Here is a 57,671-nt window from a genome sequence, read left to right on the forward strand (position 1 = left end):
GCGCATCTACGCCATCCCCGTGCTGCTGGTGCTGACCGCGCTGGTCGTCCTGGACACGGCCGTGCCGACCGGGAGCGGCCCGGCGGCGGACCAGTCCGCGCAGGGTGCGCAGACGGGCGGCGCGTCGGCGGCGACCACCCCGGCGACGCCCGCGGCCAGTGAGAAGCCGCCCGCCCAGATCGACCTCAAGAACTTCCCGACCGCGGTGCTGCCGGACGGCCCGAACTTCTCCGCGCAGGGCGCCGGGACGTGGCAGGTCGTCCCCGGCGCCACGCAGCAGACGGGCAGCGGGCAGCTCTACCGGTACAACATCGCCATCGAGGACGGCGTCGAGGCGGCCGACTACGGCGGCGACCGCGAGGCTTTCGCGCGCACGGTGGACGCGTTCCTGGCCGACCCGCGCAGCTGGGTCGGCAACGGCCAGGTCGCGATGCAGCGGGTCGAGGGCGACGACGTCGACTTCACCATCAGCCTCACCACGACCAGCACCACGCACGCCATGTGCGGGTTCTCGATCCAGTTCGAGGCGTCGTGCTGGCACCCGCCGTCGGGGCGCGTGATCATCAACGCGGCCCGGTGGGTGCGCGGCGCGAAGGCGTTCGGCAACGACATCGGCGCCTACCGCACCTACGCCGTCAACCACGAGGTCGGGCACGCCCTGGGCAACGGGCACGAGGGCTGCGCGACCGACGGCGGCCCCGCCCCGGTGATGATGCAGCAGTCGTTCGGCGTGGCCAACGACTACGTCGCGCAGCTCAACTCGGTGACCGGCGGCGACCGCAACGCGGTGGCGGCCGACGGCAAGGTGTGCACGCCCAACCCGTTCCCGGTGGCCCCGTAGCGACCGGTCCCGGCGGCGCGTCCCGCGCCTTGGGACGACTTCCCATCCGGGAAGACGGACGGGCAGGCTGGTGTTGTCCCTCGGTAGAGGACATGTGTGGTCGAGGAGGACTGGAGATGGCGCTTCCGCCGCTCGTTGAGCCCGCTGCGGAGCTGACGAAGGAAGAGGTCGCGCGGTACAGCCGCCACCTGATCATCCCGGACGTCGGGGTCGACGGTCAGAAGCGGCTGAAGAACGCGAAGGTCCTGGTCGTCGGCGCGGGCGGCCTGGGCAGCCCGGCACTGCTCTACCTGGCGGCCGCGGGCGTGGGCACGCTCGGCGTCGTCGACTTCGACGTCGTCGACGAGTCGAACCTCCAGCGGCAGGTGATCCACGGCCAGTCGGACGTGGGCCGGCCGAAGGCGGAGTCGGCGCGCGACTCGGTCGCCGAGATCAACCCGTTCGTGAAGGTGGTGCTGCACCAGGTCCACCTGAACTCGGAGAACGCGCTCGACATCTTCCGCGACTACGACCTGATCCTGGACGGCACGGACAACTTCGCCACCCGGTACCTGGTCAACGACGCCGCCGTGCTGCTGGGCAAGCCGTACGTGTGGGGTTCGATCTTCCGGTTCGAGGGCCAGGTCAGCGTCTTCTGGGAGGACGCGCCGAACGGCCAGGGCCTGAACTACCGCGACCTCTACCCGGAGCCGCCGCCGCCCGGCATGGTGCCGTCGTGCGCGGAGGGCGGTGTCCTGGGCGTGCTGTGCGCGTCGATCGGCTCGATCATGGTGACCGAGGCGATCAAGCTGCTGACCGGCATCGGCGACCCGCTGCTGGGCCGGCTCATGGTGTACGACGCCCTGGAGATGTCCTACCGGACGATCAAGATCCGCAAGGACCCGGAGAGCGTCAAGATCACCGAGCTGATCGACTACGAGGCGTTCTGCGGCGTCGTGTCCGACGACGCGCAGCAGGCCGCGGCGGGCAACACCATCACGCCGCTGGAGCTGAAGCAGAAGCAGGACGCGGGCGAGGACTTCCTGCTCGTGGACGTCCGCGAGCCGCACGAGTACGAGATCGTGAAGATCCCGGGCTCGGTGCTCATCCCGAAGGACCGCATCCTGTCCGGCGAGGCGTTCGCCGAGCTGCCGCAGGACAAGCAGGTCGTGCTGCACTGCAAGTCGGGCGCCCGCTCGGCCGAGGCGCTGGCCGCGCTGCACCGGGCCGGCTTCAAGGACGCGGTGCACGTCGGCGGCGGCGTCCTGGCGTGGGCCCGTGAGGTCGACCCCTCGCTGCCCACCTACTGACCACCTCCGGAACGACGCCGGGGTCCGCCGCGAGCGGGCCCCGGCGTCGTGCTGTCGGCGGCCCGCCGGTTCGGGTCGAGGGCGACGTCGCGCCGGGTGATGCCGGTCACGTCGGTCGATCTCCCTACTGAGACCGCAATAATGCGGTTAGCCCGAATGCGCGGACACCACGCGTACGAGGTCCGAGGTCCACCAACCGGAGGCCCGGTGCAGGTAGCGTGCCGGCCGTGAACCCGTCGCCGTCACCGGAGCCGCCACCGTCGCACGTGCGCGCCGCGTTCGGCGCGCGCGACGCCGAACCGGAGCTGATCGACGGCGGACCGGTGTGGCGGTGCGGCGACGCGGCCATCCGCCCGGCGGGCAAGCCCGCCGAGGCCACCTGGGTCGCCAAGACCCTCGACGCCCTCGACGTGGACAACCTCCGCGTGGCCAGGCCCCTGCGCTCCACCGACGGCCGCTACGTCGTCGGCGGCTGGGCGGCGACCAAGTACCTGTCCGGTCAGGCCGAGCCGCGCCACGACGAGGTCGTCGAGGTCGCCGTGAAGCTGCACCAGGCCACCGCCGGGCTCACCAGGCCCCGGTTCCTCGACACGCGGACCGACCTGTTCGCCACCGCCGACCGCTGCGCGTGGGACGAGGAGAAGGCCGAACTGGACCCGGACCTCGGCGGCCGGCTGTTCGAGCTCTACGCCGCCCACCGCAAGCCGGTGACGGCGAAACCGCAGGTCGTGCACGGCGACCTGTTCGGCAACGTGCTGTTCGCGGGCGACGCGGCCCCGGCCATCATCGACTTCACCGCCTACTGGCGGCCGGGCTCCTACGGCGCCGCGGTCGTCGTGGTCGACGCGCTGGCCTGGGGCGGCGCGGACCACGGCATCCTCGGGCGGTGGGCGCACCTGGAGGAGTGGTCCCAGGTCGTGCTGCGGGCGCTGCTGTTCCGGCTCGCCGTGCACGCCCTGCACCCGCGCTCGGGCCGGCAGTCGCTGGCGGGCCTGGAGCGCGCCGCGTCCAGGGTCGCCGAACTGCTCTGAGCCCCGCGCCCGCGGCCCCGCGGCTGTGACCCGCGGCACTGTCGTGACGGCCGTGCTGCGACGACCTCACCCGCCCGGCGGGGGCGCTGAGCAGTCAAGTTCGCGTGGACGAAACATCACGCGGTCCGCCGTTAACAGCCCGTTCCTACCGTCGGCTGCGTGACCCCAACCGACTCCCCGAGCACGACCGCGTCCGGGACGGACACGCACTGCCCGTACTGCGCGCTCCAGTGCGCCATGTCCATCACGGACGGCGTGGTGTCGCCGCGGGAGTTCCCGACCAACCGCGGCGGGCTGTGCCAGAAGGGCTGGACGTCGGCCGAGCTGCTGACCTCGCCCGCCCGCCTGACCACGCCGCTGGTCCGCCGCGACGGCGAGCTGCGCCCGGCCGGCTGGGACGAGGCGCTCGACCTGGTCGCCGGGACACTGCGCCGGCTGCGGGAGGCCCACGGGCCGGACTCGGTGGGCGTCTTCGGCGGCGGCGGGCTCACCAACGAGAAGTCCTACCTGCTGGGCAAGTTCGCCCGGGTCGCCCTGGGCACCTCGCAGATCGACTACAACGGCCGGTTCTGCATGTCCAGCGCCGCCGCGGCGGGCACCAGGGCGTTCGGCCTGGACCGGGGGATGCCGTTCCCGGTCACCGACCTGGACCGGGCGGACGCCGTGCTGCTGGTCGGCGGCAACCCGGCGGAGACCATGCCGCCGTTCGTGCAGCACCTCAGGGGCGCCGAGCTGATCGTGGTCGACCCGCGCCGCACGGCCACCGCCGAGCTGGCCACGCTGCACCTCCAGCCCGCGCCCGGCACCGACCTGGCGCTCGCGCTGGGCCTGCTGCACACCGCCGTCGCCGACGGGTACCTCGACAAGGAGTACCTGGCGGAGCGCACCACGGGCTTCGACGAGGCGTGGCGCATCGCGGCGACGTGGTGGCCGGAACGGGTGGAGCGGGTCACCGGCGTGCCGGTGGCCGACCAGCGCGCCGCCGTGCGCATCCTGGCCGAGGCGGACAACGCCTTCGTGCTCACCGGCCGCGGCACCGAGCAGCACGCCAGCGGCTCGGACACCGTGTCGGCGTGGATCAACCTCGCCCTGTCCCTGGGGCTGCCCGGCCGGAAGTACTCCGGCTACGGCTGCCTCACCGGCCAGGGCAACGGCCAGGGCGGTCGCGAGCACGGCCAGAAGGCCGACCAGCTGCCCGGCTACCGCAAGATCACCGACCCCGCGGCCCGCGCGCACGTCATGGACGTGTGGGGCGTCGACGACCTGCCCGGCCCCGGCCGGTCGGCCTACGAGCTGCTCGACGCCCTCGGGCAGCCCGGCGGGCCCAAGGCGCTGCTGGTGTTCGGCAGCAACGTCATCGTCTCCGCGCCCCGCTCGCAGCACGTCGCCGACCGGCTCGCCGCCCTGGACCTGCTGGTCGTGGCCGACCTCGTGCTGTCCGAGACGGCCGCCGTCGCCGACGTCGTGCTGCCGGTCACGCAGTGGGCCGAGGAGAGCGGCACCATGACCAACCTCGAAGGCCGCGTGCTGCTGCGGCAGGTGGCGGTGGCCCCGCCCGAGGGGGTGCGCAGCGACCTCGACGTGCTCCAGGGCCTCGCCACCCGCCTCGGCCAGCCCGCCGACCGGTTCCCGACCGAACCCGAGGTGGTGTTCGAGGAGCTGCGCAGGGCGTCCGCGGGCGGCCCCGCCGACTACTCCGGCGTCACCTACCAGCGGCTGCGCGACGGCGAGGCGCTGCACTGGCCCGTGGTGCGCGACAGCACGCCCCGCGTGTTCCTCGACCGGTTCGCCCACCCCGACGGCCTGGCCCGGTTCGCCCCGGTCGAGCACCGGGGACCGGACGAGCCGCCGGACGCCGAGTACCCGCTCCAGGCCACCACGGGCCGGGTGCTCCAGCACTACCAGTCGGGCGCGCAGACCCGGCTGGTCGCCGAGCTGAACGCGGCCGAGCCCGAGGCGTACGTCGAGGTCCACCCGGACACCGCGACCCGCGCGGGCCTGGCGCACGGCGACCTCGCGGCCGTCGTGTCGCGGCGCGGCCGGACCGCGGCGCGGGTGCGCTGCGTGCCGTCCATGCGCATCGACGTGGTGTTCCTGCCCTTCCACTTCCCGGGCGAGGGTCGCGCCAACCTGCTGACCAACCCGGCGCTGGACCCGACCAGCCGGATGCCCGAGTTCAAGGTGTGCGCGGTCCGATTGGAGACGGTATGAGGAACGTTGTGGTGGTGGGCTACGGCATGGCCGGCGCCCGCCTGGCCGACGAGGTCCGCCGTCGCGACCCGAAGGGGGAGCGGGTCGCGCTGACCGTGCTGGGCGACGAGCGGCACCCGGCCTACAACCGGGTGCTGCTGTCCAGCGTGGTGGCGGGCTCCCTGACCCCGGACGCGGTCCGCCTGCACGGCCCCGACTGGGCCGCCGAGCACCACGTGGACCTGCGGCTCGGCGGGACCGTCACCAAGGTCGACCGCACCCGCCGCGTCGTGCACGTCGACGACACCGAGGTGCCCTACGACGCGCTGGTGCTGGCCACGGGCGCGCGCTCGTGGGTGCCGCCGACGCCCGGCCTGCTCGACGGCAACGGCGACCTCGCGCCCGGCGTGGTGGCGTTCCGCTCGCTGGACGACTGCGCGCGGATCGTGGAGAAGGCGTCGCCGGGCGCGCCGGTCGCCGTCCTCGGCGGCGGGCTGCTCGGCCTGGAGGCCGCCCGCGGCCTGGCCGGGCGCGGCTGCCTGGTGACCGTGGTGCACCCGGTCGGGCACCTGATGGAGCGCCAGCTCGACGCGGGCGCGGGCCGGGTGCTCGCCAAGACCCTCCAGGGCCTCGGCATCGAGTTCCGGCTCGGCTCGCTCGCCTCCCGGTACGTGCCGGGCGAGGGGCTGGAGCTGACCGACGGCACGCACGTCCCCGCCGACCTGGTCGTCGTCTCGGCGGGCGTGCGGGCGGAGACGGCGCTGGCCGAGCAGGCGGGCATCGACGTCGACCGGGGCGTCCTGGTGGACGACGCGCTGCGCACCAGCGACCCGCGCGTGCACGCCATCGGCGACTGCGCCCAGCACGTGGGCACGGTGTCCGGCCTGGTCCAGCCCGCGTGGGAGCAGGCAGCCGTGCTCGCCGACCGGCTCACCGGCGCCGCGCCCGCCGCCCGCTACTCCGGCACCACCGTCGTGACCAGGCTCAAGGCCCGCGACGTGGACCTCGCCGCGCTCGGCGACGTGCACGCGGAGGTCGACTCGCCCGACGACGAGGTGCTGTGCTTCCAGGACCCGGCGCGCGGCCGGTACGCCAAGCTGGTGCTGCGCGACGACCGGGTGACCGGCGCGATCGTGCTCGGCGCGCCGGACGCGGCGGCGGCCATCACCCAGCTCTACGACCGCGGCCTGCCCGCGCCCACCGACCGGCTGGCGCTGCTGCTGGGCCGGGCCCTGCCCGCGGGCGCGACCGAGGCGAGCCCCGCCGACCTGCCCGCGTCCGCCGTGGTGTGCCGCTGCAACACGGTCAGCAAGGCGCAGCTGGTCGGCGCGTGGCGCGCGGGCGCCACCTCGCTGTCGGCCATCGCCGACGCCACCCGGGCGAGCACCGGCTGCGGCGGCTGCAAGGACGCCGTGTGCGGCATCGTCGACTGGCTCGCGGCCTCACAGCCCCAGTCCGCGTGATGTGCGGGGGAGTTGCCGGCGGCGACACCTGCCCGCACGTCTCGGTAACCGGCCGTTCCTACCGTTGGTGCGCAACGGGAACCGCTGTCCGGGAGGTCCGATGAGCACGGTCGTGGAGACGAGGGGCGTTGCGCCGCGGGCGAAGCGCCGCGGTCGGTGGATCGAGGACTGGGAGCCGGAGGACCCGGCGTTCTGGGAGACCACCGGCAAGCGGGTCGCCCGCAAGAACCTCGTGTTCTCGATCCTGGCGGAGAACCTGGGCTTCACCGTGTGGAGCCTGATGTCCATCGTCGTGGTGAGCCTCGGCTCGATCGGCTTCGCGTTCAGCGTCGGCCAGGTGTTCTGGCTGCTGATCGTGCCGAACCTGGTCGGCGCGGTGCTGCGCATCCCGTACACGTTCGCCGTGCCGCGCTTCGGCGGTCGGGCGTGGACGACGATCAGCGCGGGCCTGCTGCTGGTGCCGTGCACGATGCTGGTGATCGCGGTCACCGACCCGGGCACGCCCTACTGGTTCTTCCTGCTCACCTCGGCCGCGATGGGCTTCGGCGGCGGCAACTTCTCGTCCTCCATGGCGAACATCTCGTTCTTCTACCCGGAGGGCAGGAAGGGCCTCGCGCTCGGCCTCAACGCCGCGGGCGGCAACCTGGGCGTGGCGATGGTGCAGCTCGTCGTGCCGATCGTCATCTCGATCGGCACGGGCGTGAACCTGGCCTACGCGGCGCTGTTCTGGATGCCGTTCATCGTGGTGGCCACCGCGTGCGCCTGGTTCTTCATGGACAGCCTCACCCAGGCCAAGCCGGACGGCACCTCCTACCGGCGGGCGCTGTCGAACAAGCACACCTGGGTGATGTCGTTCCTCTACATCGGCACGTTCGGCTCGTTCATCGGCTTCTCGTTCGCGTTCCCGTCGCTCATCAAGATCAGCTTCGTGGACCACAAGGGCTTCGTCGCGCTCGCCTTCATCGGGGCGCTCATCGGCTCGGTGAGCCGGCCGTTCGGCGGCTGGCTGTCCGACCGGTTCGGCGGCGCGCGGATCACCGTGGCCACGTTCTGCGGCCTCGCCGTCGGCACGGTCGGGCTGCTCGTCAGCATCGAGGTCGGCAGCTTCGCGCTCTTCTTCGGCTCGTTCATCGCCCTGTTCGTGCTGGCGGGCGTCGGCAACGGCTCGACCTACCGGATGATCCCGGCCATCTTCGCCACGCAGAGCGACGACGTGGCGTCCGCCAAGCGGCAGGCGGCGGCGGTGGTCGGCATCGCGGGCGCGATCGGCGCGTTCGGCGGGGTGCTCGTCAACCTGGTGTTCAAGTTCTCCCTGGAGGGCAGCAGGACGCTCGCCCCCGCGCTCACCGCGTTCCTGGTGTTCTACGGGCTGTGCGTGGCCACCACGTGGTGGTTCTACCTGCGGCGCCGCGTCTTCGTGCGCGTCCCGAGCCTCGCCCACGCGGGCGTGTGACGCACATGCCCGCCACGTGCGGCGTGAGTGTCCTTTAACACCTGCGAAACATTCGCGACCTTGGCACGACACGGTGCCCGGTGAGCATAACCGGGCAGGAGGAAGGGATTGGTCCCATGACGCGAACGCTCGTAGTAGTGGGTCACGGCATGGTCGGGCACCGCCTCGTGGAGGCCCTCCGCGAGAAGGACGCGACCGGCCAGTGGCGGGTCGTCGTGTTCGCCGAGGAGCCCCGTCCCGCCTACGACCGCGTCGCGCTGTCGTCCTACGTGGACGCCTGGGACGCCTCGGCGCTGGCGCTCGCCCCGCACGACGACGACGGGGTCGAGCTGGTCCTCGACGACCGGGTCGTGGAGCTGGACCGGGCCGCGAAGGCGGTCCGCACGGCGAGCGGCCGCACGCAGACCTACGACGCGCTGGTCCTGGCCACCGGCTCGGTGCCGTTCGTGCCGCCCGTCCCGGGCCGCGACCTGCCCGGCTGCCACGTCTACCGCACCATCGACGACCTGGACGCCATCCGCGCCACCGTCGAGGGCGCCCGGTCCAGCGGCCGGCACGCGGGCATGGTGCTCGGCGGCGGCCTGCTCGGCCTGGAGGCCGCCAACGCGCTGCGCGGCATGGGCGTCTCCCCGCACGTCGTCGAGCTGGGCCCGCGGCTGATGCCGCTGCAGGTCGACGAGGGCGGCGCGGGCCTGCTCAAGCGCCTGGTGGAGAAGCTCGACCTCACCGTGCACACCGGCACCTCGGCCTCCTCCATCGAGCGCGACCACCGCGACCGGCTCGTGGCGAAGCTGTCCAACGGCGTCGAGCTGGACCTCGACGTCGTCGTGTTCTCCGCGGGCATCCGGCCGCGCGACGAGCTGGCCCGCTCCTCCGGCCTGACCGTCGGCGAGCGCGGCGGGATCGTCGTGGACGGCGGCTGCCGCACCTCCGACCCGGACGTGTACGCGATCGGCGAGTGCGCCAACCTCGACGGGGTGGTGTACGGACTGGTGGCCCCGGGGTACTCCATGGCGGAGGTCGTCGCGGACCGGCTGCTCGGCGGCACCGCCGCGTTCCCCGGTGCGGACATGTCCACCAAGCTCAAGCTCCTCGGCGTGGACGTGGCCTCGTTCGGCGACGCGCACGCGAAGGAGGAGGGCGCCCTGGAGGTCGTGGTCAACGACGCCGTCGCGGGCACCTACGCCAAGGTCGTGGTGTCCGACGACGCCAAGACCCTGCTCGGGGGCATCCTCGTCGGCGACGCCTCCAAGTACCCGGTGCTGCGGCCCCTGGTCGGCCGCGCGCTGCCCGGCGACCCGGTGGCGCTGATCGGCCCGGAGGGCGGCGTCGAGCTGTCCCTGCCGCACGACGCGCAGGTGTGCTCCTGCCACGCGGTCACCAAGCAGCACATCGTGGACGCGGTGAACTCCGGCGACGCGGTCGACGTGCCGGGCATCAAGGCGTGCACCAAGGCGGGCACGGGCTGCGGCTCCTGCGTGCCGATGCTGAAGAAGCTGCTGGCCGAGTGCGGCGTCGAGCAGTCCAAGGCGCTGTGCGAGCACTTCGACCAGTCCCGCGCCGAGCTGTTCGAGGTCGTCCGGTCCACCGGCGTCACCACGTTCACCGAGCTGGTGGCCCGCTTCGGCCGGGGCCGCGGCTGCGACATCTGCAAGCCCGCCGTCGCCTCGATCCTCGCCTCGCTGGACAACGGGCACATCCTCGGCGGCGAGCAGGCCGCGCTCCAGGACACCAACGACCACTTCCTGGCCAACATCCAGCGCAACGGCACCTACTCGGTGGTGCCGCGCATCCCCGGCGGCGAGATCACCCCGGAGAAGCTCATCGTCATCGGCGAGGTCGCCCGCGACTTCGGCCTCTACACCAAGATCACCGGCGGCCAGCGGATCGACCTGTTCGGCGCGACCGTGGACCAGCTCCCGCAGATCTGGAAGCGGCTGGTGGACGCGGGCTTCGAGTCCGGCCACGCCTACGGCAAGTCGCTGCGCACGGTGAAGTCGTGCGTCGGCACCACGTGGTGCCGGTTCGGCGTGCAGGACTCGGTGGGGCTGGCCATCGAGCTGGAGCTGCGCTACCGGGGCCTGCGCTCGCCGCACAAGCTCAAGTCCGCCGTGTCCGGGTGCGCCCGCGAGTGCGCCGAGGCCCGCGGCAAGGACTTCGGCGTCATCGCCACCGAGAACGGCTGGAACCTGTACGTGGGCGGCAACGGCGGCTTCACCCCGCGCCACGCCGACCTCATCGCGTCCGACGTGGACACGGAGACGCTGATCAGGCTCATCGACCGGTTCCTGATGTTCTACATCCGCACCGCGGACCGGTTGCAGCGCACCTCGACGTGGATCGAGGGCCTGGAGGGCGGGCTCGACCACCTGCGGGCGGTCATCGTCGACGACAGCCTCGGCATCTGCGCCGACCTGGAGGCCGCGATGGCCAAGCACGTGGACAACTACGCGGACGAGTGGCGCGGCGTGCTGGAGGACCCGGAGAAGCTGTCCCGGTTCACCTCCTTCGTCAACGCGCCGGGCACGCCCGACCCCACGATCTCCTTCCGCGAGGAGCGCGGCCAGAAGGTGCCGGTCCTACTGGGAATCCCGGAGGTTGCACGATGACACCCGTGTGCGAGTTGAGCGTCCTGCTGCCCGATCGCGGGGTGGCCGCCCTGCTGCCGGACGGTTCGCAGGTGGCGGTGTTCCTCACCTCGGCGGGCACCGTGCACGCCCTGGGCAACATCGACCCGTTCAGCGGCGCGGCCGTGCTGTCGCGGGGCATCGTGGGCGACCGCGGCGGCGTGCCCGTCGTGGTGTCCCCGGTCTACAAGCAGGCGTTCGAGCTGAGCACCGGCAAGTGCCTCGACGACCCGTCCACGGGCGTGCCCGTGCACCCGGTGGTCGTGACCGACGGCGTCGTCCAGGTCGGGTCGCCGTGATCGCCGACCCGCTGGCCGGGTACACGGTCGGTGTGACCGCTGCCCGGCGGGCCGACGAGCTGGGCGCCCTGCTGGAGCGCAAGGGCGCCACCGTGCTGCACGGCCCGGCCATCCGGATCGTGCCGCTGCCCGACGACGCGGAGCTGCTCGCCGCCACCCGGACCGTGGTGGAGGAGCCGGTGGACATCGCCGTGGCGACCACCGGCATCGGCTTCCGCGGCTGGTTCGAGGCCGCCGAGGGCTGGGGCCTGGCCGCGCGGCTGCTGGGGACGCTGTCGAACGCCCGGGTCCTGCCGCGCGGCCCGAAGGCCAAGGGCGCGGTGCGCGCGGCGGGCCTGGTCGAGTCGTGGTCGCCGGACGGGGAGAGCAACGCCGAGCTGCTCGACCACCTGCTGCGCGGCGGCGTGGCGGGCAAGCGCATCGCGGTGCAGCTGCACGGCGAGCCGCTGCCCGACTTCACCTCCACCCTGCGCGAGGCGGGCGCCACCGTCGTCGAGGTCCCGGTCTACCGGTGGACCGGCCCGGCCGACCCGGGCCCGCTGGAGCGGCTGCTCGACGCGGTCCTCGCGGGCCAGGTCGACGCCCTGACCTTCACCAGCGCCCCCGCCGCGGCGTCCGTGCTGCGGACCGCCCGCGCCTCCGGCCGGTACGACGAGCTGGTCGCCCTGCTGCGCCGCGACGTGCTGGTCGTGGGCGTCGGCGCGATCACCGCCGGGCCGCTGGTGGCCGCCGGCGTGCCCGTCGTCCAGCCGGCCCGCGCCCGCATCGGCGCGCTGGCCCGCGAGCTGGTGCTGGCGCTGCCGGCCCGCGCGACCCGCCTGCGCATCGCGGGCCGGGACGTCGAGCTGCGCGGCCAGGCGGTCGTCGTGGACGGCGAGCTGCGGCCCGTGGCGCCCGCCCCGATGGCCGTGCTGCGCGCGCTGGCGGCGGCGCGGGGCGCGGTCGTGTCGCGGCGCGACCTGCTCGCCGCCCTGCCCGGCGGCGGCGAGGAGCACGCCGTGGAGACCGCCATCGGCCGGCTGCGCACCGCCCTCGGCGAACCGCGCATGGTCGCCACCGTCGTCAAGCGCGGCTACCGCCTCGCCATGGACCCCGCCGGAGTGGCCGTATGACCCTCGTCCTCGTCGCCCACGGCACGCGCGACCCCGCCGGGGCCGTGGTGGTGGAGGAGATCGCGTCGCTGGTGCGCGCCCGGCTGGGCGGGGTGCCGGTGCGGGTCGCCTACGCCGACGTGCGGCAACCCGACGTGACCTCGGTGCTGTCGTCCGTGCGGGGGCCGGCCGTCGTGGTCCCCGCGTTCCTCGCGGCCGGCTACCACGTGCGGGTGGACGTCCCGGCGCAGGTCGAGGCGTCCGGGCACCGCGACGCGGTGATCACCGACCCGATCGGGCCCGCGCTGGTCCCGGCCCTGCTGTCCCGCCTGCGCGAGGCCGGCTACCGGCCGGGGGACTCGGTCGTGCTCGCGGCGGCCGGGTCGTCGGACCCGCGGGCGCTGGCGGACGTGCGCGCCGTCGCCGACACCCTGGCGCGTCGGGTCGGGCCGGTGGTCGTCGGGTACGCCGCCACGGCCTCGCCGCGCGTCGCGGAGGTCGTGGCCCGCGCCCCGGGACGGGTCGCGGTGGCCTCCTGGCTGCTGGCGCCCGGCCTGTTCCACCGCGTCGTGGCGGAGTCCGGCGCGGACGTGGTCGCGGCCCCGATCGGCGCGCACCCGCGGGTCGTGGACGCCGTGCTGCTGCGCTACTACGAGGCCCGGTGCTTCCGGGGCGTGGCCTGACCCACCACCCGCCCGACCCGCCCGATCCGTCCCGACCCGCCCGATCCCGCCCCGCTACCCGCGTTCCGCGCGGGAGAAGAAGTACCAGGTGGCGATCAGCGCGGCGACCTGCGTCGCGGTGAACGGCAGCACGAGCAGCCCGGAGTACCAGTCGTCCGCGACGAGCGCGAGCAGCACGTGCAGCACGGCGGGCACGCCGACGAGCAGCACCCGCACCGGGATCGACCACCGCCGGGAGACGCCGACCAGCACCGCGCCCGCCAGGTGGCCGAAGGGCACCAGCACCGCGCCGACCAGCAGCAGCGCCAGGCCCAGGACGTCGAGGACGCGCAGCGGCTCGCGGGCGTCGTCCGCCTCGGCGCGCCGGGCGTTCTCGGGCACCTCCTCCACCGCCGTGGCCACGACCTCGCCCGGCGCGCCGAGCTCGTCCAGCACGGCGTCGACGTCGTCGTCCGAGGCGTCCTCCGGCAGGGTGGCCTCGATGTGCGAGCGGACCGCCTCGTCCAGTTCGGCGCGGCGCGCCTCGGGCAGCACCGCGGCCTCCTCCCGCAGGGCGGTCAGGTAAGCGGCGACCAACGGGTGTTCCACGACCGGGCTGTTCACGGGACGGCCCCCCTTCCTGTCCATGATCCTGGTGGGCCAGGTACCCGCGAACCAACTCGGTATCACCCCGCCGTCCCGCCCTCCGGAATAGTTGAGATCTCAACTAGGTTCTACGGGACGAGCCACCGCACCGGGTGGCCGGCCCGAAGGAGGCAGCCGTGCCCGCCGTCACCGCCGACACCCTCACCCTTCCCCGCCTCCCCCGACTGCCCGAGGCCACCACCGCGTGGCGTCCGGTGAAGCAGGTCGTCCAGGCGCGCACGTCGCTGGAGGGCGAGGGCTTCCAGGTCCGCCGCCCCTTCCCGGGCGTCGACCTCGCGCTCGCCGACCCGTTCCTGCTCCTCGACCACATGGGCGCCGTCGAGTACGGCCCCGGCGAGGCCAAGGGCGCGCCGTGGCACCCGCACCGCGGGTTCGAGACCGTCACCTACGTCATCGACGGCGCCTTCGAGCACAAGGACTCCGCGGGCGGCGGTGGGCTGATCACCAACGGCGGCACGCAGTGGATGACGGCCGGGTCCGGCGTCCTGCACTCGGAGCTGCCGCCGCAGGAACTGGTCGCCAAGGGCGGCCTGTTCCACGGCGTGCAGCTGTGGGTCAACCTGCCGAAGGCCGAGAAGTGGACCGCGCCGCGCTACCAGGACATCAAGCCCACCGACGCGGCGCTGCTCTCCAGCGACGACGGCGGCGCGCTGGTCCGCGTCATCGCCGGTGACGTCGCGGGCTTCCGCGGCCCCGGCTCCACCCGCACGCCGATCACCTACCTGCACGCCACGCTCGGCGCCGGCGCGCGCCTGCGGCTCCCGTGGCCGGAGGAGTTCAACGCCATGGTCTACGTGCTCAACGGGCGCGGCACCGTCGGGCGCGAGCAGCGGCCGCTGGAGGAGGGGCAGCTCGCGGTGCTCGACCGCGGGCAGGCGATCACCCTGCGCGCGGGCACCGACCAGGACGTGCTGGTCCTGGGCGGGCTGCCGCTGAACGAGCCCGTCGCGCGCTACGGCCCGTTCGTGATGAACACGCGCGCCGAGATCATCGAGGCCATCGAGGACTTCCAGGCCGGGCGGCTCGGCGGGACCCAGGTCCCGCACGTCACCGCGGCGGACACCAGGCTCGACGAGGAGGAGAAGTGATCCGGGAACTGCTGCACAAGGGGCGGGTGTTCCTCGCCGCGGGCGACCCGAGCGGCGCCGCCCGCTACCTCGCGGAGGCCGCCGAGCACGCCCCGACCGACCGCACCGTGCTGACCGAGCTGGCGCTGGCGCACTTCCGGTCCGCCGCGCTGGGCAGGGCCGAGGCGGTCCTGACCAGGCTCGTCGAGCTGGACCCGGCGGACGGCTACGCCCGGCTGCTGCTCGGCCGCACGCTGAGCAGGCAGAGCCGGCACGCCGAGGCGCTGCCGCAGCTCAAGCTCGCGGCCGCGCTGACGCGGGACCCCGGGGTGCGCGACGAGGTGGCCCGCGTCCAGGCGCGCGTCACCCCGTGAGTCACCAGAGGCCGGGAGGCTCCGCCGCCTCCTCCGCCTTGACGGCGTCCTCCCAGCGGTAGGTGCGCAGGTCCACCTTGCCGTCGAGCGACGGCACCCCCTCCTCGCGGAGCAGCTGGAGCTGCTCGTCGGCGAGGTGGGGGGCGCACGTGCCGTTGGCCTTGAGCACCCGGTGCCACGGCAGGTCGCGCCCGTCCTGGTTGAGGACCGTGCCGACCATCCGCAGCGACGGGGCGCGGGCGATGTCGGCGACGTCGCCGTAGGTGGCGACGCGTCCGCGGGGGATCGAGCGCACCACCTCGCGGACCATCTCGTGCAGCTGTTCGTCCACCCCGACAGCTTTCCACGCGGTGCCGGCGCGCCGGCTGTCGGTGGGACGTGGTTGCATCTACCGCCGTGGTGGTGAACAGGGCTCCGCTGTTGGTGCGCCCGGAGCGGCGGGAGGAGCCCCGGCACGACTGGGAGCCGGCCGCGCGCCGGGTGTTCGAGCACCGGGGCGGCCCGCTGCGCGTGCTCGGCGGACCCGGCACGGGCAAGACGACGCTGCTCGCCGAGGTCGTGGCCGACCGCGTGCTGCGGCGCGGCGCGCACCCCGAGCAGGTGCTGGTGCTCACCGCCGACCGCCGCGCCGCCGAGGCGATGCGCGCCCGGATCACCCGCCTGCTCACCGACCGCCGCGCGGACGGCGGCTCGTCGGACGGTGACGCGCAGCCCTCGGCCGCGCCGCCGCCCACCCCCTCGGGCCTGCTGCCCACCACGCGGGAACCGCTGGTCCGCACGGTCCACTCCTACGCGTTCGCGGTGCTGCGCAACCAGGCCGCGCTGACCGGCGAGGAGCCGCCCCGGCTGCTGGCCGGCCCCGAGCAGGACGCCGTGGTGCGCGAGCTGCTGGCGGGCGACGTGGCGATGGGCGCGCCGAAGTGGCCGGACCGCCTGCGCCCCGCCCTCACCCTGCCCGGGTTCGCCGCCGAGCTGCGCGACCTCATGCTGCGCGCCACCGAACGCGGCCTCGCCCCCGAGGACCTCACCGACCTGGGCCGCCGGCACGGCCGCGAGGAGTGGGTGGCCGCCGGGCTGTTCGCCACCCAGTACGAGCAGGTCAACCTGCTGGCCAGCAGCGGCCAGGGGCACGCGCCGTCCTACGACGCCGCCGAGCTGATCGGCAACGCGCTGCTCGCGTTCGAGGTGGACCCCGGCGTGCTCGACGGCGAGCGCAAGCGCGTCCGCCACCTGTTCGTCGACGACGCCCAGCACCTCGACCCGCTCCAGCTCGCGTTCCTGGCGAGCCTCGGGTCGACCGCCGACGAGTTCGTCCTGGTCGGCGACCCGGACCAGGCGATCTTCTCGTTCCGCGGCGCCGACCCGTCCCTGCTGGCCGCGACCGACGCGCCGACCGCCGTGCTGCGCGAGGGCCACCGGATGGCCCCGGAGGTCCGCGCCGCCGTCGGCCGCCTCGCGCTGCGCCTGCCCGGCGCGTCGCCGACCCGCGAGGTGAGCCCGGTGGACGCCGAGGGCCACGTCCGGGTGCGGCTGTTCGCGTCCGCCGCGCAGGAGGCCGCGTGGGTGGCCGACCAGCTGCGCCGCGCCCACCTGATCGACGGCGTGCCCTGGTCGCGGATGGCCGTCGTCGCGCGGTCCGCGACCCGCGTCCTGCCCGTGCTGCAACGCGCCCTGCTCGCGGCGGGCGTGCCCGTCGCCGTGCCGCACGACGAGCTGCCGCCCGCCCAGCAGCCCGCCGTCGTCCCGTTCCTGGCGCTGCTGCGCGCCGCCGCCGTGCCCGGCAGCCTCGACGAGGACACCGCCGCGATGCTGCTGTCCTCCCCGCTGGGCGGCGCCGACCCGCTGGCGCTGCGCCGGCTCCGCCGCGGCCTGCGCCGGCTGGAGCTGGCCGCCGGCGGGGACCGCGCCAGCGGCGAGCTGCTCGTCGAGGTGATCGAGACCGCCGACAAGCTGGCCGCCCTGGAGGACGCCGAGGCGCAGCCCGCGCGGCGCGTCGGCGGGCTGCTGCGCAAGGCGCGCCGGGCGATCGACGACGGGCTCACCGTCGAGCAGGTGCTGTGGGAGCTGTGGCAGGCCACCGGGCTGGAGAACCGCTGGGTCGCCCAGTCCGCCCGGCACGGCACCACCGGCATGCAGGCCGACCGCGACCTCGACGCGGTCGTCGCCCTGTTCGAGGCCGCCGCGAAGTACGTCGACCGGCTGCCCGGCTCCGGCGCGGAGAGCTTCGTCGACTACCTCGCCTCCCAGCGGTTCGCGGGCGACACGATGGCCGCGTCCGCCCCCGTCGGCGAGGCCGTGGCCGTGCTCACCGCGCACGCCGCCGCCGGTCGGGGGTGGACGGTCGTGGCGGTGCCCGGCGTGCAGGAGGGCGCGTGGCCCGACCTGCGGCTGCGCGGTTCCCTGCTCGGCGTGGAACGGCTCGTCGACCTCGTCGCGGGCGTGCCGGCGGACACCGTGTCGGCCATCGCGCCGCTGCTGGCCGAGGAACGGCGGCTGCTGCTCGTCGCCGCCAGCCGCGCCGAGCGGACGTTGCTGGTCAGCGCGGTGCGCGGCGAGGACGAGCAGCCGTCGCGGTTCCTCGACGAGATCGAGGAGCTGTCCACCGGCGACCTCGAACGGCCCACGCACACCCCCGAGCGCGGCCTCGTGCTCGCCGAGCTGGTGGGCGAGCTGCGCCGCGTCGTGTGCGACGACGACGAGCCCGCCGGGCGGCGGGAGCGCGCCGCGGCGCAACTGGCCCGCCTCGCCGCCGCGGGCGTGCCCGGCGCGCACCCCGACTCCTGGTACGGCCTGGCGGACGTGACGACCGACGACCCGCTGTGGACGGAGGAGCACACGGTCAGCGTGTCGCCGTCCACGGTGGAGACGCTCGCCACGTGCCCGCTGCGGTGGGTCGTCGAACGGCACGGCGGCCAGGACCCGGCCGAGCTGGCGTCGATCACCGGCACCCTCGTGCACGCCCTCGCCCAGGCCGCCGCCACCGGCGCGGACGAGAAGGAGCTGCGGGCGAGGCTCGACGAGGCGTGGGCCGCGGTCGACGCCGGTGCGCCCTGGTTCTCCCGCCGCGAACGGCAGCGCGTGGAGCGGATGCTCGACACGTTCCTGGCCTGGCTCGCCTCCAGCCGCGACCAGCTCACCCAGGTCGCGGTCGAGGAGGAGATCTCCGTCGACGTGCCCAAGCAGGACGGCGGCCCGTGGCTGCGCGTGCGGGGCCGCGTCGACCGGCTGGAGACCGACCGCGAGGGCCGCCCGGTCGTGGTCGACGTCAAGACCGGCCGCAACCCCGTCACGAAGCAGGAGGCGCAGGACCACCCGCAGCTCGCCGTCTACCAGCTCGCCTCCGCGCTCGGCGGCTTCACCCACCTCGGCCTCGGCACCGACCCGGGCGGCGCGCGCCTGCTGTACGTGGCCAAGGAGAACAAGAAGACCGGCGCCACCGAGCTGGAGCAGTCGCCGCTGGACGAGCAGGGCGTCCGGGTCTGGCTGGAGGCCGTGCAGATCGCCGCCGGGTCCTCCGTCGGCCCGGAGTACCGGGCCGCCGAGAACGTCGACTGCGACCGCTGCCCGGCGCGCACCACCTGCCCGGTGCACGCCTCGGGCCGCCAGGTGGGTCAATGACCTGACCTGCGACTTCCGCACGAGCCTGCGGGTCGCCGAAGCGCCCGCCGGCCGACGACGGAGAATGCCCGGTGTGGTGATGCCGGACGAGGTCGAACGGGTGGGTGGGCCGGGGGCCCTCGCCAGCCCGTTCGAGGTCGCCGAGGCCCTTGGCCTGCCCAGGCCCACCCCGGAGCAGGCCGCCGTCGTCGCGGCGCCCACCGCGCCCGCCCTCGTCGTGGCCGGCGCGGGCGCGGGCAAGACCGAGACGATGGCCGCCCGCGTCGTCTACCTCGTCGCCAACGGCTTCGTCACGCCCGACCGCGTCCTCGGCCTCACGTTCACCCGCAAGGCCGCCCGCCAGCTGTCCGACCGCGTCCGGGCCCGCCTGCGCCGCCTCGGCGGCTCCCCGCTGCTCGACCGGCTCGACCCGGGCGGCGAACGCCGGGCCGCCGTCCTCACCGGCGAACCGGTGATCCTCACCTACCACGCCTACGCGGGCAGGCTCGTCGCCGAGCACGGCCTGCGGCTGCCCGTGGAACCCGGCGTGCGGCTGCTCACCGAGACCGCGGCGTGGCAGCTCGCGCACCGCGTCGTCTCCACCTGGGCGGAGGACATCGACACGGACAAGGTGCCCGCGACCGTCACCGGCTACCTCGTCGCGCTCGCCGGCGAGCTGGGGGAGCACCTCGTGGCGCCGGAGGTGCTGCGCGAGCACGCCGAGCGGCTGTGCGCGCTCATCGAGTCCGCGCCGAGGACCAAGCGGCAGGGCGACGCCCTGCCGCAGTCGTTGCAGGCCGTCGTCGACGCCCAGCGGCTGCGGATGAACCTGCTGCCGCTGCTGGAGGCGTACCAGGCGCGCAAGCGGCGCGAGGCGGCCATGGACTTCGCCGACCAGATGTCGCTGGCCGCCCGGCTGGCCGCCGACTACCCGGAGGTGGCGCGCGGCGAGCGCGAGCGGTACGGCGCCGTGCTGCTCGACGAGTACCAGGACACCGGCCACGCCCAGCGCGTGCTGCTGCGGTCGCTGTTCGGGCGGGGCGAGCCGATGCCCGTGACGTCGGTGGGCGACCCGGCGCAGGCCATCTACGGCTGGCGCGGCGCGTCCGCGGCGAACCTCCCGAGGTTCGTCCACGACTTCCCGCCCGCCCGCAAGTACGGCCTGCTCACCAGCTTCCGCAACCCGCCGGAGGTGCTGGAGCTGGCCAACGCGGTGTCCGCGCCGCTGCGCGCGACGGGCCTGGACGTGGACCCGCTGCGCGCCCGCGACGGCGCGGGACCGGGGGACGTGCGCCTGGCGCTGTTCGACGACGTCCGCCAGGAGCTGGACTGGCTCGCCGACACCCTCGCCGCCCAGTGGGAGCAGCACCTCGACAGCAGCGACGAGCCGCCGACCGCCGCCGTCCTGGTCCGCCGCCGCTCCGACATGGCCGCCATCTCCGCCGTCCTGCGCGACCGCGGCCTGCCCGTCGAGGTCGTCGGCCTGGGCGGGCTGCTCGACGAACCCGAGGTGCGCGACCTCACCAGCGCCCTGCGCGTCCTGGTCGACCCGCTCGCGGGCACGGCCGCCGCCCGCCTGCTCACCGGTTCGCGCTGGCGCCTCGCCGCCTACGACCTGGCCGCCCTGTGGAACCGGGCGCGCGACCTGGCCGGGGCGCCGAGCCGCCAGGCCGTCGTGGACGACCCGCTCGCCGTCCTGGCCGACGCCCTGCCCGGCGAGCACGCCGAGCAGGCGGGCCTGGCCGACGCCCTGGACGACCCGGGCGACCCCACCGCGTACTCGGCCGAGGGCTACCGCCGCGTCCGCCGGCTGGGCGCCGAGCTGTCCGCGCTGCGCCGCCGCCTCGACCAGCCGCTGCCCGAGCTGGTCGCCGACGTCGAGCGCACCCTGCTGCTCGACATCGAGGCCATGGCCCGGCCGGGCGGCGTGGGCCGGGCGCACCTGGACGCGTTCGCCGACGTGGTCGGCGACTTCGCCGCCGCCAGCCCGTCCGCGACGCTGCCCGCCCTGCTCGACTACCTGCACACCGCCGAACAGGCGGAGGACGGCCTGGAACCCGGCGAGGTGGAGGTCGCGCCGAACCGCGTGCAGGTGCTGACCATGCACTCCGCGAAGGGCCTGGAGTGGCACGTCGTCGCCGTGCCGCACGTGGTCAAGGACGTCTTCCCCGGCCGCAAGAAGTCGTCGAGCTGGCTGCGCTCGGTCACCGGGCTGCCCGCCGACCTGCGCGGCGACGCCGAGGACCTGCCGGTGCTGCGCGTGCCGCCCGGCGCCGACCGCAAGGAGGTCGAGGAGGCCCTCGCCCGGCACGAGGAGGACTTCGACGCCCGCCGCCTCGTGGAGGAGCGCCGGCTGCTGTACGTGGCGCTCACCCGGGCCGAGCACAGCCTGCTCGTGTCCGGCCACTGGTGGGGCGGGACGGGGTCGAAGCCCAAGGGGCCGTCCGCGTTCCTCACCGAGCTGCGCGACGCCGTGCTGGCCGCCGACCACCCGCCCGCCGACATCGCCCACTGGGCGCCGCCCCCGGAGGAGGGCGCCCCGAACCCGCTCGCGTCGCGGACGAAGACCGCGCAGTGGCCCGCCGACCCGCTGGGCAGGCGGCGCGCGGCCGTGGCCGAGGGGGCGGAGCTGGTGCTGGCGGCGCTGGAGCGCCACCTCGCCCAGCCCGGTCCCGGTGAGCCCGGCTCCGGTGACCCCGGTCCCGAGCCCGTCGAGCCCGAGTCCGTCGAGCCCGATCCCGGTCCCGAGCCCGCCGAACCGGTGGACGCCGAGCGGTTCGACCTCGAACCGCCCCCGGACTTCGACTACGCACCGCCCGAGGAGCCGGACGACGACGAGCCGCCGCCCGACCTCGACCACCCGGACCCGGACCACCCGGACCTGGACCACCCCGTCCTCGACCCCGACCCCGACCCCGACCGGCCGGAGCCGGAGGCCGAGCCTGAGCCCGGGACCGAACCCGAGCCGGTCGAGCCGGCCGCGACCGACGAGGACCCGGACGACCCCGAGGGCTGGGCCCGCGACGTCGACGTGCTCCTCGCCGAGCGCGCCGCGGCGGCCGACCGGCGCGAACGCGTCGTCCTGCCCGACCACCTCTCGGTCAGCCAGCTCGTCCAGCTCGCCGCCGACCCCGACCAGCTCGCCCGCCGCCTGCGCCGCCCCCTGCCGTTCCCGCCGAACCCGTCGGCCCGCCGCGGCACGGCGTTCCACACGTGGCTGGAGCAGCGGTTCGGCGTGCGGCGGCTGTTCGACCTGGACGAGCTGCCCGGCGCGGCCGACGAGGACGCCTCGCCCGACGCGGACCTGAACCGCCTCCAGGAGGCGTTCCTGGCCAGCGAGTGGGCCGACCGGGCCCCGCACGACGTCGAGGTGCCGTTCGAGGCGGAGGTCGACGGCCTGTCCGTGCGCGGGCGCATGGACGCGGTGTTCGCCGACGAGGACGGCGGCTGGACCGTCGTGGACTGGAAGACCGGCTCGGTGCCGGAGGACGGGCGGCTGCCCGCGCTGTCCGTGCAGCTCGCGGCGTACCGGCTGGCCTGGGCGTCGTTGACCGGCACGCCGGTGGAGAAGGTGCGGGCGGCGTTCCACTACGTGCGGCACGGCCGCACGCTGCGCCCGGCCGACCTGCTGGACGCGGACGGCCTGCGCGACCTGGTCCGCTCGATCCCGGCCTAGCTAGGTGGTGACCCGCGCCTCGGCGGGCACTTCCTTCAGCACGCGGTCGTAGAGGACCTCCAGCAGCCACCGCCCGAACAGCGACGGCCCGAACTCGGTCGACCGGTCCTCCGGCGGCACCAGCAGCTCCGCCGCGCCCGCCTCGTCGACCGAGACGACGCCGATGCCGTAGTAGTCCAGCTCCATCAGCGGCCACGACCGGTCGCCCTGCGGCGGCGGCAGCACCACCGAGCACGGTGCGAGCGTCATCAGCGTGCCGCACGACTGGAGGGCGTGGTCCACGGTGGACTCGCCCACCAGGACGCCGACCAGCTCGACCGCGGGCACCGGCAGCCGGTCGTGCGCGGCCGGCTCGAACCACGAGCGGAACCACGAGGGGTCGGGCTGCGGGGGCCAGCCGTTCGCGCTGCGCCACTCGTGCACGTCGGCGCGGACCCGCACGACCGCGGACACCTGGTGACCCAGCACGGCGACGTCGGGGACCACGACGCCGCGCCAACCCAGGGCCTGAGCGGCGTGGTGGAGGAGCGGTTGCACTCGGGCATCCTAGAACTGGTTGCGGTTTCAATGACAGACCCTCCGCCGCGCTGGGTGTCGAACCCCGCACGGAGAGTGGTCAACGGGATGAGCGTGCCACGCGCAAGGCCCACAGGACCAGCGGGACCTGCAACGGGAGGCGCCCGTAGGCGATGGCGCGCGCCCGGGGCGACTTCGCCCGGTAGTCGTAAGCCATCTTCACGTTCGCCGGGAACACGGCGGCGAAGAACACCGCGGCGAGCTTCGCGGCCGTACCGCGCGTGCGGGGCGCGGCCACCGCCGCGGCCAGCGCCACCTCCGCGGCGCCGGACGCGTACGTCCAGGCCCGCGGCGCACCCGGCAGCCGCCGGGGGACGATCGAGTCGTACGGCTTCGGCTTGGCGAAGTGCGTGACACCGGCCGTGCCCAGCAACCCGGCCAGCGCCAGCGCCGACCAGGAACGGGAACGAGTGGCTTCCATGGGACCCACCCTGTCATGCCGGACGCCGACCGGCGTCCCCAGGGTTATCCTCCGGCACCGTGAGCGGTGATCCCGAAGAACCCGAGCATCCCGAGCGGACGGCCGTGGCCGCGCTCGCCGACGATTTCGTGGCCGGGCTGCGCGAGTGGCTGGCCATCCCCTCGATCGGCGTCGACCCGGCCCACCACGCCGACGTGCACGCCTCCGCGCGCTGGCTGGCGGACGCCCTGCGCCGCGACGGCTGGCCCGACGTGCGGGTCTGGGACTCGGGCCCCGCCCTGCCCGCCGTGTACGCCTGCCTGCCCGCCGCCGACCCCGACGCGCCGACCGTGCTGGTCTACGGCCACCACGACGTGCAACCGGTCGACCCGGTCGAGCAGTGGCGACACCCCCCGTTCGACCCCACCCTCGTGGGGGAGGAGCTGTTCGCCCGCGGCGCCAGCGACGACAAGGGCCAGGTCGCCATGCACCTGCTCGGCGTGCGCGCGCACCTCGCCGCCACCGGCGCGGACCGCCCCGCCGTCACGCTCAAGCTGTTCGTCGAGGGCGAGGAGGAGTCCGGCTCGCCCCACCTCACCCGGCTGCTCGACGAGCACCGCGACGACCTCGCGTGCGACCTCGTCGTGTTCACCGACACACCCCTGTACTCGCGCGACGCGCCCACCGTGTGCACCGGGCAGCGCGGCGTCTACGGCGCGGAGGTCGTCCTCACCGGCGGCTCCTCCGACGTCCACTCCGGCCGCGCGGGCGGGGGCGTGCCCAACCCGGCCACCGCCGTCGCCCGGCTCGTCGCCGCGCTGCACGACGAGGACGGCCGCGTCCGGCTGCGCGACTTCTACGCCGACGTCGTCGACCCCACCGACGCCGAGCGCGCCGACTACGCGAGCCTGCCGTTCGACGAGGACGCGTGGCTCGCGAACGCCGGCGGCGCGCGGGCCCTGGCCGGCGAACCCGGCTGGTCCACCCTCGAACGCGTCTGGGTGCGCCCCACCGCCGAGGTCAACGGCATCAGCGGCGGCTACACCGGCCCCGGCCTGAAGACGATCGTGCCCGCCTCGGCCTCGGTGAAGCTGTCGTTCCGCCTCGTGCCCGACCAGCGGCCCGAACGGGTCGCCGCCGCCCTGCGCGAGTTCGTCGCCGCGCACACCCCGCCCGGCCTACGCTCCGAGGTGATCGCCCGCGGCGACGGGGTCCCGCCCTACGCGGTGGACGTCTCGCACCCCGCCGTGGGCGCGGTCCGCGACGCCGTCGAGGCCGCCTTCGACCAGCCCGTCAGGTTCAGCCGGACCGGTGGTTCCGGACCGGCCGCCGTGCTGCACGCCCGCCTCGGCGCACCCGTCGTGTACCTGGGGGCGACGTTGCCGGATGATCGCATCCACGCGCCGGACGAGCGCGTCGTCGTGCCACTGCTGCTCCGCGGCGCCGAAGCCGCCGCACACCTGTGGCGGCTGCTCCCCGAGAGGCTGTCGTGATGCGCCGGTTCCACCAGACCGAGCCGCTGGCCGAGCTGCCCGGCCACTCCCTCGTCGGCGTGGTCAGGATGCCGGACACGGTGCAGAGCCCGGTGCGCGCCATCCTGAAGCGCGTCATCGGCGCGCTCGCCGCGCTGATGGCCGCCGTCCTCATCGTCTACTTCGACCGCGACGGCTACCGCGACGTCAACGGGGACGGCCTGTCCTTCCTCGACTGCGTCTACTACGCCACCGTCTCCCTCTCCACCACCGGCTACGGCGACATCGCGCCGGCCAGCTCGTCCGCCAGGCTCGTCAACGTCCTGGTGATCACCCCCCTGCGCGTGCTCTTCCTGATCGTCCTGGTCGGCACCACCCTCGAAGTGCTCACCGAGCGCTCGCGCCAGGCGCTGCGCATCCAGAAGTGGAGGACCAAGGTGCGTGACCACGTGGTGGTGATCGGCTACGGCACGAAGGGCCGCTCGGCCGTGAGCGCCCTCATGGGCGACGGCACGGAACCCGGCCAGATCGTCGTCGTCGACACCTCCCAGGAGGCCCTCGACGCGGCGTCCGCCATCGGCCTCGTCACCGTCCACGGCTCCGGCACCAGCAACGACGTGCTGCGCGTGGCCGGCGTGCCGCGGGCCAGGGCGGTGGTCGTGGCCGCCAACCGCGACGACACCTCCGTCCTGGTCACCCTCACCGCCCGCGAGCTCGCGCCCGACGCCCAGGTCGTCGCCTCCGTCCGGGAGCGCGAGAACGAGCACCTGCTGCGCCAGTCCGGCGCCGACTCGGTCGTCGTGTCCAGCGAGACCGCCGGCCGCCTGCTCGGCATGGCCACCGCCACCCCGTCCGTCGTCGACATGGTCGAGGACCTCCTCACCCCCGACGCGGGCCTGGCCATCGCCGAACGCGACGTGGAGCCCGCCGAGGTGGGCGGCTCGCCCCGCCACCTGCCCGACATCGTGCTCGGCGTCGTCCGCGGCGGCACCCTCTACCGGGTCGACGCCCCCGAGGCCGACGCCGTCGAGGCGGGCGACCGGCTCCTCTACGTCAAGAAGGTCACCCCGCCCAGGGAAGCGTGATGGGCCGCCGGGGCGGGGGGCGTGCCGGTGCCCGCCCGGCCCCGGCGCGTCCCCGTCCCCGGTCAGGCGTCCTCCCGGGTGATCCCCTCCCGCCGCCGCGCGGTCTCCACCGCCTCCGCCACGGACTTCGCGCCCAGCTTCTGCTGGATCACCGAGCACCGGTTCGCCACCGTCTTCGGCGTCAGCGACAGCTCCTGCGCCACCTGCTGCTTCGTCAGGCCGCGCACCAGCCGCCTGAGCACCACGAACTCGCCCCTGGTCAGCCCGAACGGGTAGGACTCCCCGGCCGGCTCCGCGGTCCGCGCCACCAGCATCCGGGTGATCCGCGGGTCCAGCACGTTCTGCCCGGCGGCGGCCGTGCGCACCGACTGGGCGACGTTCAGCTCCTCGTCGTCCTTGAGCAGGTAGCCGTGCGCGCCCGCGTCCAGCGCCTCCCGCGCCTGCTCCGGCTCCTCCGACATCGTCAGCACGATGATCTTCGCGCCCGGCGCGTGGGTCCGGATCTCCCGGATCACCTCGACCCCGCAGTGCGCCGCGCTCTCCCCGCTGCGCCGCGGCATGTGCAGGTCCAGCAGGACGACCGCCGGCGCGAGGTCGCGGGCCTTCGCGATGGCGTCCTCGCCGTTCGACGCCTCGCCCCTCACCACCAGGTCGTCGGCGACGTCCAGGTGCGCCCGCAATCCGCGCCGGAATATCGACTGGTCGTCCACTATCAGAACACCATGCGACTGATCGGTCACGACGCACTCCTCGCACGCTGATCACGCGTCGACGCCGAGCCCGCCGACGGCGCTTTCGCACGCGACCACCGGACCGGTGATCCCCGCGGGGATCAATTCGGGTCCAGCGGGAGAAGCGCCACTATCCGGGTGCCACGGGAAGACGACTCGATGGTGAACGTTCCGCCGAGATCCTCGCAGCGTTTGCGCATCGAAGCCAGTCCGATCCCCGGGTTGTGCCCCTCGGGAATGCCGCAACCGTCGTCCGCCACGGTCAACCGCAGATCGGGCGTGCGCTCCAGCCGAATCAGGCACAAACCCGCTTTCGCGTGCTTGGCCACGTTGGTGAGCGCTTCGCTGATGATCCGGTACGCCGCCGACTGCACCCGCGACTCGATCCCGTCCAGCGGGTCGTCCGCGCTCACCCGCACCGCGAAGTGGTGCCCGAACCGCCGCGCCTGCCGCTCCACCGCGCGCAGCAGCCCCAGCCGCAGCTCCACCGGGTCGGCCTTGCGCATCAGGTTGCGCACCTCCTCGCCCAGCGTCCGCAGGTCGGACACCACCACCCCCAGTTGCCGCCGCGCCGCCGGCACCGCGTCGCCGACCATCGTGCGCGCCGCCTCCACCTGCATCCGGATGCCCGCCACCGCCGGCCCCACCGTGTCGTGCAGGTCGTCGCCGATGCGCCGCAGCTCCTCCTCCTGCTCCCGCTCGAACCGGTCGTTGGCCTGCGCCAGCGCCTGCGCCAACCGCGCCGCGTCCGCCACCGGCGCGACCTGCCTGGCCAGGTCGTCGAGCAGCCGCACGTCCCGCTGCGAGAACCCCTCCTCCGGCGCGCGGGCCTCCACCACCAGCTCGCCGACCCGCTCGCCGCCGTGCACCAGCCACACCCGCCGCCGCGGCCGCTCCCGCGACGTGCCGTGCGTCGCCAACGGCCGCTCCCGGCCGCCGTCGTTGATCAGCACCGCCACGTACGGCGCCCGCAACGCCTCCCCGACCGACCGCGCCACCTCGGCGAACAGCTCGTCCGGGTGCACGTGGTGCTCCAGCCGCCGCCCCAGCTCGGTCAGCGCCCGGTACGGGTCGGCCCGGTCCCCGTACAGCCAGTGGTCCAGCCGCCGCCGCAGCAGCCGGTGCAGCGGGGCCAACGCCGTCACCACCGCCACCGTGCCCACCACCGCCGCCTGCGCGGGCACCAGCGCCGTCGCGGCCAGCACCACCACCGCGTAGGCGCCGTAGAGGATCAGCACCAGCAGCCCGTACAGCAGGGTGCGGTGGATGATCAGGTCGATGTCGTACAGCCCGTAGCGCAGGATCGCGACCAGCATCGCCGCCGGGAACGCCGCCGCGACCACCAGCCACGCCCCCCACGCGGCCCCCGCCTCCAGCTCGACCGCCAACGCCCCGATACCCACCGCCGTGCCCACCGCGGCCCAGCGCAGCAGCCGCCGCTCCGCGTCGTCCCGGGCCCGTCGCCGGCGCACCACCAGCGACACCAGCCCGGCGAGCAGCGCCACCGCGAAGCACGCGAACCCGGCCAGCGCCAACGAGATCGGCACACCCCGCCGCGACGTGCTGTGCGCGACGCTGTCCCAGAACGAGGTCGGGATGCCCCACAGCGACCACCCGATCCCGACCGACGGCAGCACCACCCCGAGCCCGGCGACCACCAGCACCGGCCACCACCGCCGCGACGGCAACCGCCCGTTGGGGAACAGCACCAGCACCACGGGCAGCAGCGAGTACCCGGGCCACCACACCCAGTTGCCCAGCCACAGCGCCCACCCCTGCCACGCCCACCCGACCACCCCCTCCCCGCCGGTGACCTCCCCGCCGGTGCGGTCCCCGCCGGTGCCGTCCCCACCGGTGTCGTCCCCACCGAGCGCCCAGTCCCCGCCGAGCGCCCCGTTCCCGACCGCACCGCTGCCGATGGCCAGGGCGCCGGCGAACCCCATCGCGAGCACGACCCACCCCACCGCGTTGCGCGGCGCGTGCGAGACCACCCGCACCCCCAACAGGCAGCACGACACCGCCACGAACCAGTTCCGCGGGTGAGACCCCTCGAGACCACCCACCCGCCACTGCCCGATGGCGGCGACCACCAGGCACGCCGCCGCCACCCCCACGACGAGGCGCGACCACACCACCGCACCCCCGACCCCACCCGCTGCCGCCGAAGAACCCCGTGACACGAGCACTTCCCCCTTGGACCAGTGCGGTCGCCGGCGACAGCCGACGGTCAGGACGTCCCGTGCAACCAGTGCCAGAAGTTGTGGCAGGGCGACCCCTCATCAGCCACCCCGGCCACCCCGGCCGCTCCAACCACCCCGCCCCACTCGGCACCGCCCAGCTCGGCAGCACCCAGCTCGGCAGCACCCCGCTCGACCCCGCCCAGGTCCCGGACGCCCCGGCTCACCACCCCCTCCGCGTCGATGGTGACCACCATCCCGACCCCGTCCCCGTCAGCCACGATCCCGACCCGACGCCCACCCCGCCCGCCGCCGGCCCGCTCACCACCGCCGGCCCGCTCACCACCGCCGGCCCGCTCACCACCGCCGGCCCGCTCACCGCCAACCCCGCCGCCGTTCCCGCCGGCACCGCCGTTCCCGCCGTCACCACCCGCCGCCGCCCCGGCCGCCATGGCTGCCGGGGTCGCCCCGTGCGCATCCCCGTGCGCGTCCCCGTCCCCCTGCTCCCGGAGCGCGTCCTCCATCGTCACCAGGTCGGGCAACAACCCCTCGCCGACGACCTTCCCGTACACCTTCTCGAACCGCCGGAGCGCCTCCACGACCCGATCCAGCGCCACGACCGGAGCGGCGTGCGGCCCGTGGAAGTGCACAGCACCCGCCGTCGAGGACGCCGCGTACCGCACGAACACCTCGTACCAGCGCGCCAGGTCACCGACCTCCGGGTACAACAGCCGCCCGCGATCTTCGGTTGGAGCCGACATCGATCACTCCCTCACGTGGTTCCGCATGTGCAGGACTTGACGGCCAAGCCTCCCGATCCCGTGTTCCCGGGAACCAGAGGTCGCCTTTCCCGGTTTGCCGGGCAGGGTCATGCGGCGCGGCAAGATCGCACGCGCACACCCGATTAAGCCGCCACGAGCGCGCGAAGTACCGTCACGCCCTTCGGAGCACGAAGACGCGGCCGTGTCGCGACGACTATTGGTCACCACCATCGCCCGGACTCGCGATGCCGGGATGGCCACATAATGGCGCGTGGTTTCACGAGTCGCAAGCGTGGTCGACACTTCTGTGCAGAAGTAGCCGCCCGACACCCGCGTCATTCCCCGCACAATTGCGGAGACCGGAGTAATGGCAGCTCAGGGCCTCGGAAAACCCTTTCACCGCCTGCGCAATATCACCGGAAAAGGAAGATCACAAGGTCATCCGACTCAAAGCGCAACGCCACCCGGCGGCCCGGCACCGCGCCCCACAACTCACTCCGCAGGTCACTCCGCAAGCGGCAGCCGAGCCTGAAAAACCGCACCCACTCTGCTGTCGTCCAGCCCGCTGCCACCCAGCCCGCTGCCACCCACCGCGCCGCCGGCCGTGCCGGTGGCCCGGGGGTCCAGGCACAGCAGCTCGCCGCCGTGTGCGCGCACCACGCCGCGAGCGATCGACAGGCCCAGGCCCGAGCCGCCCGAGCGCCGGTCCCGCGCCTCGTCCAGCCGCACCAGCCGGTCGAAGATGCGATCGCGGTCCAGCGGACCCACGCCCGGCCCGTCGTCGGACACGGTCAGCACCGCGCAGCCGCCCTCCCGCGACACCCTCAGCCGGACCCGCCCGCCCGGACCGGTGGCCTGCCGGGCGTTGTCGGCGAGGTTGGCGAGCACCTGCGCCAACCTCTGCGGATCGCCGGACACGTGCGCCGACCCGCCCTCCGCCGCGATGTCGAAGTCCGGTGCGAGCAGCCTGGTCCGCCCCACCTCGGCCTCGGCCAGGGCGAGCAGGTCCACCCGTTCGCGGTGCAGCTCCAGGCCCGCGTCGATGTGCGCCAGCGCCAGCAGGTCGTCGACCAGCCGCCCGGCCTGCCGCGACTCGCGCACCAGCAGCAGGTTCAGCCGTTCCCGCTCCTCGGCGCTGCCGGTCTGCATCAACGCCTCGGCCACCGCCTGCACCCCGGCGACGGGGGTCCGCAGTTCGTGCGCCGCGTCCGCCACGAACCGCTTCATCCGCTCCTCCGACCCCTCCAACGAGTCGAGCATGTCGTCGAACGCCGCCGCCGTCCGCCCCAGCTCGGTGTCCGCCCGGGTCGGGTTCAGCCGGTACCCGCGGTGGCCGCGCGCGATCGACCTGGCCAACGTCGTCATCGCGTCCAGCGGTGCCAGCGCCCGCCGCACCACCAGCGCCATCGCCAACGCCGTCACCGCCAGGGCCCCGACCCCGACCAGCAGCAGCAACCGCCGCAGCCGCGCCTGCGCCGCCGTGATCACCGACGACTCGGCGTACAGCGTGATCGTCGAGCCGTCCGCCAGCTCCCGGCTGACCGAGTTCGCCACCTCCTCGCCGGGCACGTGCCCGAACGTCGTCCCGTCCGGCATGACCAGCCGGACCTCCACGCCCCGGCCCTCCAGCCGGTCCACCAACCTGCTCCCGCGCACCCGCTGCTTCACCAACTGCTGGGCGAGCCGGGACCTCTCCAGCAGCGCGGTCTCCACGTCCCGCTGGGACTGGGCCGCGAACAACCCGTCCACCACCAGCACCACCCCGAGCAGCACCGCCCCGAGCACGCCGATCGCGGACAGCGTCACCCGGCGGCGCAGCGAGACGGTCCGCAGGCTCACGCCTCGTCCGCCCGCAGCACGTACCCGAGCCCGCGCACCGTGTGCAGGAGCCGGGGCCCGTGCTCCTCCAACTTCCGGCGCAGCGCGCTCACGTGCACCTCGACCAGGTTGGGGTCGTAGTCCTCGTACCCCCACACCGCCGTGAGGATCTGCGTCTTGCCCACCACCCGCCCGCGCTGGGCGGCCAGGTAGCGCAGCAGCCGCAGCTCGGTGGCGGTCAGCTCGACCGGCGCGTGCCCGCGCAGCACGACCGCCGAGTCCGCGTCCACCACCAGGTCGCCGATCTGCACCGTCGACGGCGTCCGACCCAGCCGCCGCAGCACCGCGCTGACCCGCGCCACCAGCTCCGCCAGCACGAACGGCTTCACCACGTAGTCGTCCGCGCCCCGGTCCAGCCCGCGCAGCCGGTCGCTCACCCCGTCCCGGGCGGTCAGCATCACGACCCCGGCCCCGCTGGTCCGCCGGATCACGTCCAGCAGCGTGAAGCCGTCACGGCCCGGCAGCATCACGTCGAGCACCACCAGGTCGGGCCGGAAGCGGCTCAGCTCGACCTCCAGGTCGCGCCCGTCCGGTCGGACCTGCACCTGGTAGCCCGCGTCCCGCAGGGCGGAGCCCACCGCGGCCCCGATCGCCTCCGCGTCCTCGATCACCAGCACCCTGGCAGCAGTCGACACGGTGCCATTCTGCGTCCTGACCGGCCCCGCGGCGGTGAGGTCGCCGGGAGGGACCCGCCGGCCACCCGGGCGGAAGGTGGCGGAGGGGGCAGGGGGAGAGCGGCGGGCGCGGGAGCGGCAGCAAGGGAAGCGGTGGGCGGTCCGCGCGGGGCGGCGGGGGCGGCGTTCGGGGTCGGGTGCATGGGTACAGTGTCGAACGGGTGTTCGACGGTGCGCAAGATCACGATGGGGTGAAGCGCGGTGGGCGGGAACGGCCGTCGTCCCTCACGACAACGCACCGCCCCGTCTGCGACCATCCACCCGTGCCGGTTCCGCGAAACCCCGCCAGGTGGGCGCTGGTCCTGCTGCTCGCGGGGCTGGCGGCCGTCGCGGCGGCGGTCGCGCTGTGGTGGCCTCACCCGTCCGAGGGAGCGGAACGCGCGGAGGCCACCGTCACGGCCCCCGCGTCCTGCGGCGGCGGCGGTGACGCCTACGACCGCGTGGAGCTCAAGATCGGCGACCAGGTCCGCACCGCCAGGCTCGACGGCTGCGGCCACTCGCGGGACGAGAGGGTCGAGGTGGTCGTCCCGGCCGACACGGCGGGCGACTTCCTGGTCCAGGCCGCCGCCAGCGCCCCCGCCGGCCTGCCCTTCGCGAACCGGCTGACGGCCCTGCTGCTGTGCCTGAGCGGTCTCGCCGGCGGGCTGTACGCGCACCTGCTGACCGGGCGGCCTCAGCCGACGGCCGCCGCCGGGGCCGCGTAGGTGTTGCACGACGCCGTCGTGCCCGAGCTGAACCCGTCGGACGCCCACTCGGCCTGGTTGTCGGGGTTGCCGTGGGCGTTCTTCTCCGGCGACTCCTCGACCGCGTACCCGAAGTCCTCCGCGGCCTCCGCGGCCAGCCCCGGCCCGATCGCCGCGGACGCCGCGCCCAGGAACAGCCCGGCGAAGCAGTTCGCCTGGAGCTCGATCCGCCGCGACATCTCCAGCCCGGCCGGCGTCTCCTCGCCCGCGTCGACGATCTTGCCGTCCGCGGCGCGCAGGATCCCGCTCAGCGCCTGCACGTGGTGCCCGTACTCGTGCGCCAACGTGGCCAGGTGCGAGCTGGGCCGCTCACCGCCGCCGTTGTCGCGCAGCCGCTGCGTCGGCATGTAGATCGTCCTGTTGCGACCGCAGTAGTACGCCACGGCCTCGCTCTGCGCGGGCGCCGCGCCGCACGGCCCCTCGGCCAGGTCCGGCGAGGTGTCCAGCGCGGGCGGGTCGAACGGCAGGTTCGCCTGCTCCAGCACGGGCCGCCACGCCTCGTCGAGGCACCGGACGCCCGCCTCGTAGTACGCGGACAGCTCGCGGTCCGACACCCCGAACCCCGGCAGCGGGCAGGCCACGGCGGGCAGCGGCACGGGCGTGACCAGCAACGGGTGGTCGGCCAGCCGGTGGACGGCGCGCGGCCGAGGGGCCTCCGTCGCCGTGCTCTGGGACACCTGGGCGCCGGGCACCGCCACCGCGCGCCCCGCGACCCGCCACGACGACTCGACCTGCGTCACCGCACCCAGGCCCAGCACCGACAACACGATCAACGAGAACACGCCGATGAGCACGATCGGGTTGTTCTTGGGCTCCTCGGGTGGATGCACGATCCTCCAGTCGGGTCAGCTCACCTCGGCTGCACTGGCCACCCAAGTGTTGCACGCGCTCGTTTCGTTGTTCTTGAAGCCGTGGTTCACCCACGCCGCGTTCCGCTCGGGCGCGCCGTGGTCCCGCGTGGGGTAGATCGGGTAGTCGCCGCGGTTGCCCGCGTCGGTCAGCGCCACCTGGATGACGTCGGCGGGCACCGCCCCGTGCGACAGCGGTGCCAGCGTCATCCCGCCGAAGCAGGTGGCCTGGAGCTCCTTGCGCCGGTTCAGGTCGAGGCCCTCGGGCGTGTCCCAGCCGCCCTTCTCGTACTGGGCCTGGCTGGAGGCGCGCAGGACGCCGGACAGCCACTGGACGTGGTGGCCGTACTCGTGGGCGAGCTGCCCGAGGTACTTGCCGGGGTGGTTGGGGTTCGCCGCGCCCTGCTCGTTGGCGTAGTGGCCCGGCGTCCAGTAGATCGTGCCGTCGCAGTACAGGGCGGTGCGGTCGGGGCCCATCGAGCCGCACGTCGTGGTGACCTGCGAGGTCACCATGACCAGCTCGACGGGCTGGTAGGGCAGGTTGGCCTTCTCGAACGACGGCTTCCACATCGCCTCGATGCACGGCAGCGCGGCGCGCAGGAACTGGTCCTGGCCGGGCGCCGAGTAGTCCATGCCGGGCAGCGGGCAGCCGTCGATGTTGAACGCGCCGAGGCCCGCGGCGTGGATCGGGTTGTCACCGAGCGCGATCACGGCCTTCGGGCCGGCCTGGGACGTGCTGGTCGACGTGGTCCGCGGGCTGCTGGGCCCGCTGCTGGCCGCCGCCTCCTCGGTCGTGGTGGTCGTCGGCTCGGCCGAGTAGCTGTAGCTGGAGTACCCGGAGTAACCGGAGTCGCTCGCCCGGCCCGGGTCGCGGGTCGCGGCGACGATCCCGATCGTCGCGATGGCGAGCACCACGAACCCGATCATCACCAGGGCCGCCACGGGGCCCTTGTTCTTCCGCCGCGGCGCCGGCGGGTACGGCAGCGGCGGCGGACCCCACCCCGGCGGCCCGGCGGGGGGCGGGCCCCACGGCGCGGCGGCGGGCGGGGGCATCACGGGCGCCTGCTGCGGCCAGGGCTGCTGCAGGTGCGGCGGCTGGTGCGGCGGCTGGGACTGCGGCCACGGCTGCTGCTGGGGCGGGGGCTGCTGCGGAGGCGGCTGGGGGACCGGCCACTGACGCGTCGCCGGGGGCTGCCGGGGGTCCAGCGGCGCGGCTGCCGGGGGCGGCCCGACCGGCCGTGGCGGCGGCCGGCCACCCGGCGGTGGTGGTTGCGTCATCGCTGGTGGTCCCCCATGTCGCGGATGCCCGAATCAGCACTGGAGCTTAGGGGAACTCCGCTATTCTCCGCGGCCGTGTTGAAAAACTGGGGAGCGGCCGCGAGCTGCGTGATCGCGCTGTGCACGGGCACCGGCGCCGCGGTCGCGCAGCCGAGCGCACCGGCCGGTCTGCCCGGGACGGTCAACGCCGACGTGCGGCTGAAGCTGGAGCGCGACGGTCGGCTGACCGTGACCGAGGTGGTCACCGTCCCCGAGGGCGGGACCGCGACCAGGCGGGTGCCGCTGCGCATCCCGGTCGGTGACGGCCGCGAGCGCGTGTACGGGGTCGCCGGCGCGTCCGTCGAAGGTGGGGGCACCGTCCAAGCATCGGCCGAGGAGCTGACGATCGCACTGCGGGCGGGCACGTCGACCGTCGCGTACGAGGTCGTCGGGGCGGTCGCGAAGATCGGCGACACGCTGGAGCTGCGCTGGCAGCCGGCGAGCGGCTGGGACGCGGCACTCGATTCGGTGAAGGTCTCCGTGATCACGCCGGACGCGCCGCGCTCGGTGAACTGCCTGGCCGGCCAACCGGGCACGTCGACCCCCTGCACGACCGCCGACCTGGGCGACGGGCGCGGCGTGCGCACGACCGAGATCGGCCTGGCCGCCGGCGAGCGCGTCGACGTGGCGGTGGGCCTCCAGGACGGCGCCGCGCCGCCCAACGCGCGGGTGGAGGAGACGTCGCGGTGGGCGACGGCGTTCGCGCTGACCCCGGCGACCGGCGCGGGCCTGGTCGGGCTGGTCCTGCTGCTGCTCGGCGGCGTGGCGCTCCTCTGGTACCTGCGCGGTCGCGACGCGCGGGCGATGGCGGCCGACGTCGGGCCGGTGGACGTGCTGGTCGCCGACGGCGCGGGGCGGGTGGCGTTCGCCTCGCCCGACGGCGTGCTGCCCGGCCAGGTCGGCACGGTGGTCGACGAGCACGTGGACGTGGTCGACGTGACCGCCACGATCGTGGACCTCGCCGTGCGCAACTACCTGTGGATCGAGGAGGTCGGCGGGCTGGACTGGCGGTTCGTCCGGCGCAACCCGGCCGACCCGTCGCTGTCCGGCTACGAGCGCGCGGTGTACGAGGCGCTGCTGCCGGACGGGGTCGACGCCGTGCTGCTGTCCGAGCTGCGGGGCAGGCGGATCGACCTGTCCCGCGTGCGCGACGCGCTGTACGCCGACGTGGTGGCGAAGAACTGGTTCGCGCGGCGGCCGGACGCCGAGCGCAGCCTGTGGTGGTGGGTCGGGATCGGCGTGGCCGCGCTCGGCGCGGTGCTGACGGTGGTGCTGGTGCTGGTCGGCGCGGCGGCGCTGTTCGGGCTGGTCGTCGTGGTCGCGGGCGTGGCGCTGGCGCTCGGCGCGCGGTTCATGCCGGCCCGGACCAGGCGGGGCAGCGCGCTGCTGGAGCACGTGCGCGGGCTGCGCGGGTACCTGCACACGGCGGACCCGGGCGACATCCCGGCCCCGGACCGGGAGATGGTCTTCTCGCGGTCGCTGCCGTACGCGGTGGTGCTGGGGGAGACGGAGCGGTGGCTGGCGACGTTCGCCGGCGCCCGGCCGGGGCTGTACTGGTTCGGCGAGGCGGAGCCGGGCGGGTTCGCCGACCGGTTCCCGGCGTTCCTGGGGGCCGTCGACGGCGTGCTGGCGCAGGCGGGGCACCTCCGCTCACTGCGGGGCTGACAGCGGTAGGGCCGACAGCGGTAGGGCTGACAGCGGTAGGGCTGATCGCCGCAGGGCCGACCGCCGCACAAGCGAGCATCACCCGAAAGTGATCTTGACCCTCGTCGAACAACCGTTCGACAATGGAGCCATCCCGGACCACGACCCCGCGGGCGGCTGGCGAGAGGTTCCCGGGCTGTTGTGCCGAATCCACCCCGGTGTCCCTCCGCGCGGGCTCCACCGGGTGGGTGGCCAATCGAGACGGGCAGTGGTCCGGGTCCGCACCCGGTGCCCGTCCAGGTGCTCCCGCGTCGTCCGGCCGGTCCCATCCCGGCCGTTCACAGTGGGCGTAGCGAGATGTCGCAGCTGCCGGGTGACCTTCAAGCCCGGTGGTGGTGCGAACCCGTAGGCTGCGTCCATGGCGCTACCCGAACTGCACAGGTTCACGCTCCCCAACGGCCTGCGGGTGGTGTTCGCACCCGACCCCAGCGCCCCGGTCGTCGGGGTGAGCGTGCACTACGACGTGGGCTTCCGCTCAGAGCCCGAGGGGCGGACGGGGTTCGCCCACCTCTTCGAGCACCTCATGTTCCAGGGCAGCGAGAGCCTGGAGAAGCTCGCGCACTTCCGGCACGTGCAGTCCTCGGGCGGCACGTTCAACGGTTCCACGCACCCCGACTACACCGACTACTACCAGGTGCTGCCGTCGGCGGCCCTGGAGCGGGCCCTCTTCCTCGAAGCCGACCGCATGCGGGCGCCGAAGCTCACCGAGGAGAACCTGCGCAACCAGATCGACGTGGTGAAGGAGGAGATCCGACTCAACGTCCTGAACCGACCCTACGGCGGGTTCCCCTGGATCCTCCTGCCACCGGTCCTGTTCCAGACCTTCCCGAACGCGCACAACGGCTACGGCGACTTCACCGACCTGGAGAACGCCACCGTGGACGACTGCGCCGCGTTCTTCGACACCTACTACGCGCCGGGCAACGCCGTGCTGACGGTGGCGGGCGACTTCGACGTGGAGACGGCGAAGGCGCTCGTCGAGAAGCACTTCGGTGACGTGCCCGCCCGTCCGGTGCCGGTCCGGCCGTCCTTCGCCGAGGCCGCCCCGAAGGGCGAGCTGCGCGCCGAGCACACCGACCAGCACGCGCCGATGCCCGCGATCGCCCTGGGCTACCGCATCCCGGACCCGGTCAACGACGTGACGGGCTACCTCACGTACCTGGTCCTGGCGGGGGTGCTGACCGACGGCGACGGCTCGCGGCTCCAGCAGCGGCTGGTGCACCGCGACGCGAGCGTGGTGGACGTCGGCGCCGGGTGCGGTCTGTTCGGGCCGCTGGAGGCGCGCGACCCCGACACGTTCAGCATCACCGCGATCCACACGCCGGAGGTCACCTCCGCCGAGGTCATCGCGGCGGTGGACGAGGAGTTGCAGCGCCTGGCCGACGAAGGTCCGTCGACGCAGGAGCTGGCCAAGGTCACCGCCCGCTGGGTGTCGACCATGCACCGCGAGCACGACAGGCTGACCAGCCGGACCCTCGGGCTCGGGTCGGCCGAGCTGCTGTTCGGGCGGGCCGAGCTGCTGTACGAGCTGCCGGACAAGCTGGCGGGCATCACCACCGACGAGGTCGCCGCGGCGGCCAAGGCGCTGCGCCCGGACTCGCGCGCCGTCCTGATCCTCAACCCGGCCAACGGAGGTAACGAGTGAGCGCCCCGACCAAGCACCGCAGCGCCGAGGAGATCGGCCGTACGGAGCTCGGGCCTCGACCGTTCCCGGAGCTGGGCGAGCAGCGGGCGACCGCGGACCTGGACAAGGTCGACACGACGCTGGCCAACGGCCTGCGGGTGATCGCGGTGCGCCGGTCGTCGGTGCCGCTGGTCGAGCTGCGGGTGCGCATCCCGTTCGCCGACCCGGCGACGTCCAGTGCCGGGTCGGCGCACGCGGCGCGGGCCGAGGTGCTGGCGAACACGGTGCTGACCGGCACCGCGACGCGCAGCCGGGTCGACGTGGACACCGAGCTGGCGCTGGTCGGCGGCGAGCTGGACGCGGTGGTGGACCCGGAGCGGCTGGCGTTCTCCGGCAACGCGCTGGTGTCCGGCCTCGACACGCTGCTGGACGTGCTGCGCGACGCGCTGACCGGCGCGACCTACCCGAACGAGGAGGTCGAGCGGGAGCGGGCGCGGCTCGTGGAGCGCATCCGGCTGGCGCGGTCGCAGCCGAACGTGATCGCGCGGGAGGCGTTGCAGCGCCACCTGTACGGCGACCACCCGTACGCCAAGGAGATGCCCGAGGCGGACGAGGTCGCCGAGGTCACCCGGGACGACGTGAAGGCGCTGCACGAGGCGGCCGTGCTGCCGCGCGGCTCGGTGCTGGTCGTCGTCGGCGACCTGGCGCCGGACGCGGCGGTGCGGGCGGTCGAGGGCGCGCTGGGCGGGTGGACCGGCGAGGGCACCGCGGTGTCGCTGTCGCCGCTGCCGGTGGTGCACGGCGGCGACGTGGTGCTGGTGCACCGGCCGGGCGCGGTGCAGTCGCAGATCCGGCTGGCCGGGCGCGGCCTGGAGCGGACCGACGAGCGGTACCCGGCGTTGCAGCTGGCGAACCTGGTCTACGGCGGGTTCTTCTCGTCGCGGCTGGTGGAGAACATCCGCGAGGACAAGGGCTACACCTACAGCGCGCGGTCGCACCCGGAGTTCACGCCGGGCGGGGCGACGCTGATGGTCGACGCCGACACGGCGAGCGAGGTGACGGCGGCGGCGCTGCTGGAGACCCGCTACGAGCTGGCCAAGCTGGGGCTCGTGCCGCCGACGGAGTCCGAGGTGGACACGGCGCGCCGGTACGCCGTCGGGTCGCTGCTGACGGCGACGTCGTCGCAGGGCGGGCTGGCGTCGTTCCTGGTGAACCTCGCCGGGCTGGGCCTGGGCGTCGAGTGGTTCACCGGGCACCCGGAGCGGCTGGCGGCGGTCACCGTGGAGCAGGTCGCCGAGGCGGCCCTGGAGTTCTTCGCGCCGACCGCGTTCACCGGTGTGCTGGTGGGCGACGCGGACCTGCTGGCCCCGCAGCTGCGGGCGTTGGGCGGTGTGAGCCTGCCGTGAGTTTCGAGCTGGTTGACCTGCCGGCCCTGTCGCGCTTCACCGTGGATCGGCGGGAGCCGTTGCGCGGGGACGCGGAGCGCATCGCCCAGCTGTGGCCGAAGGCGCGGGTCCTCGTCGTGGACGCGCACGGGCGGACGCGGGTGGCCGACCGGGGGACCCGCCTGGTCGACCACCCCGCCACGGACTTCGGCGACGGCCCGCCGGACACGGCCGTGCTGCTCGGCGAGCAGGACGGGGTGGCGTACTGGGCGGTTCCGCTGACCGAGGACGAGACGGACGTGGCGGCGCCGGCGGGGCGGGTGTGGGCCCGGCCCGAGCTGACCGACGAGCCGCAGTGGCTGGACCTGCGGGCCGTCGGCGCGCTGCTCGACGACACGGGCGCGGGGCTGTTCACGTCGGCGGTGGCGCTGTTCCAGTGGCACCGGACGGCGCGGTTCTGCGCGGCGTGCGGCGGGCGGACGGAGCCGGTGAAGTCGGGCTGGGCACGGGTGTGCGGGCAGTGCGGTCGCGAGGAGTACCCGCGCACCGACGCCGCCGTGATCTGCCTGGTGCACGACGGCGCGGACCGGGTGCTGCTGGCGCGCGGCGCGGGCTGGCCCGAGGGGCGGTACTCGGTGCTGGCCGGGTTCGTCGAGGCGGGCGAGTCGCTGGAGGCGTGCGTGGCGCGGGAGATCGAGGAGGAGGTGGGTGTCCGGGTCGGCGGCATCCGCTACCTCGGCAGCCAGCCGTGGCCGTTCCCGAGGTCGCTGATGGTGGGCTTCGAGGCGGTGGCCGACCCGGCGGAGCCGCTGCGGTTGGCGGACGGCGAGATCGCCCAGGCGAGGTGGGTGACCCGGGCGGACGTGCGGCGGGCGATCGAGGAGCCGGGCAGCGTGCCGGACCTGCTGCTGGCGCCGGGCGCGTCGATCGCGTTCCGGATGATCCAGTCGTGGGCCGCTGTCGGCGGGTGACGGGCCCCGGCCGCGTAGGGGGCCGGTGTCGTCGCGTTCGGTGAGCGCGGCGGCACCGGCCCTCGGCGCGTCGGGGGGAAACTCCGGGGGCGCGCGCGGCGAAGCGGGCACCGCGGGGTGCGTCAACGGCTAACGTCGGGGGTCCGTCGTGCGACCTCGTGGGAGCCGCGGTCCACCTCGTCGATGGGAGCCCCGTGCACCGCAAGCTGACCGTGCGGGACCTGCGCGCCGGCAACCGGGCGCGGGTGCTGCGGGCGCTGTACTTCGACCGGCCGCGCAGCCGGCAGGAGCTGGCGGGCATCACCGGGTTGAGCCAGGCGTCGGTGAGCAACGTCGTCGGCGAGCTGGTCTCCGAGGGGCTGGTCGTGGAGGCGGGGCAGGTCGAGTCGGACGGCGGCCGGCCGCGGGTGCTGCTGCGGGTGAACCCGGCGTTCGCCGCGGTGGTCGGTGTGGACGTGGGCGAGACGCACGTGCTGGTCGAGGTGTTCGACCTGACGCTGCGGCGGCTCGCCGAGGCGACGCTGCCGATGGAGCCGGACGCCTACTCGGTGGACGAGGTGGCGCGCCGGGTGCTCGACGGGCTCGACCGGTGCCTGCGGGAGAGCGGGGTCGGGGACGTGCTCGGCGTGGGCATCGGCGTGCCCGGCGCGGTCGAGCGGGGGCTGGTGTACGCGCAGACCGTCGGGTGGCGCGGGGTGGCGCTGGAGCGGTTGCTGCGCGGCGGCACCGACCTGCCGCTGTTCCTGGACAACGGGGCGAACACGCTGGGGCAGGCCGAGGTCTGGTTCGGCGCGGGGCGCGGCACGGACGACGCGGTGATCGCGCTCATCGGGTCGGGTGTCGGGGCGAGCGTGATCGCGGGCGGCGTGCTGTACCGGGGGTCGTCGGGCGGCGCGGGCGAGTGGGGGCACACGACCGTGGCGCTGGACGGCAGGCCGTGCCGGTGCGGCGCCCTGGGGTGCCTGGAGGCGTACATCGGCGCGCAGGGCGTCGTCGACCGCTACCGCGCGGTGCGGCCGGACGTCCCCGCCCAGCAGGAGGCGGCGCTGGCGGCGCTGGTGGCGGACCGCTCGCCGGGCGCGGCGGGCGTGCTCGCCGAGACCGCCCGGTACGCGGGGCTGGGCATCGCGAACCTGATCAACCTGTTCAACCCCTCCCGGGTGATCGTCGGCGGGTGGGCGGGCCTGCTGCTGGGGGCGCGGGTCCTCGACGACGTGCGCGCGGAGGCCGCCCGCCACGCCCTGCACCGGCCGTTCGAGCAGGCGTCGATCAGCCTGTGCGAGCTGGGGCCGGAGTCGGTCGCGCTCGGCGCGGCGACGCTGCCGGTGGCCGAGTTCCTGGCGGCGGGCGGCGTGCGCCGGAAGACCGCGCGCGCCGCCACCGGGAGCGCTGGGGCAGCCGGAACTGCCGGAGTCGCCGGGGCAGCCGGAGCTGCCGGGGTGGAGCGGCCCGCGTTCCGCTGACGGCACCGGGGCGACCCCGCTCCGGCACACGGCCGCGCGGCCACGTAGCTAAGCGGCTACGCGGCCGGGCGGGCAGGCGGCCGGGCAGCCGGACAGTCAGGTGGGTGGGCGGCTACGCGGGTGGTGTCCGGCCGTCAGGGGTCGACGCGGTCCAGGGCGGCGCCGTCCCAGGTGGTGCGGGTGCACGCGACGCCGCGGCCGTTCTTCGGGCGCAGCACGTCGTAGATGTGCATGCGCGGGATCTTGTCGGACACGCCCCAGCCGCTGGGCCAGGTGATGACCCAGTCCATGTCGAGGTCGACGAGGAGGCCGAGCATGCGGGCGATGGTGGGGTCGTCGAGGCGCTCGAACGCCTCGTCGAGGAGCACCAGGCGCAGCGGGGAGAAGTCGCCGCTCACCGCGTCGTAGAACGAGGCCGCGGCGGCGAACAGGGTGACGTAGGAGATCAGGCGGGTCTCGCCGGACGAGAGCTGCTTGAGCCTGCGTTCGCGGGGCCCCCCGTCGGGGCCGGTGTCGGCGACGGTGACCGTGAACTGGTGCCACGTCCGGTAGTCGAGGGCGCGGGACAGGACCTCGGCGTAGCCGCCGGTGTGGCTGTCGCGCTCGGCCTCGATGCGTTCGGTGAAGACGCGGCGCAGGGTGGCGTCCTGCTCGGGGTCGCGTTCCGCGTAGGGGAGGCGGACCAGGGCGAGGGCGTCGCGGGTCTGCTCGTCGAGCGCCGCCGAGTGCTTCCAGGTGAGCTTGACGTGCACGCCCTGGCTGGAGCGGGCGCGGTCGAGGACGGCGTTCATGCGCTTGCACAGGTCCTCGGCGACGGCGACCTGGCCGCGCAGCCACTCGGCGAGGTCGCGGATCAGGTAGTCGGCGAAGATCCGCTGGTACTGGCCGTCGAGGTAGCCGCGCTGCTCGCCCAGCCTGGCGGTGACCCGGCGGGCGGCGGTGGCGACCGGGCGCGCGCCGTCCTCGCCGGAGACCAGGACGGTGAGCAGGCCCGCGTGCTGGTCGGTGGTGATGTCGTGGCTGCCCGCGAGGGACGTCTGCAACGCCTGGAGCCGGGTGATCACGGTGGTCTCGCTCGCGGCGCGGCGGTCGGTCCCGGCCTGGGCGGGGTCGGCGAGGGCGGCGCGGACGGAGGTGACGTCGGCGGGCACGTCGGGCAGCGCGGCGGCGAGCACGCCGGGGGCGTTGATCGTCGCCTTGAGGTGTTCCGCGGCGTTGACCAGGGTGTTCTTGGCGGCGGCGAGCTGTTCGGCGGCGGTGTCGAGCTGGGCGGTGAGGGTGGCGGCGCGTTCGCGGGCGGTCGCGACGTCCTCGCGGACCCGCTTCAGCTCGTCGCGCGTGTCCCGCCGCGAGCGCTCCAGCTGCGCGAGCTGCTCGGCGACCTCGCGGGCCTCGCCGCCGATCGCCTCGGTCAGCTCGGCCAGCGTCGACGCCTGGGTCGCGTAGTCGAGGCACCGGGCCTCGGCGTCGGCCTCGGCGGCGACCCGGTCGTCGACGGCGGCGCGGTAGCGGTGGTTCGCGTCGGTCAGGTCGGCCACCGTGCCCGCGCACTGGCGGCGCAGCACGTCGCCCAGGCGGTCGGCGGTGCGCTGGGCCTCGGCGGCGGCGTGTTGGGCGTCGCGGAGGCCGTCGGTGGTCGCGGGGAGGCCGGCGTCGCCCGCCTGGCGGACGATCGCCGCGTGCGCGGCCTCGGTGCGGGCGCGCGTGGCCGCCAGGTCGTCGCGCAGCCGCTCCGCCCGGGCGGTCGCGCGGTCGGCCGATTCCTGGGCGGCCTGGAGCCTGCCGTGGCGGGCCACGAGTTCGCGGTCGGTCGGGAAGGCGGCGACGTGCCGTTCCCACCGCCCGACCAGGTCGTGCGCGGCGGCGAGTTCGGTCTCGGCGTCGCCGAGGGCGGCGCGCAGGTCGCCCAGCTCGTCCTCCAGCTCGACGACGCGCCTGCGGCGGGCGGCCTCGCGGGCGCCGGCGCCGATGAACTCGGCCGCTTCCTTGCGCCACCCGCCGTGCAGGACGCCCGCCCGCCACCGGCCGTCGACGCCGACCGCGAGCTGGCCGGAGCCGAGCTGGCCGGGGTCGAGCTGGCCGGGGGCCGGGGAGCCGGGGGTGAGCGGTACGGACGCCAGCAGGTCGGCGACCACGTCGGCGGGGACGGGCGAGCCGGGTTCGACGGCGGGCACCAGGACGTCGGCCAGGGTCGGGCCGGCGGCCGGCTCTCCCGGCACGGCGTGCGTGCCGAGCACCTCGCGCGGTTCCGGGGCGACCCGGGCGTCGAGGAGGCCGGAGGCTTCCAGGGCCGCTTCCAGCCCAGCGCGGGCGGGGGCGTCGAGGGTGTCGGCGAAGTCGACCAGGCGGTGGAACGGCGTGCCCGCCGCCGGGTCGTCGTCAACGGCGTCGCGGCGGTCGGGGGACGGCCGGTGGGTGGTGCCCGCGCGCAGCGCCGCCAGTTCGGCGTCGCGCTCGTCGATGGTGGCGGCGATGCGCGCCCTGCGGTCCGCCGCCGCGTGGGCCGCGGTCCTGGCCTCGGTCACCAGGGGGGCCACCCAGTCGCGGGCGCTGGTGGTGAGGGCCCGGGCCGCCGCCGGGTCGACCGTCGTCGGGAGGGGGAGGGGCGTCTCGGGCGCCCGGGTCGCCAGGGGACCCGAGGTGCGCCAGCCGTCCACTTCGGACAGCCACTCCCGGCCCACCTCGGCCAGCCCGACGGCCTCCTGGTCGCGCTGGGCGCCCGCGTCGACCGCGGCCCGGCGGGCGTCGTCCTCGGTCTGCCCGAGGGCGTCGAGGTCGCGCTGGGTCTTGTCGAGCTCCGCCGCCCGGGTGACCAGGGCCAGCGCCAGCGCGCCGCGGCGGCGCGCCTCGGAGGCGATCTCGGACGCGCGGGCGGCCACCGGCTCCAGGGCCAGGTCGGTCGACGGCGGCGGCACGCGGCGGTCCACGGGGAGCGGTTCGGCCTCGGGGTCCGGCTTGGCCCGCACGGACTCCGAGCGCACGGTGGCCTCCACCGCGGGCGGTCGGGGCACGTCGGGCACCGGGACGTCCTCCAGGCCGGCCGCGCGGAGGTGGCGGCGCAGGGGCTCGACCAGCTCCTCGGCCGCGCCGAGGTCCTCGGCCAGGCGGCGCAGCAGGCGCAGCACGCCGTCGACCGCGCCGTCCTCCTGGGCGCGCTGCTTGTTCGCCACGTCCAGCGCGGCCACCGCCGACGAGCGCTTCTCCGCCACGAGCTTCTCGCGCGTCTGGAGGTCCTGGAGGTCGCGGAACGCGGGCAGCTCCTTGAGCGCGCCGATGGTGTCCTCGGCCTGCTGCTCGCCGGCCTCCAGCGCGCCCAGCGACTGCTCGGCGGCGGCGCGCTCGGCGAGGGCGGTCTCCAGGGACGCCGACAGCCTCGCCGACGACCGCTCCTGCTTCCGCACGCCCTCCTCGGCCGCGCCGAGCCGGTCGGCCGCCGCGCGCACCCCGCCGAACGCGTAGTCGGAGTACGTCTTGAGGAACGTGCCCAGCGCGGCGTCGGCCGAGGTCAGGCGGGTGATGTTGGACCGGATCGACTCCAGGTCGTCGAACGACGTGGCCAGCTGCTCGACCATCGCCTGGTCGAGCGGCGGCAGGGCGTCGGACAGGATCTGCTCCAGCTGCCCCTCCAGGACCTTCAGGCCCACGTCGGGGTTGCGCAGCGTCCGCTGGAGGTGCAGCAGGTCGCCGTAGCGTGGCGCGGGCACGCCGTACACGGTCTCGGCGACCTTCGCCCGGAACGCCGCCTCCTCCAGCACGCAGTCCGCGCCGATCGCGTCACGCAGCTGCGCCGGTCCCAGCGGGGTGTCGTCGGGGCCGACGAGCGCGAGGTCGTGGCCGACGCGCGCGGGCGTGATGAAGCGCCACGAGTCGGTGATGGCCTGCGACGTCTTGGACGCCTTCACGCCGACACCGCACGTCAGGTGCTCGCCGTCGCGCTCCAGCTCGACCCACGCGTAGCCGACGCGGTGGGGTCCGCCGCTGTAGTCGTCGAGCATGAGCCGGCGCAGCGACACGGTGTCGAAGCCCTTGGAGCCGACCTGGCGCAGGTCGCCGTCGAGGCACAGCGGCAGCAGCAGCTCCAGGGTGCGCGACTTGCCGGACCCGTTGGTGCCCTGGAAGATCGCGCGCCCCCCGGAGAAGTCGAACACCTGCCGGGTGTACTGCCAGATGTTGACGATGCCGCCCCTGTGCAGCCGCCACCTAGTCACGCGCTCTCCTCGTCGAACAGCGACCAGCTCTCCACGGCGGGTGCCGGTCGCTCGGTCTCGCGGTCACGTTCCGGGTCCCCGTCGGGCACCGGGACCCACCGGTGCGCGACGGGGTTGACGAGCCAGCCGTCGTCGGACAGCACGGCCAGCCCGGTGCGGCGCAGCAGTTCGAGCACCTCGTCGACGAGCCGGTCGAGGTCGTCGGTGAACTGCTTGGACCACGCCGCCGGGTAGTCCTCGACGAGCCGCCCGCACACCTCGCGCAGGTCCTCCACGACGACGGCGTGCCGCCCGTCGGCGCGGGGTTCGGACGCCAGCAGCCCGGGCAGCGCGAGCAGCGCGATCCGGGCGGCGGTGGACGTGCCGGGGAAGTACAGGTCGGTCAGGTAGTCCTCGGGGTCGGCGGCGAGCACGCCCTCCGCGCGGCACTCGGTGTGCAGGCCGAACGACGCCTCCAGCAGCGCGGTCTCCTTGCGCTGGTTGCGGCGCAGCCAGTCGGCCTGCTCGGGCGGCAGGTCGGCGTAGAGGACGACGGGGTTCTCCACGAGCTTGCGCCGCACGGTGTGCTCGACGCCGCGCGGTCCGGGTCGGGCGGCGAGCGCGACCAGCCGCTCGGGCGAGGTCGCCTCGGCCACCGGCCCGGTGAGCAGCTGGCCGAGCAGGTCGGTGTCGACGGTGATCAGCGCCTCGGTGTGCACGTCCACCGTGCCCTCGGTCTCGTGCAGCACGCCGAGGGACACGAGGTGGCGCAGCGCCGCGGTCAGCGCCCGCCGGTCGACGACGTCGTCGACGACCTCGATGCCGGCCTCGGCGGCGGCGGCGCGGATGTCGGCGACGAGCCGCGACAGCAGCGCCTGGCGGCCGGTGCCGGTGAGCACGGCGAGGGTCAGCGCGACGTAGGCGTAGCCGCGCGGGGACAGGCCGGGCACGCCGCGCGAGTCGTCGGGGCCGGGACCGGTCTTGTGGAGCCGGGCGAACCGCCGTTCGACGACGAGCCGGTAGCCCAGGACGCGGGCGAACAGGTCCTGGAGCGGGGCGCGGTGCCGGTAGACGAGGGTCAGCAGCTCGCCCTCGGGGCCGTCGGCGCGCAGCAGGGGCCGCCGCAGCAGGGTGCGGGCGCAGCGCACGACGGCGGCGGCGTCGATCTCGGAGAGGTCGTCGAGCATCAGTCGAGCACCAGCGCGGTGTCGTGCAGGGTGAGCGTGCCCGCGGTGGACGTGATCCGCGCGGACCTGCCCTCGGCGGGGGCGACGGTGACCTTCAGGCCGCGCACGGGGTCGGTCGCCGAACCGGCGTCGTCGGCGCCGTCGCGCTGCGCCATGGCCAGGGTGAGCAGCTCGCACAGCACGCCCAGCGCCCCGCCGGACAGGGTGGTGGTGGCGAGGCGGGGCGCGGCGGCGGACAGCTCGGCCACGGACGCGGCCCGGCGCTCGTCGGCCTCCCGGGCCTCGGCCAGCAGCGACTGCTCGGTCATCGGGTCGTCCAGGATCCTGGACGCCTTGCCGCGCGCGGCCCGGTCGCCGCGGCTGCGCACGCTCACCGGCACGTCCACCGCGGGGCCGTCGCGCCACGGCGTCCGCTCGTTGTCGCGGTCGTGCTCGGGGGACGGCGACACGTGCCGCGCCGAGTGCAGCCCGAACGCCGCCGCGTACAGCTCGTGGCCGCGCGAGCGGGACCCGGTGTCGAACCACAGGGCCAGCTTGAGCAGCTCGGCGCGCCTGCTCGGCAGCAGGCCGCCGCCGGAGGTGGCGCGCTTCACGCTCGCCAGCAGCGACCCGATCGCCCGCGCGGTGGCCTCGCGCAGCGCCGTGACCTGGCTGGGCCGGCCGGGCCGGTCGACGAACCAGTCGGTCAGCTCCCGCCAGTCCTCGGCGGACCGGCCGCGCGCCCGTTCGACGCGGTCGCCCAGCTCGGAGGCGCCCAGCAGGCGCAGCAGCTCGGGGCGCGCGGCGTCGAGGCGGCGGAGGGCGTCGGCGATGGCGGGGGTGTGCCGCAGCACGTCCTCCACGACGCGCTGGATGTACTCGACGAGGAGGTCGCGGAACCCGGAGATCTCCTCGGGCGCGAGGTGGTGCCGCGTCACGACCTGCCCCAGGTAGGCGTAGAAGTCGCGGACGGTGGCCGCCAGCTCGGCGTGCTGGAGGAACAGCGTGGTCACCTGCTCGGCCAGCGCCTCGCGCGGTCGCCGCGCCCCGGTGGCCGCCGCCTCGGACAGGGTCTGCCCGAGCTGCCGCAGGCCGCGCTCGACGGCGGGCAGCAGCTCGCGGGACACCTCCCGCGCGCCCTCCGGCACGCGCAGCAGCTCGTCCACGTCGCGCTGCACGCGCACGGCGAGCTTGCCGACCTGGTAGCGGACGCTGCCGTGCTGGAACTCGGCGATGCTGGAGGCCACCACCTCGCGGCGGCCCTGCACCAGGTTGCCCCAGCCGACGAGCTGCTTGAGCCGGGTGATGACGTTCTCGATGCGCGACTCGCCGGGGTCGACCCGGCCCTCCCGCTCGGCGCCGGCCAGCGCCCCGGCGACCTCGCCCGCGGACAGGTCGGCGAGCAGGGTCGAGGTGAACAGCCGCATGATCGCCAGGTAGGTGCGCTGGTGGTCGCGCGCGTCCAGGTAGGCGTAGAGCTTCAGGCGGTCCGGTTCCACGGTGGGCAACCCTAATGCGGACGGCCGACAGCCAGTCGGCACCTGGCGACTCGGCGCGGGTGGGCGCGGGTTACGGTGCCCCCTGTGAGTCTGGGGCGTGCGGTGGGGTTGTTGCTGGGTGTGGCCGCGGACGCGGTCCTCGGCGATCCCAGGGGGTATCACCCGGTAGCGGGATTCGGGCGCGCGGCGGCGGCGCTGGAGCGCACGTCGTACCGCGACCACCGGGCGGCGGGCGCGGCGCACACCGCGGCACTGGTCGGCGGCACGGTCCTGGCCGGGGTCGCGGTCGAGCGGCTGGCCGGGCGCGGCGAGGTCGTGCGGGCGCTGACCACGGCCGTCGCCACGTGGGCGGTGCTCGGCGGGTCGTCGCTGGCCGGCGAGGGCACCGCGATGGGCCGCGAGCTGGACGCCGGGGACCTGGAGGCGGCCCGTCGCCGGCTGCCCAACCTGTGCGGGCGCGAACCGCACCGGCTCGACACGTTCGGCCTGGCCAAGGCGACCGTGGAGTCCGTGGCGGAGAACACGTCCGACGCGGTCGTGGCCCCGCTGTTCTGGGGCGCGGTCGCGGGCGTGCCGGGCCTGCTCGGCTACCGCGCGGTGAACACGCTCGACGCGATGATCGGCCACCGCAACCCGCGCTACCTGCGGTTCGGCTGGGCCGCGGCCCGGTTGGACGACGTGGCGAACCTGCTGCCGTCGAGGCTGGCCGCGCTGCTCACGGCGGCGGGCGCGCCGGTCGTCGGCGGGTCGGCGGGCGAGGCGTGGCGGACGTGGCGGCGGGACGCCTCGGCGCACCCGAGCCCCAACGCGGGCCAGGTCGAGGCGGCGTTCGCGGGTGCCCTGGAGATCCGGCTGGGCGGTCGCACGGTGTACGCGCACGGCGCGGAGGACCGCCCGGTGCTGGGGCACGGCCGCAGCCCGGACGCGGGGCACGTGACGCGGGCGGTGGAGCTGTCGCGGGTGGTCGGCGCGTCGGCGGCGGCCGTGACCGCGCTCATCGCGCTCGCGCGGCCTCGTCTTCGTCCTCGGCGAGCATCTCGGCGACGGACTTCCGCCTGACCCGCGTCCGCGTCCCGGCGTCGGCGGGGTGCCCGCCCCGCGCGAGCGCGCCGCCGGGCCGGACCTCGCGGACCGTGAAGTACAGCCAGCCGCCCAGCGCCATCGCGCCGAACGCGATCCACTGGAGCGCGTAGGAGAAGAACGGGCCGGCGTCGAGCTTCGGCAGCGGCAGCGCCTCCTCGACGCCCGGCTGGCCCTCGGTGAGCTGGAAGTAGCCGGGCCGGATGGACAGGCCGGCCGCGCGGCCCACCACGTCGGGGTTGATCGCGTACACCTGCCGGTGGCCGTCCTGCTCGAACGCGTCGCGGTCGTCGTTCTCGCCGACCCGGGTCCACGCGGTCACCGTCACCTCGCCGGTGGGCACGGGGTCGAGGTCGGGCACCCTGACCCCGCTCACCGGCCGCACGTACCCGCGGTCGACCAGCACCACCACGCCGTTGTCCAGCTCGAACGGGGTGAGCACCTCGAACGCGGCCTCGCCCTGCACGGTCCGCAGCCGCGCCACCGCCTGCCCCTCGGGCAGGTAGCGGCCGGTGAGCGTGACGCGCCGCCACTCCATGTCGGCGTTGGACCGGTCGAGCAGGCCGGTGAGGGGCACCGGGTCGGTGCGCACGGACGAGGTGACCGCGTCGTTCTGCGCCTGCCGCTCGTCGTCCCGGCTGAACTGCCAGGGCGCGAGCAGCGCGAAGCACGCGCCCGCGAACACCCAGACGGCCAGCGTCAACGCGAGCCAGCCGGGCCGCAACAGGAAGCTCAACCGCACGTCACCACGGTAATCCCTACGCCGGTGTGACCTGCACCCGGTCGAACCGGGCGGTGAACCCTGGCCCGTCCGGGGCCGCCGCCATCACCCCGGCCAGGGCTTCCGCGCCGGGCGGGAAGTACGCCAGGCGCAGCAGCGCGGTCGGTTCGGCGTCGCCGGTCCCGTAGCGCAGCGTGACCGCGTCGCCCTCGCGGGTCGCGGTGATGACGACCCGGTCGACCCGGCCGACGCCCACCACCGACCAGTCGGAGAAGTCCCTGGTCACGACGGTGCTGATCTGGAACTCGCCGTCGACCAGCTCGACGCCCGCCTTGATCCAGTTCCGGTCGTCGAGGTGCAGCGCGATGCCCGCCTGGTCGTACTGGGCGGCGTACTCGCCGGTGAACGAGGCGGTGACGGTGAGGTCGCCGGCCAGCGGCACGCCGAGGACGTGCGCGGAGTCGCGGTCGTAGCCGTAGTGGGTGGTGCGCCACAGGTCGGTGCCCGGGTCGGCGGTGACGGTCAGGACGTCGTCCCGGTGGTCCCAGGAGCGGGGCTCGTTGAGCCACCGCCAGTCGTCACGGCCGAAGAGTGTGATCCCCATCGCACCATCATGTCAGCGCGCGGGCCACCGAGAGGGCCTGTCGCGCGTACTCGCGGCCGAACAGCGCCGCGTGCACGAGCAGCGGGAACAGCTGGTGCAGCGGAACGCGGTCGCGCCGGCCGGGTTCCAGCGGGCTGACCTCGTGGTACGCGGCGAGCACGCGGTCGAGGTGGGGGCAGCCGAACAGGTCGAGCATCGCGAGGTCGGTCTCCCGGTGGCCGCCGTGCGCGGCCGGGTCGATCAGCCACGCCCGGCCGTCGGCGGCCCAGTGCGCGTTGCCGCCCCACAGGTCGCCGTGCAGCCGGGCCGGCGCCCGCCCGAAGTCCTCGGCCGCGCCCGGCGAGGGGCGGCCCGGTTCGACCCGGTCCACGCACAGCCGGCGGTCGTGGCCGCGCACGCCCGGGACCGGCGGCCCGTCGGGTTCGGCGAGCCACGCCAGGGAGGCGGCCTCGGCGAGCGCGGCGCCCGGGACGTCGTGGCGCTTGACGACCACCCGGCCGCCGTCGGCGAGGCCCACCTCCCACACCGCGCCCGCGATCCGCCGCGCCCCGGCGGCGGGCACGCCGGTGAGCCGGGCCGCGGCGCCGGCGGGCGTCACAGGTTCTCGCGGGTCCAGGCCAGCAGGCCGGGCACGGCGGCCTCCACCATGTCGATCACCCGGCCGAAGCCCTCCTCGTCGCCGTAGTACGGGTCGGGCACGTCCACGCCGTCCGCGTCCGGGTCGAACGAGCGCAGCAGCCGCACCCGGTCCGGGTCGTCGACCAGCCGGCGCAGCGCGCGGGCGTGCCCGGAGTCCAGGGCGACCAGCAGGTCCGCGCCCAGGTGGTCCTCGTCGACCTGCGCGGCGCTGTGCCCGGTGGGGTAGCCGCGGTCGGCCAGCGACCTGGCCGCGCGCGGGTCGGCCGGGTCGCCCGCGTGCCAGCCGCCGGTGCCCGCGCTGGTCACCTCCACGAGGTCACCCAGGCCGGCCCGGCTCAGGTGCTCGCGGAATATGATCGCGGCCACGGGGGAACGGCAGATGTTGCCGGTGCAGATGAAGGCGATCGTCAAGGGCACGGCAGGTCAGTCTGCCAGGGGTTGGGCGCTCCGGGTGAGGGCGCTGGACGCGGTGCCCGGCGCGCACGACCATCGAACGTGACCGGCTCTCGTTGGGGGTCCGATGTCAGGGGTCGTGGTCGGTGTCGTCGTGCTGCTCGCCGTCGCGGTGGTGGTGGCGGTAACCGTCGTGCTGCGGCGGCGCTCGTGGCCCGCGACGCCCGCGTTCGCCCGCCCCCGGCCGGTGCACTCGCCCGGCGGCCCGACCGCCGACCCCAACGCCGGATTCTTCACCGACCGGGGTTTCCTCTTCCGGAAAAGGCATTTCTTCGTCGGCACGGGATGCCCGCCGGTGCTGGTGACCGATTTTCCGTCACTCGACGTGTCGCAGCGGGAACAGCCCGTGCGCATTGCCCGGCAGGGCATTCGCGTGTGGTGGTGGTTCGAGGGCGAGTTCTACCGCGAGGCGGCCGGCCTGGGCGCGGACGACGTGCTCGCGTGGGTTCGTGAGCGGGAACGACGGCAACGGGCCAGGCAGGAGCGGGCGCGGTTGCTGTCCGCCGCGGAGGAGAGCCTGCGAAAGCGCGACAACGGGTAACGAACGAGCGGGGAATTCCGACGCCAATCCCGTAGGGAATCTCGGGGGAAGGAACGCGAATGACTCGCACATGTGTGGTGCGCCGGGTCCGGCAGACCTATTCGGAGCGGTCGGCGCCGGGCCGCGCCGGGACGTCCGGGGGACCGCGGAAGGTCGGGGACAGGTGAACGAACCGTCGCTGTGCCGCCTCGCCTCCCGAGAGGCCCCCTCGCTCGCGCACCTGCTGCTGAGCATCGCCGTCGTGTTCCTCGCCGTGGCCGCCTCCGTGCTCTGACCCCGGTGCCCCGGTCCCGGTGCTCCGACCCCGCCGCCGCCGGGGGTCCTCCTCGACCGGCCGGCGGCGCAGATCGCCTAGACTCGCGGCGATGACCAGCCAGGATTCCGGCCGGGCGCTGCTGCGCCACCACGGGGACGTCGACGCCGCGCCCGGGCTCGCGGACTTCGCGGTCAACGTGCGGGTGCCCCGCCCCCCGGCCTGGCTGCGCGACCGGCTGGTCGCCGCGCTCGACGACCTGGGCGCCTACCCGGCCGCCGCCGCCGACCTGCGGGCCCGCGAGGCCGTCGCCGCCCGGCACGGCCGCTCGCCGGACGAGGTGCTGGTGCTCAACGGCGCCGCCGAGGGCTTCGCGCTGCTGCCGAACCTGCGCCCGGCGCTGGCCGCCGTGCTGCACCCGTCGTTCACCGAGCCCGAGGTGGCGCTGCGGGACGCGGGCGTGCCGCTGCGCCGGGTGCCGCTGCGCCCGGAGGACGGCTACCGGCTGCGGCCCGAGCTGGTGCCGGACGAGGCGGACCTGGTGGTGCTGGGCAACCCGACGAACCCGACGTCCGTGCTGCACCCCGCCGAGGTGGTCGCGGCGCTGGCCCGACCGGGCCGGGTGCTGGTGGTGGACGAGGCGTTCGCCGACGCGATCCCCGGCGAACCGGAGTCGCTGGCCGCCCGCGCCGACCTCGGCGGGCTGCTGGTGCTGCGCAGCCTGACCAAGACGTGGGGCCTCGCGGGGCTGCGCGCGGGCTACTTCCTGGGCGCGCCGGAGCTGCTGGGGTGGCTCGCGGCGACGCGCCCGCCGTGGCCGGTGGGCAGCCTGGTGCTGGAGGCCGTCGCGGCGTGCTGCTCGCCCGCGGCGGTGGCCGAGGCCGAGGCGCTGGCGTGGGAGGCGCGCGAGCACACGTCGCTGGCCGTGGCGCGGCTGGGCGACCTGGTGGTCGTGCCGCCGGCCGCGCCGTTCGCGCTGCTGCGCGTGCCGGACGGGGAACGGGTGCGGTTGGCGTTGCGGGACAAGGGGATCGCGGTGCGGCGCGGCGACACGTTCCCCGGCCTGACCCCCGACCACCTGCGGGTCGCGGTGCGCGCGCCCGAGGAGTTCGCGCTGCTGGTGGACGCGCTGCGAGTCGTGCTGGAGGACGTGTGACGACCACGCTGGACGACGTGCTCGGGGCGCTGGAGGCGGCCTACCCGCCCGCGACCGCCGAGTCGTGGGACGCGGTCGGCCTGGTGTGCGGCGACCGCGCCGAGCCGGTGACCCGGGTGCTGTTCTGCGTCGACCCCGTCCGGTCCACGGTGGACGAGGCGCTGGAGGTGGGCGCGCAGCTGCTCGTCGCGCACCACCCGCTGATGCTGCGCGGCGTGACCGGCGTCCCCGCCGACGACCCCAAGGGCGCCCTGGTGCACCGGCTCGTCCGGGCCGGCGTCGCCCTCTACACCGCGCACACCAACGCCGACGCCGCCGACCCCGGCGTGTCCGACGCGCTCGCCCGCGCCCTGGGCCTCACCGTCACCGGCCCGCTGTCCCCCGTGCCCGCCCGGCCGCTCGACGCGCTCACCACCTACGTGCCCGTCGACCGCGCGCAGCGGGTGCTCGACGCCCTGCACGCCGCCGGCGCGGGCGCGGTCGGCGACTACCGCGACGCCGCGTGGACCGTCGAGGGCACCGGCCAGTTCCGGCCGCTGCCCGGCGCGGACCCCGCCGTCGGCGCCGTCGACCGGCTCGAACGGCTGCCCGAGACCCGCCTGGACGTGGTGCTGGACCGGCGGCGGCGGGCCGACGTCGTGCGCGCCCTGCGCGCCGCCCACCCGTACGAGGAGGTCGGCTTCACGCTCACCGAGCTGGCCGAGCTGCCGTCCCGCGCGGGCATCGGCCGGATCGGCGAGCTGCCCGCCGCCGAACCGCTGAGCGCGTTCGCGCAGCGCGTCGCCGACGCCCTGCCCGTCACCGCGTGGGGCGTGCGCGCCGCGGGCGACCCCGACCGGCCCGTCCGGCGCGTCGCGGTGTGCGGGGGAGCGGGCGACGGCTACCTGTCCGCCGCGGTCCGCGCGGGCGTCGACGCCTACGTCACCGCCGACCTGCGGCACCACCCCGCGGGCGAGCACCTCGCCGCCGGCGGCCCCGCGCTCGTCGACGTGTCCCACTGGGCCAGCGAGCAGCCGTGGTGCGCGCAGGCGGCGGACGTGGTGCGCGCCGCCTTCGGCGGTACGGTCGAAGTCCTCGTCTCCACCCGCCGGACCGACCCGTGGACCGTCGGCGCGACGAGCCGAACAGGAGGACCTCAGTGAAAGCCGATCCCGCCGTGCAGCGCAGGCTGCTCGACCTGGCACAGGTCGACGCCGAACTGTCGCGCGTGACCCACCGTCGCCGCACGCTGCCCGAGATCGCCGAGATCGCCGAGGCCGAGAAGCAGGTCCGGGCCAAGCAGGACGCGCTGACCACGGTCGAGACGAACCTGGGCGACCTCACCCGCGAGGTCAAGCGCCAGGAGACCGAGATCGACCAGGTCCGCGCCCGCGAGGAGCGCGACCGCGCGCTGCTCGCCGGCGGCGCGGTGGGCGCCAAGCAGCTCACCGACCTGGAGCACGAGCTGGCCACCCTCAACCGCCGGCGCGGCGCGCTGGAGGACGACCTGCTGGAGCTGATGGAGCGCCGCGAGGCCGTCGAGGCCGACGCCCAGCACGCCCGCGTCGAGCTGGACAAGGCGCAGGAGGCGATGTCCGACGCGGCCCGCCGCCGGGACGCCGCGCTCGCCGACCTGGAGTCCACCGAGGCCAAGCGCACCGCCGAGCGCGCGAAGGTCACCGCCGGCTTCCCCGAGCCGGTGCTCGCCCTCTACGAGCGGGTGCGCGCCCACAAGGGCATCGGCGCGTCGCTGCTCCAGTCCCGCCGCTGCGGCGCGTGCCGCATCGAGCTGGACCGCAGCGCGATGGGCCGCGTCAAGGAGGCCGCGGCCGACGAGGTCGTGCAGTGCGAGGAGTGCGACGCGATCATGGTCCGCACCGGGGAGTCCGGCCTGTGAAGGTCGTCGTCGAAGCGGACGGCGGGTCGCGCGGCAACCCCGGGCCCGCCGGGTACGGGGCCGTCGTGCGCTCCGCGTCCGGCGAGGTCCTGGCCGAGCGGTCCGCCGGGATCGGCGTGGCCACCAACAACGTCGCCGAGTACCAGGGCCTGCTGGCGGGCCTGCGCGCGGCGGCCGAGGTGGGCGCGTCCGAGGTCGACGTGCGGATGGACTCCAAGCTCGTGGTCGAGCAGATGTCCGGGCGCTGGAAGGTCAAGCACCCGTCCATGCAGCCGCTCGTCGCGGAGGGCCGCGAACTGGTGCGCGCGTTCGACCGCGTGACGTACGCGTGGATTCCGCGCGAGCGCAACAAGCACGCCGACCGGCTCGCCAACGAGGCCATGGACGAGCAGGCCGGCGTGCGCGAGGCGGCCCCCGCGGCCGAGGACCCGGTCACCGAGCAGGCGCCGCCGTCCTCGTGGACCGGCGCGGTCGGCGAACCCACCCGCCTGTACCTGCTGCGGCACGGGCAGACGGAGCTGTCGGTGGCCCGCCGCTACTCCGGGCGCGGCAACCCGCCCCTCACCGAGGTCGGCCGGGGGCAGGCCGAGGCGGCGGCCCGGCGGCTGGCCAAGGTCGAGGACCTCGGCGTCGTCGTCTCCTCCCCGCTGGGGCGCGCCGTCGAGACCGCGAGCGCCGTCGCGTCCGCCGTCGGCGTCGAACCCACCACCCACGACGGCCTGATCGAGACCGACTTCGGCGCGTGGGAGGGCCTGACGTTCGCCGAGGCCGCCGAGCGCGACCCCGCGCTGCACCGGCGGTGGCTGTCCGACCCGTCCGTGCCCGCGCCCGGCGGCGAGAGCTTCGACCAGGTGCACCGGCGGGTGCGGCGCGCGCTGACCGACCTGATCTCCCGGCACGGCGGCGCGAACGTCGTGCTGGTCAGCCACGTCACGCCCGTCAAGTCGCTGCTGCGCATGGGGCTGGACGCGGGGCCGTCACTGCTGTTCCGGCTGCACCTGGACCTCGCGTCGCTGTCGGTCGTCGAGTTCTACCCCGACGGCAACGCGTCCGTGCGGCTGGTCAACGACACCTCGCACCTGGGTTAACCGGGCACCCGGGTCAGCCGGGCACCCGGGTCAGCCGGCCGGCCGGAGCCGGGGGCGCTCACGGCGGTACCGGGCCTCCTCGACGGCGTGCGCGAACCGGTCCACCGCGCCGTCGACGGCCTGCCGCGCGTTCGGCGCGATCACGTCGCCCTCGATGTCGGCGTCGAGCACGAATTCGCCGCGCAGCACGCTGTCCGCGCCTTTCCCGGCGAGCAACGGGTTGAGCGCGTAGTCCATCGCGACGAGGAAACCCTGGCTCCCGCCGGTCGCCAG

General features: G+C 75.0%; 47 protein-coding genes (1 of these 47 running past the window's edge). 28 read left to right on the plus strand and 19 right to left on the minus strand.

All coding sequences use genetic code 11. The features are described from left to right. From ACR807_RS06205 to ACR807_RS06250, 10 genes are all read left to right on the plus strand, one after another. Nucleotides 1–841, plus strand: an 841-nt coding sequence (locus tag ACR807_RS06205) for a DUF3152 domain-containing protein (RefSeq protein WP_438920237.1), incomplete at its 5' end; no start/stop codon positions are given. Between the two features lie 116 nt (nt 842–957). Then, nucleotides 958–2,130 carry an adenylyltransferase/sulfurtransferase MoeZ gene (moeZ, locus tag ACR807_RS06210; RefSeq protein WP_438920238.1) on the plus strand — a complete coding sequence of 391 codons (1,173 nt, stop codon included), beginning with the start codon at nt 958–960 and terminating at the stop codon, nt 2,128–2,130. Nucleotides 2,131–2,357: 227 nt separating this feature from the next. After that, a complete protein-coding gene (locus tag ACR807_RS06215) occupies nt 2,358–3,161 on the plus strand; it encodes a TIGR02569 family protein (protein ID WP_438920239.1) in 804 nt (267 codons plus the stop codon). 237 nt (nt 3,162–3,398) lie between these two features. Further along, nucleotides 3,399–5,372, plus strand: a complete 1,974-nt coding sequence (locus tag ACR807_RS06220; protein ID WP_438920308.1) for a molybdopterin oxidoreductase family protein — start codon at nt 3,399–3,401, stop codon at nt 5,370–5,372. Further along, nucleotides 5,369–6,814: an FAD-dependent oxidoreductase gene (locus tag ACR807_RS06225; protein WP_438920240.1), complete on the plus strand. Its 1,446-nt coding sequence runs from the start codon at nt 5,369–5,371 to the stop codon at nt 6,812–6,814. The genes ACR807_RS06220 and ACR807_RS06225 overlap by 4 nt, the downstream gene beginning before the upstream one ends. A 100-nt stretch (nt 6,815–6,914) precedes the next feature. Continuing rightward, nucleotides 6,915–8,267 carry an MFS transporter gene (locus tag ACR807_RS06230; protein ID WP_438920241.1) on the plus strand — a complete coding sequence of 451 codons (1,353 nt, stop codon included), beginning with the start codon at nt 6,915–6,917 and terminating at the stop codon, nt 8,265–8,267. A 116-nt stretch (nt 8,268–8,383) separates the two neighbouring features. Continuing rightward, nucleotides 8,384–10,876, plus strand: a complete 2,493-nt coding sequence (nirB, locus tag ACR807_RS06235) for a nitrite reductase large subunit NirB (protein WP_438920242.1) — start codon at nt 8,384–8,386, stop codon at nt 10,874–10,876. Next, entirely contained in the window at nt 10,873–11,193 is a 321-nt protein-coding gene (gene nirD, locus ACR807_RS06240; protein ID WP_438920243.1) for a nitrite reductase small subunit NirD, read from the plus strand. Before nirB ends, nirD begins: the two co-directional genes overlap by 4 nt. Then, entirely contained in the window at nt 11,190–12,305 is a 1,116-nt protein-coding gene (locus ACR807_RS06245) for a uroporphyrinogen-III synthase (RefSeq protein WP_438920244.1), read from the plus strand. The genes nirD and ACR807_RS06245 overlap by 4 nt, the downstream gene beginning before the upstream one ends. After that, a complete protein-coding gene (locus ACR807_RS06250; RefSeq protein ID WP_438920245.1) occupies nt 12,302–12,967 on the plus strand; it encodes a sirohydrochlorin chelatase in 666 nt (221 codons plus the stop codon). Before ACR807_RS06245 ends, ACR807_RS06250 begins: the two co-directional genes overlap by 4 nt. A gap of 54 nt (nt 12,968–13,021) precedes the next feature. Here the strand turns inward: ACR807_RS06250 and ACR807_RS06255 are convergent, their stop codons facing one another. After that, a complete protein-coding gene (locus ACR807_RS06255) occupies nt 13,022–13,555 on the minus strand; it encodes an HAAS signaling domain-containing protein (RefSeq protein ID WP_438920246.1) in 534 nt (177 codons plus the stop codon). 173 nt (nt 13,556–13,728) lie between these two features. Between ACR807_RS06255 and ACR807_RS06260 the strand changes: the two genes are divergently transcribed. Then, nucleotides 13,729–14,700, plus strand: coding sequence for a pirin family protein (locus ACR807_RS06260; protein WP_438920247.1), 972 nt, complete (start codon nt 13,729–13,731; stop codon nt 14,698–14,700). After that, nucleotides 14,697–15,053 (plus strand): tetratricopeptide repeat protein, encoded by a 357-nt coding sequence (locus ACR807_RS06265; protein WP_438920248.1) that lies wholly within the window; start codon nt 14,697–14,699, stop codon nt 15,051–15,053. Before ACR807_RS06260 ends, ACR807_RS06265 begins: the two co-directional genes overlap by 4 nt. 1 nt (nt 15,054) lies before the next feature. On the opposite strand, the gene ACR807_RS06270 is transcribed toward ACR807_RS06265, so the two are convergent. Beyond that, on the minus strand, nt 15,055–15,384 hold the full coding sequence (locus ACR807_RS06270) for an MGMT family protein (RefSeq protein ID WP_438920249.1): 330 nt from the start codon (nt 15,382–15,384) through the stop codon (nt 15,055–15,057). 71 nt (nt 15,385–15,455) lie between these two features. Between ACR807_RS06270 and ACR807_RS06275 the strand changes: the two genes are divergently transcribed. Both ACR807_RS06275 and ACR807_RS06280 read left to right on the plus strand, forming a co-directional pair. After that, the gene (locus ACR807_RS06275) at nt 15,456–18,671 is read left to right on the plus strand and encodes an ATP-dependent helicase (RefSeq protein ID WP_438920250.1); all 3,216 of its coding nucleotides are present in this window, start codon (nt 15,456–15,458) and stop codon (nt 18,669–18,671) included. Nucleotides 18,672–18,750: 79 nt separating this feature from the next. Next, on the plus strand, nt 18,751–22,326 hold the full coding sequence (locus ACR807_RS06280; protein ID WP_438920309.1) for an ATP-dependent helicase: 3,576 nt from the start codon (nt 18,751–18,753) through the stop codon (nt 22,324–22,326). Here ACR807_RS06280 and ACR807_RS06285 read toward each other — a convergent pair whose 3' ends face one another. After that, nucleotides 22,327–22,863 carry a hypothetical protein gene (locus ACR807_RS06285; protein ID WP_438920251.1) on the minus strand — a complete coding sequence of 179 codons (537 nt, stop codon included), beginning with the start codon at nt 22,861–22,863 and terminating at the stop codon, nt 22,327–22,329. A gap of 79 nt (nt 22,864–22,942) precedes the next feature. Then, a complete protein-coding gene (locus ACR807_RS06290) occupies nt 22,943–23,323 on the minus strand; it encodes a DoxX family protein (protein WP_438920252.1) in 381 nt (126 codons plus the stop codon). A 59-nt stretch (nt 23,324–23,382) separates the two neighbouring features. On the opposite strand from ACR807_RS06290, the gene ACR807_RS06295 reads away from it, so the two are divergent. Together ACR807_RS06295 and ACR807_RS06300 are read left to right on the plus strand one after the other, a co-directional pair. Next, entirely contained in the window at nt 23,383–24,795 is a 1,413-nt protein-coding gene (locus ACR807_RS06295) for a M20/M25/M40 family metallo-hydrolase (RefSeq protein ID WP_438920253.1), read from the plus strand. Continuing rightward, nucleotides 24,795–25,859, plus strand: a complete 1,065-nt coding sequence (locus ACR807_RS06300; protein ID WP_438920254.1) for a potassium channel family protein — start codon at nt 24,795–24,797, stop codon at nt 25,857–25,859. Before ACR807_RS06295 ends, ACR807_RS06300 begins: the two co-directional genes overlap by 1 nt. Nucleotides 25,860–25,921: 62 nt before the next feature. Here ACR807_RS06300 and ACR807_RS06305 read toward each other — a convergent pair whose 3' ends face one another. The 5 genes from ACR807_RS06305 to ACR807_RS06325 form a co-directional block, all read right to left on the minus strand. Continuing rightward, nucleotides 25,922–26,599: a response regulator gene (locus ACR807_RS06305; protein WP_438920255.1), complete on the minus strand. Its 678-nt coding sequence runs from the start codon at nt 26,597–26,599 to the stop codon at nt 25,922–25,924. 92 nt (nt 26,600–26,691) lie between these two features. Next, entirely contained in the window at nt 26,692–28,725 is a 2,034-nt protein-coding gene (locus ACR807_RS06310) for a sensor histidine kinase (RefSeq protein WP_438920256.1), read from the minus strand. 92 nt (nt 28,726–28,817) lie between these two features. Next, a complete protein-coding gene (locus ACR807_RS06315; protein ID WP_438920257.1) occupies nt 28,818–29,528 on the minus strand; it encodes a hypothetical protein in 711 nt (236 codons plus the stop codon). A 504-nt stretch (nt 29,529–30,032) separates the two neighbouring features. Beyond that, the gene (locus tag ACR807_RS06320) at nt 30,033–31,367 is read right to left on the minus strand and encodes a sensor histidine kinase (RefSeq protein WP_438920258.1); all 1,335 of its coding nucleotides are present in this window, start codon (nt 31,365–31,367) and stop codon (nt 30,033–30,035) included. Further along, entirely contained in the window at nt 31,364–32,041 is a 678-nt protein-coding gene (locus ACR807_RS06325) for a response regulator transcription factor (RefSeq protein WP_438920259.1), read from the minus strand. The genes ACR807_RS06320 and ACR807_RS06325 overlap by 4 nt, the downstream gene beginning before the upstream one ends. 302 nt (nt 32,042–32,343) lie before the next feature. On the opposite strand from ACR807_RS06325, the gene ACR807_RS06330 reads away from it, so the two are divergent. Further along, a complete protein-coding gene (locus tag ACR807_RS06330) occupies nt 32,344–32,784 on the plus strand; it encodes a hypothetical protein (protein WP_438920260.1) in 441 nt (146 codons plus the stop codon). Here ACR807_RS06330 and ACR807_RS06335 read toward each other — a convergent pair. Both ACR807_RS06335 and ACR807_RS06340 read right to left on the minus strand, forming a co-directional pair. After that, complete coding sequence (locus ACR807_RS06335) at nt 32,754–33,653, minus strand: neutral zinc metallopeptidase (protein ID WP_438920261.1); 900 nt, start codon at nt 33,651–33,653, stop codon at nt 32,754–32,756. The genes ACR807_RS06330 and ACR807_RS06335 overlap by 31 nt on opposite strands. A 15-nt stretch (nt 33,654–33,668) precedes the next feature. Beyond that, nucleotides 33,669–34,613 (minus strand): neutral zinc metallopeptidase, encoded by a 945-nt coding sequence (locus ACR807_RS06340; RefSeq protein WP_438920262.1) that lies wholly within the window; start codon nt 34,611–34,613, stop codon nt 33,669–33,671. A 411-nt stretch (nt 34,614–35,024) separates the two neighbouring features. Here ACR807_RS06340 and ACR807_RS06345 point away from each other — a divergent pair, with 411 nt between their 5' ends. From ACR807_RS06345 to ACR807_RS06365, 5 genes are all read left to right on the plus strand, one after another. Then, complete coding sequence (locus tag ACR807_RS06345; protein ID WP_438920263.1) at nt 35,025–36,653, plus strand: DUF2207 domain-containing protein; 1,629 nt, start codon at nt 35,025–35,027, stop codon at nt 36,651–36,653. A 397-nt stretch (nt 36,654–37,050) separates the two neighbouring features. Beyond that, on the plus strand, nt 37,051–38,337 hold the full coding sequence (locus ACR807_RS06350) for a M16 family metallopeptidase (protein WP_438920264.1): 1,287 nt from the start codon (nt 37,051–37,053) through the stop codon (nt 38,335–38,337). Next, nucleotides 38,334–39,722 carry a M16 family metallopeptidase gene (locus ACR807_RS06355; protein WP_438920265.1) on the plus strand — a complete coding sequence of 463 codons (1,389 nt, stop codon included), beginning with the start codon at nt 38,334–38,336 and terminating at the stop codon, nt 39,720–39,722. The genes ACR807_RS06350 and ACR807_RS06355 overlap by 4 nt, the downstream gene beginning before the upstream one ends. Continuing rightward, nucleotides 39,719–40,672 carry an NAD(+) diphosphatase gene (gene nudC / locus ACR807_RS06360; RefSeq protein ID WP_438920266.1) on the plus strand — a complete coding sequence of 318 codons (954 nt, stop codon included), beginning with the start codon at nt 39,719–39,721 and terminating at the stop codon, nt 40,670–40,672. The genes ACR807_RS06355 and nudC overlap by 4 nt, the downstream gene beginning before the upstream one ends. 194 nt (nt 40,673–40,866) lie before the next feature. Then, the gene (locus ACR807_RS06365) at nt 40,867–42,135 is read left to right on the plus strand and encodes an ROK family transcriptional regulator (RefSeq protein WP_438920267.1); all 1,269 of its coding nucleotides are present in this window, start codon (nt 40,867–40,869) and stop codon (nt 42,133–42,135) included. A gap of 134 nt (nt 42,136–42,269) precedes the next feature. On the opposite strand, the gene ACR807_RS06370 is transcribed toward ACR807_RS06365, so the two are convergent. The 3 genes from ACR807_RS06370 to ACR807_RS06380 are packed head-to-tail and all read right to left on the minus strand — an operon-like array spanning nt 42,270 to nt 48,987. Further along, nucleotides 42,270–46,343 carry a TIGR02680 family protein gene (locus ACR807_RS06370; RefSeq protein ID WP_438920268.1) on the minus strand — a complete coding sequence of 1,358 codons (4,074 nt, stop codon included), beginning with the start codon at nt 46,341–46,343 and terminating at the stop codon, nt 42,270–42,272. Further along, nucleotides 46,340–47,509, minus strand: a complete 1,170-nt coding sequence (locus ACR807_RS06375) for a TIGR02678 family protein (protein WP_438920269.1) — start codon at nt 47,507–47,509, stop codon at nt 46,340–46,342. Before ACR807_RS06375 ends, ACR807_RS06370 begins: the two co-directional genes overlap by 4 nt. After that, nucleotides 47,509–48,987 (minus strand): DUF2397 domain-containing protein, encoded by a 1,479-nt coding sequence (locus tag ACR807_RS06380; RefSeq protein ID WP_438920270.1) that lies wholly within the window; start codon nt 48,985–48,987, stop codon nt 47,509–47,511. The genes ACR807_RS06375 and ACR807_RS06380 overlap by 1 nt, the downstream gene beginning before the upstream one ends. 84 nt (nt 48,988–49,071) lie before the next feature. Here ACR807_RS06380 and ACR807_RS06385 point away from each other — a divergent pair, with 84 nt between their 5' ends. Further along, on the plus strand, nt 49,072–50,046 hold the full coding sequence (locus ACR807_RS06385; protein WP_438920271.1) for a cobalamin biosynthesis protein: 975 nt from the start codon (nt 49,072–49,074) through the stop codon (nt 50,044–50,046). Here the strand turns inward: ACR807_RS06385 and ACR807_RS06390 are convergent. The 4 genes from ACR807_RS06390 to ACR807_RS06405 are packed head-to-tail and all read right to left on the minus strand — an operon-like array spanning nt 49,982 to nt 52,442. Next, nucleotides 49,982–50,809: an SURF1 family cytochrome oxidase biogenesis protein gene (locus ACR807_RS06390; RefSeq protein WP_438920272.1), complete on the minus strand. Its 828-nt coding sequence runs from the start codon at nt 50,807–50,809 to the stop codon at nt 49,982–49,984. The genes ACR807_RS06385 and ACR807_RS06390 overlap by 65 nt on opposite strands. A 16-nt stretch (nt 50,810–50,825) precedes the next feature. Beyond that, on the minus strand, nt 50,826–51,392 hold the full coding sequence (locus ACR807_RS06395) for a DUF1349 domain-containing protein (protein WP_438920273.1): 567 nt from the start codon (nt 51,390–51,392) through the stop codon (nt 50,826–50,828). A gap of 7 nt (nt 51,393–51,399) precedes the next feature. Then, on the minus strand, nt 51,400–51,990 hold the full coding sequence (locus ACR807_RS06400; RefSeq protein ID WP_438920274.1) for a fructosamine kinase family protein: 591 nt from the start codon (nt 51,988–51,990) through the stop codon (nt 51,400–51,402). After that, nucleotides 51,987–52,442 carry a low molecular weight protein-tyrosine-phosphatase gene (locus ACR807_RS06405; protein WP_438920310.1) on the minus strand — a complete coding sequence of 152 codons (456 nt, stop codon included), beginning with the start codon at nt 52,440–52,442 and terminating at the stop codon, nt 51,987–51,989. Before ACR807_RS06405 ends, ACR807_RS06400 begins: the two co-directional genes overlap by 4 nt. A gap of 136 nt (nt 52,443–52,578) precedes the next feature. On the opposite strand from ACR807_RS06405, the gene ACR807_RS06410 reads away from it, so the two are divergent. The 5 genes from ACR807_RS06410 (at nt 52,579) to ACR807_RS06430 (ending at nt 57,398) form a co-directional block, all read left to right on the plus strand. Beyond that, nucleotides 52,579–53,025, plus strand: a complete 447-nt coding sequence (locus tag ACR807_RS06410) for a hypothetical protein (protein ID WP_438920275.1) — start codon at nt 52,579–52,581, stop codon at nt 53,023–53,025. 365 nt (nt 53,026–53,390) lie between these two features. Beyond that, a complete protein-coding gene (cobC, locus tag ACR807_RS06415) occupies nt 53,391–54,434 on the plus strand; it encodes an Rv2231c family histidinol phosphate aminotransferase CobC (protein ID WP_438920276.1) in 1,044 nt (347 codons plus the stop codon). Next, entirely contained in the window at nt 54,431–55,576 is a 1,146-nt protein-coding gene (locus ACR807_RS06420; RefSeq protein ID WP_438920277.1) for a Nif3-like dinuclear metal center hexameric protein, read from the plus strand. The genes cobC and ACR807_RS06420 overlap by 4 nt, the downstream gene beginning before the upstream one ends. Next, entirely contained in the window at nt 55,573–56,310 is a 738-nt protein-coding gene (locus tag ACR807_RS06425) for a zinc ribbon domain-containing protein (RefSeq protein ID WP_438920278.1), read from the plus strand. Before ACR807_RS06420 ends, ACR807_RS06425 begins: the two co-directional genes overlap by 4 nt. Beyond that, nucleotides 56,307–57,398: a bifunctional RNase H/acid phosphatase gene (locus ACR807_RS06430; RefSeq protein WP_438920279.1), complete on the plus strand. Its 1,092-nt coding sequence runs from the start codon at nt 56,307–56,309 to the stop codon at nt 57,396–57,398. The genes ACR807_RS06425 and ACR807_RS06430 overlap by 4 nt, the downstream gene beginning before the upstream one ends. Nucleotides 57,399–57,428: 30 nt before the next feature. Here the strand turns inward: ACR807_RS06430 and ssuE are convergent, their stop codons facing one another. Continuing rightward, a protein-coding gene (ssuE, locus tag ACR807_RS06435) for an NADPH-dependent FMN reductase (protein ID WP_438920280.1) crosses the window boundary here: on the minus strand, nt 57,429–57,671 show its end. The gene runs 315 nt beyond the window's last position; the window shows 243 of its 558 coding nt (coding positions 316–558); the start codon falls outside the window, past its right edge — the gene reads right to left on this strand; the stop codon is at nt 57,429–57,431.

It is taken from the genome of Saccharothrix sabaoui (genome assembly GCF_051756985.1).
GTDB lineage: Bacteria > Actinomycetota > Actinomycetes > Mycobacteriales > Pseudonocardiaceae > Actinosynnema.

Excerpts from the sequence above, each read along its gene's own strand:
- ACR807_RS06250 (WP_438920245.1), top strand. The coding sequence starts at position 12,302 with ATGACCCTCGTCCTCGTCGCCCACGGCACGCGCGACCCCGCCGGGGCC.
- ACR807_RS06290 (WP_438920252.1), bottom strand. The coding sequence starts at position 23,323 with ATGGAAGCCACTCGTTCCCGTTCCTGGTCGGCGCTGGCGCTGGCCGGG.
- ACR807_RS06220 (WP_438920308.1), top strand. The coding sequence starts at position 3,399 with ATGTCCATCACGGACGGCGTGGTGTCGCCGCGGGAGTTCCCGACCAAC.
- ACR807_RS06230 (WP_438920241.1), top strand. The coding sequence starts at position 6,915 with ATGAGCACGGTCGTGGAGACGAGGGGCGTTGCGCCGCGGGCGAAGCGC.
- ACR807_RS06225 (WP_438920240.1), top strand. The coding sequence starts at position 5,369 with ATGAGGAACGTTGTGGTGGTGGGCTACGGCATGGCCGGCGCCCGCCTG.
- ACR807_RS06350 (WP_438920264.1), top strand. The coding sequence starts at position 37,051 with ATGGCGCTACCCGAACTGCACAGGTTCACGCTCCCCAACGGCCTGCGG.
- nirB (WP_438920242.1), top strand. The coding sequence starts at position 8,384 with ATGACGCGAACGCTCGTAGTAGTGGGTCACGGCATGGTCGGGCACCGC.
- ACR807_RS06300 (WP_438920254.1), top strand. The coding sequence starts at position 24,795 with ATGCGCCGGTTCCACCAGACCGAGCCGCTGGCCGAGCTGCCCGGCCAC.
- ACR807_RS06315 (WP_438920257.1), bottom strand. The coding sequence starts at position 29,528 with ATGTCGGCTCCAACCGAAGATCGCGGGCGGCTGTTGTACCCGGAGGTC.
- ACR807_RS06280 (WP_438920309.1), top strand. The coding sequence starts at position 18,751 with ATGCCGGACGAGGTCGAACGGGTGGGTGGGCCGGGGGCCCTCGCCAGC.
- ACR807_RS06375 (WP_438920269.1), bottom strand. The coding sequence starts at position 47,509 with ATGCTCGACGACCTCTCCGAGATCGACGCCGCCGCCGTCGTGCGCTGC.
- cobC (WP_438920276.1), top strand. The coding sequence starts at position 53,391 with ATGACCAGCCAGGATTCCGGCCGGGCGCTGCTGCGCCACCACGGGGAC.
- moeZ (WP_438920238.1), top strand. The coding sequence starts at position 958 with ATGGCGCTTCCGCCGCTCGTTGAGCCCGCTGCGGAGCTGACGAAGGAA.
- nirD (WP_438920243.1), top strand. The coding sequence starts at position 10,873 with ATGACACCCGTGTGCGAGTTGAGCGTCCTGCTGCCCGATCGCGGGGTG.
- ACR807_RS06395 (WP_438920273.1), bottom strand. The coding sequence starts at position 51,392 with ATGGGGATCACACTCTTCGGCCGTGACGACTGGCGGTGGCTCAACGAG.